Here is a 54289-nt window from a genome sequence, read left to right as displayed (position 1 = left end):
CGATTCCGCCACCCCATTGTGCAACGCAGCACAAGAGACCTTCCGTCGCGGAAGAGTCAACGCCTGCCCGCTGACTATTTTTGGGATCTGGCGAGCGGTCTTCGGAGGTTTCGGCGCGCAGGGCGGTTCCTGATCCCGCACGGAGGCACCAGTGCCCGGTCGGGATCGTCGGGTGCGCGGGCTATTTCCTGGGCGGGGGTTTTTTGGGCGAGGATGGACGATCGGACATGCCGCTCGGCCACCAGATGACGAAGTAATTGCCGACCTGCCAAACCGGCACCTCGCGATTCTGCTCGCGGCGCCGCAGCTCGTCGCTTTTCTTGATCTTCAAAGTCCCGCCTGGGAGTCTGATTCTTATCGTCACGTGTCCTCCCGCACCCGCTACAGGTACGAACGATATACGCGAACAGTTTCATCCCGGCTAAGCAATTTCATCCAGGCCGAGCAATTTCGGGGCCGATACAGCGCGCCGGACCGGCGCGAGATCGCCGAAACCGGCTCTATTTGAAGAAATCCGCAATGCCGTTGATGGCCAGCACCGCATAGACGATCGGTCCGGCGATAAACGCACAATAAAGGCAGAGGATCGCTGCCAGCACCGCGAGCAGCGGCTTGTCGCGACCGACGGCGCGGAGCTCGGACCTCACCGACCAGCGCGCCGCAGCGGTTTGTTCATCATCAGGCATATGCACCATCCCGCGGCCATTTCACACGGCGGGTCGAAAACATCAACCTTCCTTGCCACATCGGCACGCGCTGCCGCCCAATTCTGCTTTGCCGCCACGCATCCGTTTTTCAACCTCAAAACCTGCCCACAAGGGCGGAAAGGACTGCCCATGGACCTTTCATTCAAAGGCGCCGCGAGGCGCCTCGATGATATAGACTTGCCGAAACTCGGCGCCCGGATCGGCGTCAGCGAGGACGAGATCCACGCGTTCCTCGATGTTGAAACCAGCGGGCACGGCTTCGACGCCGTTGGCCGGCCGGTCATCCTGTTCGAACCGCACGTCTTCTACCGCAACCTGTCGGGTGCCAAGCGGGCAAAAGCGGTAGCCGCCGGCCTCGCCTATCCGAAATGGGGCGAGAAGCCCTATCCAAGGGATAGCTACCCACGGCTCAGGGCAGCTTGTGCGATCGACGAAACCGCGGCGCTCAAATCCGCCTCATGGGGCTTGGGCCAGGTTCTCGGCGAGAATTTCAAAGCCGCCGGCTTTCCTACCGTGCAGGCGATGGTCGAGGCGATGATGGCGGACGAGGCGCTGCAGCTCGGCGCGGCGATCGATTTCATCGTCGAGAAGCGGCTCGACGACAATCTGCGCAATCACGACTGGGCGGGATTCGCCAAGGGCTACAACGGCGCCGGCTATCGCAAGAACGCTTACGACACGAGGCTTGCCGAGGCCTATCGCAAATGGTCGCGCATCAAGGATACGCCGTGGCCGTCTGCCGGTCTGGTGGTCCTTCGGCCTGCAGCTCCGCTAGAGCCCGCAAAATCGATTCCCGTTCCACCGCCGGCCGCCGCGCTCTCTGCGCCTCCTGTGCCTGTCGCCAAGCCCGGCTTCCGGGCAGCGCTGATCGCCGCCGTCCTGAAACTATCAGCCATCCTCAAACTGTTTGGAAGGAAATGACATGTGGACCCGGATCAAGAGCTTTTTCTGCGACAGCGAGACAATATTCTGGGCGCGGCTTCAGGCCGCCATCGGCGTCATCGCGAGCATCGTCACCTATGTCGACCCGCAGGTTCTTTCGCCGATCATTCCGGGCGAATGGTTCCCCTGGTTTCTTGTGGTCAACGGCGTTTTGACCGAGTTCCTGCGCCGCCGCCGCGCGGAGGATTTGTGATGGCCGCACTCCTCGCCATTCTCGGCGCCATCATCGGCAACAAGCTCGTCATGACGATATTCGCTGCTGTGGCCGGCGGCATCGGCCTTTATGTTGCGGGCGGCATCAACCGGGCGAAGAAGGAGGCGGCCAAACAGGCCGAGGCAAAAGTCGCGGCCGGAGAAGATCGCCTCGAAATGAACCGCGAGGCCGCCGCAGAAGAGCGCAAGGCGGCCGGCATGACCGATGCGGCAGCACGAGCGGAGGCTGGGAAATGGGCAAAGCGCTGATCCTCTGCCTGGTGCTCGCCGGCTGCACGACAACCGCGCCGGCCGGCAATCCGCGCCAGGTCTGGTGCGACCACAACCAGCCGCGCCGGCCATCGGCGGCCATCGTCGCCGCCGTGACCCGGCCCGAGCTCGACGAGATGAACGCCTTCAACGGGCAGGGTGCCAGATGGTGTGGGTGGACGCCATGATGCATGAGCTGCTCGACGTTCTGGGCATCAAGGCGCCGGTGCTGGTCGCCGGCCTTTCCGGCGGTATTTTGCGGGCTTTGTCGCGTCATCGCTACAAGGTCCGCGAAATGGTGGCCTCGCCGATCTGCGGCGCGCTGGCGGCGGCCTATCTGACGCTGCCGGTCGTGCATTATTTCCGCGCCGCCGGCCTGCCCATTCCTTCTCCGGACGACGACACCACGACGCTCGCCGCCGCGTTCCTCATCGGCGTCTCGGCGATGTGGATCTCGGATATCGTCTTCGAGGTGATCGTGCGCCGGTTCGGGCCGGTGAAGGAGGAGTAAGCCGCCCAAGCTGACAAAAGAGTGACGTTCAGTTGAAGCCCGCGGCGCCGAAAGGTGCGGCGGGCTTTTGCATTTTCCCTGGCAATCTGTACGATCTTTTCTCTGCGAGGGCGGCTCGATCCGGCGCTTGCGAAACCAAGATACGCTTTAGGCCTCACGGGAGATGGTGTCATGCTTGCCAGAGTCCTGACACAAGCGGCAGTCCTGACAGCCGGGGCGCTTCTGTTTGCCGCGACGGCCCATGCCCGGCCGGACAGCCGCGCGATGACGTGCGAACAGACACAGCTTCTGATCCAGAGGCACCGCTCGGTGGTGCTGACCACCGGACGGAACACCTACGACCGATACGTGCGCCAATTCGGCAATGAATGCGACTGGCCGCAGATGCCGCGCGTCGCTTATATCAAGACGCGTGACGGTCAATGTCTGGTCTATCGCTGCCAGGAGCCGGTCTTCGACCTCCCGAATTGAAAGCAGGGGCTTTTTCATCCGGCCGCCGACGCGGACAGCGAGGGCAGTGCGAAAGGCGGTGGCTCATTCTTCGTCGAAAGGACCACCTTCGCGTGCGAGATCGCGTGAAATAACGCGTTCATCGGTATCGTCCGGCAACGCCTCGTCGCTTTCCTGGTAAGCGTTATCGTCATCCTCCTCCGGCAGTTCGCCGTCTTTCTCGACGTCGTAACGGATGTCGCCGTTTTGCGGCACGCCGTCTGGGAGAATTCTCCCGCTCCGGATGGCGTCCCAGTCCTGCTGCTGGATGGTCGGGCTCTCCGTCTCGTCGTCGGTTCGTTCTTTCCTGCGCGGTTCCATCGCTGGTTCTCCATAATGTCGGCGGCCCTGAACTGGCTCAGTGGTTGAACTCATAAGTCTGGCGGCCGGTTCCCGGGCCACTGCGGTCCGGGCGCATTGCCGCACGACGGAACCAATCGCGCCTGCCTGCCTTCACAAGTCAGACGATGCTGGCGCGAAAGGAGCTCGACATGAGACCGCTCATTTTCTTGCCGTACATGCTAGGCGCGCTGGTGCTGGCGGTGCCGGCGTCCGCGCAGCCGGGCGAACAGTCGCAATTCGACCGCTGCAAGGTCGAGCCGCCGGACAAGAACAGCCAGCAGCAGCAGCCGGCCGGCAACAATTTGTCCGATATGCTCGAGCCATGCGGTGGGGTGCTGAAGCCGCCGCCAACGGGCGATCAGGGCATGGCGGCACCACCGGCGGATGAGGGCAGGACCCCGGTGATCAAGCCTGGCGAGGTGCCGCCACAGCCGCCCAAGCAGTAGCCGCTTCAATTGCTGCGACAGAGGCTGCCCATGGGGCTGCGACGGGCGGTAACGCCGCGCCGCTCGAGCCGGCAGGTTAGTTGCAGTCGCCTAGGAACATTAGCTTGTCCTAAATGTTGTTTTAGACGCAGCCGATATCACCCCCTCCGGTATCGCTGCTGATCGGGAGACCGATCGGCCCGCGTCTTGCGACGCGGGCCACCGCAGCTCATCCGCAGTCCATTCGCCGCACCGCACGGGCACTTCACCGCTATTCGATTAGCCGCCACTTACGGAACAACAAGGTGGCCTGGGCGTTTGCCTAGAGGGTTCGCCGCTTCGACCGGAATGCCGCGTCGCAACCGTAAAGGCGAGGCCCGTAACAACAGGAGTAGACGATGAAAATCCACCTTGTTCCTGCTGCGGCGGGATTGGTGTTGCTCGCCGGCGTCGGCGTGGCCACCGCAGACCAGGTGATTGTCACGCCCGAACAGCAGACGGTCATCCGCGAATACGTCCACAAGCACCCGTTGGCGTCGATCAATCTTCTGGGGGTGGAGCTCAATATCGGTTCCACGTTGCCCGATACGGTCGAGCTGCAACCGATCGATGTTCCCGACGTGCAGTACAGATACGTCGTCGTCGACGGTCGCACCGTGCTCGTCGACCCCGGCACGCGCAGGATCGTGCACGTCATCGAGTGACCGGCGTTCCCAAACCGCGAACCGGATTTGGAAAGGTCACGGTCTAAATTATCAAAAGAGCTCCATCCCGAAGGATCGGGATGGAGCCGCTGTCGTCTCGAAACAAGGAAAGGAGCCATTCCCATGCTGCCGCATGTCGAGCCGACCAACGTGGCCGCAGCCGTCGACAAATTGCTTGCTGAACGAGGCGATGGCCTGCTGTCGATGAAGGCAGCGATTGCGCTGTTGCGCGAACGCACCGGAACGGAGCGCTCGGACGCCGATCTTGAAGGGCTGATCATCAAGAAGGCGGCGCTCCTCGGCGTTGCTGTCCTGTGTGACAGAGAGGCTCAATAACGGTGCCTGCCGCTCAAGACGCGGGTCGAAATTTCAGCTAGAACAAAGTTGCTTACGCATGAACCGAGCCGACGGAGGCAACAGTGACGGACAGGCAGGAACGGATTCGCCAGCGGGCACACGCGATCTGGGAACAGGCAGGCAGGCCCGACGGGTCGCATCAGCAGCATTGGGATCAGGCTACCGCCGAGATCGACGCAGAAACCGCCGCGCAGGAGACCGCCAGCCGGCCGAAGCCGAAAGCACGCCAGCCTAAGCCGACGCCGGCCGCCAAAGAGGGAACCAAACCCAAGGCGCGACCGCGCAAAGCGTGAACTCGAGCGGATTTGATTGCATCGCTGGATCTCGTGGTTCGGTTGGCCCATCGTAAGGCGGGACCAGTCCTAACCAGTCCCGCTGCCGCCCACCCGCGATGGTAAGCCGGATTGTCGTGGCTTACTACTTACCGCAATTGTTGTCGTTGACAGTCGGGGAAACCGTCCCGGCAGGCTTGTTGGACGCATCGGGTTGGGCACCTTGCGGGGTTGCAGGGCAGTTTTGATCCGCATTGGAGTTCATGGCACCCGTCGTGCCCATCGTGCTGCTGGTCGTGCCAAGGTCGATGCCATTCGGCTTGGGCTGGACGACGATGCTCTTCTCACTGCCAGGCGCATTGTTGTCCGAGCCGGCATTCTGGGCCATCGCCGCGGTCGCCAGACCGGCTGCAAGTATGGAGGCTGTCAGGATTTTCGTAAGCATGTTGATCTCCATCATTCGGTTGTCGTCGCATGGCGACTACAGAGAAAACAATGCGGGCGACGGAAAGGTTCTGGCAAAAATGGCGCAGCACGGCGAAGCAAACACGCGCATGGCGGACCTTCTCGGCCCGTTTTCTATTGCCTCGTGTCGGATTGATGTAGTCGTTTTCAGATTTAAGAATTCGCCTTATTTCGATCGCCGACCGTTGGGGCGACGTTCGTCTATCGCGGCGCCCATCAGTTGACGCTCGCATTGCTTCACCCGGCAGAGGACCTTCCCGAAGTAAAACTTTCGGAAAATTTCACTACAAACTTCACTCGGCTGTTGTGTGAACAGATACCATGAGGCCAGTAAGTTGATCGGCAAAGAAACCGATAATCTTCTTGCAAATTAGTAGGTATGCAACCGGCGATGTCGCGGGCTGTTCAGCGCAATACAGCAAGGAGAGTGTTATGACCATCATAATCAAAACAATCACCGATGCGGTGGCGGGCAGCGCAGTTGTTTTCATGCTCTCGATGCCCGTGAATGCCGCGGACGGAATTGCCGTTGGTGTTGGCACTTCCATTGGCGGCAACGGCGGCATCAAAGCCGGCCTCGGCGCGACGGTTGGTGGCCGCCAAGGCATCAACGCTGGTGCCGGCGCAACGGTTGGGGGCAGCGGCGGCATCAAGGCCGGCCTCGGTGCGTCGCTGGGCGGCAGTCGCGGCATCAACGCCGGCGCCGGCGCAACGGTTGGCGGTTCCAGCGGCATTGCCGCGGGCGCCGGCGCGTCGGTCGCGGGCAGAAGCGGCATCAACGCCGGTGCCGGCGCCACGATCGGCGGTTCCGGTGGCATTGCCGCCGGCGCCGGGGTAGGTATCGGCAGCGGCGTCAGGGCCGGCGCGGGGGTCGGGATCGGCAGCGGCATCAATGTCGGCGCCGGTGTCGGGATCGGCGGTGGTACCAATTCGAGCAATCCGTCCAACCCGGGCAGCCCGTCCAATCCCAACAATCCCAACAATCCCAGCAATCCCAACTTACCCCAGGTCGTCGCCGACATGTCGAGCGACAAGTTGGCCAGGATGAAGAGGCGCTGCGTCGACGTGCTCAGCAGCGAAGGCACTTATGACAGCGATTTGCGCCAGTTGTGCCTGCTGATCGCGCGCCGCTAGGGCGAATACATCGGAATGAAATGTCCGACCGGCCGAGAGGCCTTCGTCCACCAAACCTCCATCAGTCCAAAGCCCGCCATTATGGCGGGCTTTTTGCCGAGCACGTGGCGGCAGCATGACGGGGGCTCACAAGAGCACGCGCCTCAATGCGTTTGACGGCCAAAATCCGGCGAAACGGTCACCCCGCCCTCCAAGGCGTCCCGACCCAGCGCGGGACTGCTTTGCATCGGTTCGGGGCACGCGAACTCCGCCAGATCGGTTTCCGCGAAGCCGTCGAACTCGATAGCTGCGCCTTGGAGCTGGGCTGCTTGCATGACGAGCCATTCGATGTCTTCGCGCGCAACATTCTCGGCAAGGTTCTGCAGTCGCGCGGCTTCGGCGACAGCAGTCAGATTGATGGCAATCCCGGACCGCAATGTAGCTCGGACTCGGGAACTGACGTCTTCGTGCAGGCGAACCGAAAATCCGTAGCGCATGGAAAACCTTCCTTTCGGGAGCGGTTTGTCCCTCGTGTTCTACCATGCGCCCAGGGTCCGCGATTGGCAAGCGAAAATCATCAAAAATCGTGTTGTGCCAAGTAGTTAGCGTATTTTGTTGATTGCCCATTTGATGCTTAATCCGCTTCATCGGACTTCTGCACGGATCATGCATCTGGAGGTCTTGACGTACTCTGCCAATATACCTAACTCTACAAAGAATTAGGAACATACTAACTCAGCTAATTTTAGCCTGGTATGGCTGGAGGCCGAGATGTCCGAACTGGAACGCCCGGAACGATTGCAGATCATGCTGACCGTCGATGAACTGGCGGCATTGGAGAACTGGCGCTTCGACAAGCGCATGCCGAGCCGGTCGGCTGCGGTACGCGAACTTTTGAGGCGAGGCCTCACAGCCGATGGCTTCCTGACGGCGGCGCATGGGACCAAGTCGCGCGACTTCGGCATTCTGCCGCATTCTGCCGATGGTGACGGGGCAGCCGAGGGGTCTTCCAGCAGCGAACAGTGAATCTCCAGCGACCCCGTTCGCCCGCCGCACCTCGCTGGCCTTCACGGCCGCTGGGTATCATCAAGCAGCTTGGTTTATCTGTGTGGCCCCTCCGCCGTCGGTTGACAGAGCTGGCGTTGCAGATACATTGCACAGGACTATACAGGTGCAATGAACAGGTATGCCTATGGTCCGCCGCGTGGTCCCATCGTCTCCCGGTACGGGCAAGCCCGAACAGATCGCCACGGTTCTCGAACATGAAATCCGCTCCGGTGTTCTGGGCTTCGGCGACCGGTTGCAAAGCGAGAACGAGCTCGTCCAGCGTTTCTCCGTCAGCCGCAACACCGTTCGCAAGGGCCTCGAGGAACTGTCCAGCCGCGGGCTGATCACCACCAAGGTGGGCATCGGCTCTTTCGTCACCTTCGATGGCAAGCCCGTCGATGACTCAATCGGTTGGTCGCGGGCGCTCGCCAACGCCGGCGCAAATGCCGAGACGCGGACGCTGCGGCTCGAGGTGATCGAGGACCCTGATCTTGCCGCACTGCTTGGTATAGAAAACCCGTTTTTCATCGCTGTCGATCGGGTGCGCACCAATGCCAGCGACGGCCACGCTATCTCCATTGAGCGCAGCCGCCTGCCATTGTCACCCGAACTGGAGGACGTGCCGTTACGCGGTCTGCGCGAAGGCTCGCTCCACCAGACGCTCCGCGGCGCCGGTCTCATTCCAGACCATGGCGAGGAATGGGTCGGCATCGAAATGCTCAACCCAGAGGACGCCGCAATCCTCGGCTGCCCGCAAGGCACGCCGTTCCTGCGCGGTTGCCGCTTGACCCGCGCCGCCGATGACCGGCCGATCGAATATGTGACCAGCCTGCTCAACCCGGCGCATTTTGCGCTGCATATGAGGTTCTGAGTGATGCCGGACGACACCGGGAACATAACCGATCGGGCCATGGGAGCGCTTGTGGGCGGGGCACTGGGAGATGCGCTGGGAATGCCGACGCAGCTTTTGTCGCCGGCGCGGATTGCCGAACTCTACGGTCATGTCGAGGACTTCATTGCTCCTTTCGCCGACCATCCGGTGTCGAAGGGACTCCCGGCCGGGACGATCACCGACGACACAGAACAGGCGCTTCTGCTTGGCCGTATCCTGGTCGAATCCGGTAACCGGTTCGACCATGCGCGGTGGGTCAACGCGCTGCTCGACTGGGAACGCGATGTCAAGGCGCGCGGCAGCTACGATCTGCTGGGACCATCAACCAAACGCGCCATCGACGCCATCAATAACGGTATGCCAGCCGAGGAAGCGGGACGCAGCGGCGACACAAATGGTGCAGCCATGCGCATCGCGCCAGTCGGCATCATGATGCCGCCAGAGCCGCTTGACGCACTGGTCGGCAAAGTGGCCGAAACTTGCAGGGCGACGCACAACACGTCAATCGCAATCGCTTCGGCCGCAGCGGTCGCTGCCGCCATCAGTCGCGGCATCGCTGGCGGTGACTGGCGCGCCGCTTCCGACAGAGCCATCGCCGGGGCGAGGCACGGGGCAACGCTCGGCTATTGGGTGACCGGCGGTGACATCGCCGCGCGCATTGGGTGGGCGCAGAAGCTCGTACGCGGCAAGGAGACGAGCGACGCGATCCGGCTGATCACCGATTTGGTCGGCACCGGCGTCGCCAGTCAGGAGTCCGTTCCGGCTGCATTCGCGGTGCTGGAAGTCGCCGGCGGCGATCCCTGGCAAGCGGCAGTCATCAGCGCCAATCTCGGTGGCGACACCGACACGATCGGCGCCATCGCGGCCGGCATGGCCGGTGCCTGCACCGGCTTTTCCCGATTGCCACAAAAACACATCGCCCGGATCAAAGGCCTAGACATTGGGCGGGTGCGCGCGCTCGCCGCCGACTTGGTCGCCCTGCGGACGGCGAAGAGCAGGTCCGGCAAGGATGCGGCAGCATGAGCGGGCGTCTCGTCCACATCGGCAGCGCGGTAGTCGACTATGTCTACCGCATCGATGCCTTGCCGGCACCGGGCACGGAGAAGACCGCATCGAGCTTTGCACAAGTCGCCGGCGGCGGCTTCAACATGATGGTCGCGGCCAGCCGCACCGGCATGAAGGTGGTGTTCGGCGGCCAGCTCGGCAGCGGACCCAATGGCGACTTCCTGCGCGCGGCCTTAGCCACGGAGGGGATCGAGACACTGACGCCGGCATCGCCGGTTCTGGACAGTGGCAATTGCGTCGCCATGATCTCGAGCGATGCCGAGCGCACCTTCGTCTCGTGGCCTGGTGCAGAGAGTTTGCTCAGCCTTGACATAATGGCGCTCATTTCGGTCGCACCGGGCGACTGGGTGTTCACCTCCGGCTATACGGTTAGCTATCCGGGAAGCCAAGAGGCGCTTGTCGACTGGATCGAGGTGCTGCCGGCGGAAATTCCTTTGGTCTTCGATCCGACGCCGATCATTTCAGACATTCCGCGCACCATTCTCGACCGGGTGCTGGCGCGCACGAGCTGGCTGAGCTGCAACGCCGCCGAAGCGGCTGAGATCGCCGGCACCGGCGATGTCGAGGCTATTGCTGCCCGGCTGCTGGCCAGCCACTGCCCCAACGCGGCAGGCGTGGTCGTCCGCGCTGGCGCAAAAGGCTGCTTCGTGCGGCTGGCCGACGGCACCGCCCAAGATGTGCCCGGGTTCAAGGTCGCGGCGGTAGACACCAACGGCGCCGGCGACACTCATATCGGCGCCTTCGTCAGCGCGCTCTCGCACGGCGTGTCGCCGTTCGAAGCGGCGCGTTACGCCAATGCGGCGGCGGCGCTCTCGGTCACCCGCCATGGCGGGTCGACGGCGCCGAACGACCAAGAGATCCAGCGATTCCTCAGCCATGACGATCGACCGACGACCGTGCATGGCCGGAAACAAGAGGCCCATTTCTGACAGCCTAATGGGATAACAAGCCCGCCAACCGGGCAACAATGAGAGGAACGAACATGCGCATGCCCAAGCTGACTGCTTTTCTGACGGCAACCGCTGTCTTCGCTTCGGCGCTTACGCTGGCCGCCAGGGCCGACGAGGTGCACGTACTCAACTGGAAGGGCTATGGCGCCGACGAGCCCTGGGCCATAGCCGCCTTCGAAAAGGCAACCGGCAACAAGGTCGTCAACGACTTCTTCAATTCCGAACAGGAAATGCTGACCAAGCTCAGGACCAATCCCGGCCTTTACGATGTCGTCATGATCAATGCCGCCTTCAACGATCAGGCGATGGCGGAAAAGCTCATTCAGCCGATCGACACGTCCAAGCTGCCGAACTATGCCGACATCAGCAAGGACAAGGCCGGATCATCGATGCTTGTCCATGACGGCAAGGTCTATGGGGTGCCGTGGGTTTGGGGGCTGACGGCGCTCGCCATCAACGACAAGTCATTCGACAAGCCGCCGACCAGCATCGCCGAAATGTGGGATCCCGCCCACAAGGGCCGCGTTACCATCCGTGACGATGCCGTCGAGGCCGTGCAGTTCGGCGCCATCGCTACCGGCCAGAACATCAACGACGTCAAGGACATGGAGGCGGTCAAGGCGAAGCTGACCTCGCTGATGCCGCAGATCAAGACGTTCTGGAGCTCGGAGAACGACTGGAACCAGATGGTTGCCTCCAACCAGATCGACATCGGCACCTATTGGAGCGGCTCGGCCGACCGCGCCAAGACGCATTTCAAGCTGCCGGTCTCGCTGGTCATTCCCCAGGAGGGTGCTGTCGCCTGGCTCGACGCCTTCTCCATTCCGGTCGGTTCCAAGAATGTCGCCGGCGCCGAGGCCTTCATCAACTACATGATCGACCCAAAGTTCTATGTCGAATGGGTCACCAAGGTCGGCGCGCCGGTGTCGGCCAACACCAAGGCGGTCGAAGCGCTGCCAGAGAGTTCCTTCAACCGCAAGGTGATGGGCGACCCGGCTGTCGCCAAGCGCATCCAGTTCCAGGCGCCGATTACTGACGCGCAGCGCGAGACCTATCTGGCGCTCTGGCAGCAGCTCAAGGTCGACGTGAAGTAACAGCAGAAGCCGCGATCAGCCGACCATCAACGTCGGCTGATCCTTCCTATCCTGGGAGGAGATGTCATGGCAGTACAGATCGCAGCCGCGTCGCGCAGCGGGCTGAGATCGGCCTTGCCGCTACTGGCGCCTGCCTATCTCTGGCTGACGGTTGCAATTTTCCTGCCGCTCTCGGCCATGGTCTTCTTCTCCTTCATGACCGACCTGCCGCGATCGGGAAAGCCGTGGGCATTCACGCTCGAAAACTATGCCGCCTTCTTTTCACAAAGCCTTTACCTGACATTGCTGGTGGCCTCGCTGCGCCTCGGCCTCGAGGTGACGCTGTGGTGCATCGTCATCGGTTATCCCGCCGCTTACGTGCTGGCCAAGGTGCTGAAAGGCCGCAGCCGCGAGGCGATTTTCCTGCTCGTCATCCTGCCGTTCTGGTCGAACGGGCTGGTGCGCATCTTCTCGTGGGCGATGGTGCTGCGTGAAGGGGGCATTCTCGACACAGCGCTCAACGCCGTGCTGCCGTTCAAGATCAACATTGATCTCATGTATTCCTATCCGGCCGTCATCATCGGGCTGGTGCACTCCTACGTGCCTTACATGGTGCTGACCTGCTATCTGACCCTGCAGGCCATCGATGACTCGCTGATCGAGGCTGGGCGCTCGCTCGGCGCCTCGCGGCTGCAGGTGCTGAAGCGGGTCATCATTCCGCTGTCGATGCCGGGGCTAGTGGCGGGCGCAGTACTCATCTTCGTGCCGGTCGTTGGCTCGTTCATGGAACCGCGCATCCTCGGCGGCCGCACCGGCACCTTCTACGGCACTGTCATCGAGGACCAGTTCGTTGCCGTGTTCAACTGGCCGCTGGGTGCCGCACTGTCCTTCATCCTGCTGGCTGTGGTGCTGGTCATCCTGGCGGTTACTTCGCCGGTGCTGCGGAGGGCCGCTTAGTGGCGACGACCCGAATCCTGGAATGGCTCGGCCGGGTCTACATTCTGATGCTGCTCGCCTTCCTGTACCTGCCCATCATCATCATGGCGCTGATGTCATTCAACGTCTCGCCCTTTTACCAACTGCCGTTCGAGTGGACGACGGAATGGTATGCCTCGCTCTGGCAGAACAATCAGCTGATCGCGGCCACGCGAAACAGCGTCGAGATCGCCGTCATCACTACCATCATCTGCACCGCGCTCGGCACCGCGGCGTCGCTAGGGCTCTATCGCTACGACTTCCGCGGTAAGAAATTCCTGCAGGCGCTGCTGTTTCCGCCGATCGCCATACCGTGGCTGATCACTGGCACGGCGATGCTGATTTTCTTTTTCGGCGTTGGCATCGGCCGCGGGCTGCATGCCATCCTGCTCGGCCACGTGGCGTTGGCGCTGCCCTATGTCATCGTCGTCGTCTCGGCCCGGCTGCAGACATTTGCGCCAGAGCTCGAAGAGGCGGCGCGCTCGCTCGGCGCCAATCAATGGCAGGTGACGAACCGCGTCACGCTGCCCTGGATCATGCCGGGCGTCATTGCCGGCGGGCTGTTCGCCTTCGCCGTGTCCTTCGACCAGTTCGTCGTCTCCTACTTTCTGTCGACGCCCGGCCAAACGACGCTGCCGGTCGAAATCTACGCGGCGATCCGCAAGGGTTTCACGCCCGAGATCAATGCTGTCTCGACGATCATCATTGTTGTGTCGATGGCGCTGATGCTGCTGACGGCGCGCTTCTTCAAATTCGGCGGAGAGAAATAATGGCGGGCGTGCAGGTATCGAATGTGTCGCGCAGTTTTGGCGCGCACAAGGCGCTGGACGATGTCTCGATCGATTTCGCCGACGGCGGCTTCTACGCCCTGCTCGGTCCCTCCGGCAGCGGCAAGACCACGCTGCTGCGCCAGATCGCAGGCTTCGACTTTCCCGACTCTGGTCGCATCTCCATAGGCGGCGAAAGTGTTGAGCGGGTGCCGGTGGAGAAGCGGCGCATCGGCATGGTGTTCCAGAACTACGCGCTCTTTCCCAATATGAGCGTCTCCGACAATGTCGCCTTCGGACTGTCGGTGCGCGGCGAGCCCAAGGCGGTGATTGCCAGCGAGGTGCAGCGCGCACTCGACCTCGTGCAACTCGGCACGCTCGGTGGTCGCCGGCCGCACCAGCTCTCCGGCGGCCAGCGCCAACGGGTGGCGCTCGCTCGCGCGATCGTCACCACGCCGCGCGTGCTTCTCCTCGACGAGCCGCTCGGCGCGCTCGACAAGGCGCTGCGCGTGGACATGCAAATCGAATTGAAGCGTATTCAGCGCGAGATCGGCATCACCACGATCTTCGTCACCCACGACCAGGAAGAAGCGCTGACGATGAGCGACCGCATCGGCATTCTGCGCGATGGCAAGCTGGTGCAGGAAGGCCCGCCCGAGGAGATCTACGATCGGCCGAAGAGTGAGTTTGCCGCCACCTTCCTGGGCGACGCGAACATCCTTCGCGGCAACGCCACTGGTACGGGCATCCGGCTGCCTGACGGAACGGGGATTGCCGCAAGCGCGGGGGTTACGCTTGTCGCCGGCATGAAGGCGAGCTGCGCCGTGCGGCCCGAACGAATCCGCATCGCCACCAATGCCGGCGTTCCGGACCGAGCCCATGCCAACATACTCACGGGGCGGGTCTCCAAGCGTATCTTCGCCGGCAACAACAGCACATATTTTGTCGATCGCGATGGCCAGACAATCAAGGTCATCGTGCAGAACACCGGCATCGAAAAGCTGGCGGAAGGACAACAGGTGGTGCTGCGCTGGTCGTCCGAGAGTACGGTGCTGATCGACGCGAGCTAGCAGATCCAATCCTTCAGTCTTGCCAGGCGGTCGGCAATCGGGGAAAGCATGGTCGGGCAAACTCCGAAGCGGAATGCTCGATGCCCCTTGAATTGAATGCGGGCGACCAGTCGATGCTGCATGGCGAGCAAGGCTCGGCAGCGGCTGCCGCCATGAAGATCCTGGTCGCCTTCGCGAAGGCGGTCGGCGCGCGCAAGTTGCTGGACATTGCCGGTGCCCATATCGACGGCTGCCTCTATCACGGCCAGGCCAGCCTCGATTTCGTCGAAAGGCTGATCGAGGGCGGCGGCCGCGTTCGGGTGCCAACGACGCTGAATGTCGGCTCGTTCGATCTGATCCATCCCGGACTGGTGAAGATGACGGCCGCGGAAGAAGTGCCGGCGCGCCGTCTGATGAAGGCGCATCTGGAACTCGGCTGCCAGGCGACCTTCACCTGCGCGCCTTATCAGACGCGGTTTCGGCCAGGGTTTGGCGAGCAGATTGCCTGGGGTGAATCCAACGCCATCGTCTTCGCCAATTCGGTGATCGGTGCGCGGACCAACCGCTATGGCGATTTTATCGATTTGTGCTCCGCAATCACCGGGCGCGCGCCAGCCTGGGGATTGCACCTGATCGAAAACCGGCGTGGCCAGGTTCTGTTCGAGCTGACTGGCGGTCTCGAGCCTACCGACGCCCTGTTTGTCGGCGTCGGGCTGATCGTCGGGCAAAGGAGTGGCGACCGTATTCCGGTGATATCGGGCCTGCCGCCGCCGCGCGACGAGGACCAACTGAAGGCACTGGGGGCGGCAGCGGCAACGACGGGTGCGGTGGCGCTATTTCATGCCGTCGGCATCACGCCGGAGGCGGAGACTCTCGATCAGGCGTTGCAAGGCCTAGTGCCGGAGGAAAAAATCCGTATCAGCCGCGCCGACATCGACCATGCTCTGGCCAGGCTGTCGAGCGTCCCCGACGGCGTGCTGCTTGCCGCCGTCTCGTTAGGCACGCCGCATTTCTCCCATGAGGAATGGATGCGCCTGTTGCCGTTGCTGCGCGAGGTCGCGCCGGGCAGAGGCGTTCCGATCTATGTCAACACAGGGCGTGCCACGCTGGCGCGGCTGCAGGACGAGGGCGCACTGGCCGGCATGGAAGCATTCGGCCTCGTTCCGGTCGCCGACACCTGCACTTACGTCACCACGATCATCGAGCGCCTCGACGGTGTGGTGATGACCAATTCGGGCAAATGGGCGCATTACGCACCTGGCAATATCGGTGCCTCGGTGGCCTTCGGTGACATGGAGGACTGCGTCCGCTCGGCTGCGGCCGGCCGCGTCGTGCGAGGCGCGCCATGAAGGCACCGGCCAGAACCGGTACATTCCACCTTTCCGGCTCGGCACAAGGCCCGGCGCTGGTGCTTTCGCAGGCGCTCAGCTTCTGGGGCGGGATCGAAGTCGAAACGGGCGACATCATCGACCATTCGCATCCGGACCTGGGCGGCAACATCGCCGGCAAGATCCTGGTGATGCCGAGCGGGCGGGGGTCGTCGTCCTCGTCTTCGGTTCTGGCCGAAGCGATCCGCAGGGGCACGGCGCCGGCCGGCATTATCCTGGAGCGGCCGGACCCGATCCTTGCCGTCGGCGCCATCGTTGCCGAATTCCTCTATGAAATCAGCATGCCGCTGGTCGTCTGCGAGATATCAGGCATTGTCTCCGGCGACCGGATCGCAATCGATCTGGGCGAAGATGCCCAAGCAATGGTGAGCAAGATCTAGCCGGCCATTAGTCCCGCCGCGCCCCGCCGCCAATAGGCCGCCGCCAGTGTTTCGTTGCGGTCGAGCGTCAGCGTGCCGCGCCAGTGTTCGCGCACCGTCCTGGCGGCGGCTGCTTCGGCCGCGAACCAGCCGAATGCCGAACCGGTCGGCCATGCGACCGACTGGATGGCGCGCGCCAGCCTGTCGTCGAGCCCGGCCGGCACGCTATTTCTCGGCAGCCAATGCAGCTCGATACCGGTCTCGTTGTCGATGGCCTGCCGTTCGCCGCCGTCGGCGATCTCTATGAAGGCCACGCCTTTGGTCTCGGCGGGCAGCGTCTCCAGCATGCGGGCCAGCGCCGGCAGGCCGGTTTCGTCGGCGCCCATGAGATACCATGATGCCGGTCGTACCGGACGGCCGACCGGCCCCATGATGCCGATCTTCATGCCAGGCGCCGCCTGCATGGCCCAGCAGGCGCCGACGCTGTCGCCGGGATGGATGAGGAAGTCGACGTCGATGATGCCGTTTTCGACGTCGAGGGCTCGAATGGTATAGACGCGCGCTACCGGGCGCCTGTCGTCCGAGGGCCAGGCCGGCAAGCCATTGCTGCCAAGCACGGGCCAGAGCGGATCGGGGACATCCCTGGTCGGGAACAGCATGCGGATATGCATGCCGCCGAATTTTGCGAAGCGCGTCAAATCCTCGCCGGCGAAGCGGATGCGGCGCATATGCGGGGTCAGGTCGCCGACCTGGGTGACGACCATCTCACGGAACTGCGCAAGGCGGGTTTCTTCGGCGAGATCGCCGGTCCAGACGATCTCGGGTTTTTCTTCCTTGGCATAGACTTCGACAGCGGTAGCCAGCAGGTCCTTGATGCGGGCCAGCCCATCGCGGTCGGCGGCGTTGGCCCGCATCACCAGCCGCTCCATGTCAAGGGACGCGTCGCCGAAGGCGAAGCGGAAGTCGAGCCGCTGCCCCTCGCGCGAGGCATCGGCATCGAAGCTTTGCAGCCTGTCGCTGATGCGGTCGATGTAATGCGGCAGGTTGCGCAGGTTCAAGCGCGCTTCGCAGGCCAGTCCGCTCGCTGATGCTTGCCTCATTCTCAACCTCCGATCCTGCCTGTGAGCGCCACCTTGAAGGTGCGGCCCTTGCCCTGTTCCGTTGCCGCCGTCGTCGACCAGGCGCTTTGCGGGTCGGTGTAGGCGGTGTTGAAGACGTTATCGACGCCGAAATCGAGCTTGGCACGGTCATTGATGCGCCAGTTGGCAAAGACGTTGACCAGGTCGAAGCCTTCATCGACCACGGGCGGCGCGTCGGGGTTGGTGCGGCTTGTCCGGGTGATCTTGCCGACGCTGAGATATTGCGCACCGACGGTGAACTGGTCCTCCAGCATGCGGAAACCGACGGTCGCCGAGAAGCGGTCGAGCGGCGTGTTGTTCAGCGCCTGGCCGGAGTAAACGCCGCTGACGACCTTGGCGTCGATCAGGGCGCCGGCGAGGTTCACGAAACCCCAGCCATAGTCGTAGACGGCCTCGGCCTCGATGCCCTTCAGCCGTGCGTCGCCGATGTTGATCGCCGTGCGCGGCAACACAGTGAGGTCGACGTCGATATAATCTTCGACGGCGGTGTGGAAGACGTTGACCTTGGCACGAAACAGGTCACCCGCGGCCAGCACATCGTCATATCTAAGATTGATCCCGGCTTCCCAGTTCTTCGCCGTTTCGGGCTGCAGAAGCAGGTTGGGCTGGTAGCTGTCGCCGCCGCCATGCGCGCCGCCGCCGCGGTAGACGTCCTGCAGGCCCGGCGCCCGGTAGCCTTCCGAATAGGTGCCGTAAAGCTGGAAACCTTCCAATGGCGTTAACCCGACGGTGAGGCGCGGCGACCAGCGGTCGCCGGAAATCGAGGCTTCCGCCGGCGGCACGGTCTTTGTCTCACCGTCGAGTTGATAGCCGTCATAGCGCATGGCGGCGATGAGCTGCAGCCAGTTCTCATAGTCGCCCTGCCATTGCAGGAAGCCACCATAGCCCTGCTGTTCGCCGGCGCCGAAATGCGCGGCGTCCGACGAAGCCTTCAGATAGTAGTAATCGAGGCCGTAGGTGAGGGTGTGAGCGATCTCCCAGGCATCGAAGCGTGAGGAGTTCTTCAGGTTGAAGCCGCTCGTGGCGACGTCGTAGTAGCGGAAGTTGCCGATCGCCGTTGCCGGCCAGACCTGCGTCTGCTCGGCGCGCGTGCGGTTGTGGTAGGCGTTGACACTGAGGTCGACCAGCTCGTTGTCGTCCGGCCTCCACGTATAGCCAGCCGTATAGGTCTGGTTGGTCGTGTCGGTGTCGTAGCGGCTCAGCGTCGGCGAGGTCGAGCCGCTCGATCCGGTGACCTGGTCGCCGTAGCGCTGCAGGATCGCGCCGAGCTTGAGCTCGTGGCCGTCGGCGGGCCGCAGGGTCGCCTTCATATAGCCGCTGGTGATGCTCTCGCCGGTCCACGGCACGGTGTCGCCATTGCCATCGGTGTAGCTGTCGCGGTCGCGGTAAATGAGGTTGCCGATGATGTCGGCGTCGTCGCTGAAACGGTAGGCGCCGGTGGTGCTGGTGGTGAAGCCGTCGCCATTATCCTCATAGCCCAGCTTCTCGCTCAGCGCCCAGCGTTCCTCCTGCTTGAGGAAATCGCCGGCATCCCTGGTCTCGAAGGAGACGACGCCGCCGATGCCGCCCGAACCATAGGCATTCGAGACCGGGCCGCGAATGACGGTCGCTTCCTTGATCAGTTCCGGCTCGACATAGAACGAGCCCGAGCCGTGTCCGACGCGCCAGTAATCCTGGCGGGCGCCGTCGAGCGTCACCACCACGCGGCCATATTGTTCGAGGCCGCGAATGTTGATGGCGGTCGCCGGATCGTCGCCGTTCATCGAGGCGGCAACGCCGGGCGTGGTGCGGAACATGTCGGCGGCGGTGTCGGGCTGGATGCGTTCGAGCTCTTCCTGATCGACGGCGCTGATGGCGGCCATCGATTCGATGATCGCCGTCTTGATCATCGTCGCCGAGATGGTGATCAGGTCGAGCACGGTCGGCTCGTTCTGCCCAGTTCTAGTCTGTTGGGGGACCTTGACCGGCCGGTCGGCCTTGGCGGCGGCGCCTTTCTTCTCCGGCTCCTGCGCGGCGGCCAGCGGCGGCGCGGCACACAGGCCGAGCGCGAAGGCGAGCGCGGTGCTCGCCATCAAGGTCTTGTTGCTTGTCAGTTTCATGCGTGCAGCCCCCGGAAAAGCAAAGATTGCTGGCGGCGGCCGTTGGCCCTGGCTGGCATGATGGAGAAGCCTCGACACGCGGGCCGGGCAGGGCTACTTATTAAAACATGATTAGAATAGTCAACTTAATTTTACAGGCCGCGACCATGACCGAATTATCTCAAATGGAGCAGCGAAACGGCGGGCTCTGCAGCGGTAGACGGTGGAGGCAGACGCGCTGGTTTCAATTGGGCGGGATGGTGACGGTGCTGATGCTGGCGCTTTCTGCTCTTGCGCCGTCTTGCGGCTTCAAGGCGCTGGCCGCCGAGACGGTTGTCGATGCATCGGGGCGCACCGTCGCGACCGGTCCGGGAACCAGGATCCTGACACTCGGTTCCGATGTTACCGAGATCGTCGATGCGCTGGGTGCCGGCGAGCGGATCATCGCCGTCGATCGCGGCAGCAAATATCCCGCTTCCGTCGCGCAAAAGCCCAATGTCGGCTACCGGCGCCAGTTGTCCGCCGAAGGCTTGGTTGCGCTTCGCCCGGACCTGATCCTGGCGGCCGAAGACAGCGGGCCGCCGGAGGCGATCGAAGTGCTCAAATCGCTGGCGATCCCGATTGTCCTTGTCCCGGAAGACAACAGTCCTCAAGGCATCGACCACAAGATTACGTTGATTGCCGCCTCGCTCCACCTCGAGGACAAGGGCAGGAAGGTTTCAAGGCAAGTGCTCGACGCCTTCCAGGCCGCTACCGACCTCGCCGCGAAAATGCCGGCCGAGCGACGCAAGAAGGTGGTGTTCTTCCACGGCCTCGTGCGGCTGAGTGCTGCCGGTGCGGGCACTGCGGCCGACGCGATCATCCGCTATGCCGGCGGCATCAATCCGATGGCCGTAGTGCAGGGTTACAAGGCAGCGTCGGAGGAGAAGCTGATCGAAATGGCGCCCGACGTCATCCTGATGATGAGCGACGGCAAGGGCGGACCCACCGCCGAGCAGGTGTTCGCCACGCGCGCGCTGAGCGCCACGCCGGCGGCGAAGGCAAAGGCGCTGATCGTATTGGACGGCGCCTATATGGTCGGCTTTGGCCCGCGCACCGCCGATGCGATCCGCGATCTGGCGCAGGCGCTGTATCCGGAGACAGCAGGCGCCGACTAAGTCATGAACTTTATGACGTCATGTTCAGTGGGTACTCGCGCCCCATCTACCCCAAGCTTCCGTTCAGATCTCCGGGATGCTTTCCCTGAAGATCACCTGCAGTCTTGGCTGGTGCAACTCGTAAGGCAATCCCCTGACCGCATGGGTCAAGGTGTTGAGCGCCTCGCGGGCTTCGACTCGCGGGTTCTGGTCGATGACCGCGTCGAGCGTGCCGTCGAGCAAAAGCTCCTTGGTGCCTTCCGTTACCTCATGGCCGAGAAAGACGGTCGACAGTGCACGCCCGCGTTCCCTTAGCGCGCGGGCGATGCCGGTGTTGCCGGCGCCGACATTGTAGATGGCGGCCAGATCCGGGTGCCGGTCCAGCAGGGCGGAAGCCTCCGAATAGGCCTTTTCCCGATCGTCGAGCATTTCGCGCATCTCGACGATCTGCAGATTGGGCGATTCTTCCGTCAGTATGTGGCGGAAGCCCATCTCGCGCTCTTCGTGGCCGCGGTAGGAGAGCGAACCGGCGAACAGCGCGACCTTGCCCGGACGCTCCGCGCCCATGAAGCGGTTGAGCAGGTAGCCGGCGAGCCGGCCGGCGGCGCGGTTGTCGATGCCGATATAGGCAACCCTCGGCACATGCAGGATGTCGGAAGCGATGGTGACGACCTTGACGCCGCTGGCCGAAAGCGAGCGGATCGCCTCGCGGACCGTCGGATGGTCGAGCGCGATCACACCGACGCCTTGCGTCTGCCCGTGCAGTTCCTGCAGCAGACGGGCAAGCCGGTCCGGATTGAAGCCTTCGATAGTGGCGACGCGGACGTCGAGGTCCGGCCGCGACTGCGCCTGCGCCTCGATCTGGCGGTGCAGCATCTTGATGAAGGAATTGGTGCCGGCGGGCAGGGCGAAATCGAGCCGTATAACCTCACCAGGTATCGCGTTGCGCGAGTTCGGATTATTCGAATTTTCAGCGATATAGCCAAGCCGTTGCGCCGTTTCGAGCACGACCTCGCGGGTGCGCGCCCTGACCCCGGCGCGGTTGTTGAGCACACGGTCGACCGTGGCGGCGGAAACGCCGGCTTCCCGGGCTATGTCTGTCAGGGTGGACCGCACTGTCGATCACCTCATTCCAAAATGCGCCAAGGGCGCATCGAGATTACGCATTTCATGGGTCCGCTGTCGAAGCGGCAGCTTCATCGCCAGCCGCGATTCTGATGGGAAATGATGTAACCAGCCTTGGCCGATACGCAAGCTGCCGCGCTACACCAAAATGCCGAAACGGACCAAAGCGGGGAGGTGGGCAGCCTGGCTCCCTCAAATTCAAGCACCGGCTTCAGTGTGAGTGCCTTGATACACGCCATTCGTCCCCTCCCATGAGATGTTATGAGGCGTCTTGATTATTTATGATGTTGACAGGCTTCGTATAGTGCCGTCAATATCCATCATAAGGGCCGTGGAGGAACAAGGCCCTGAGGGAGGAGTTCCAATGTCGAATTTGATCCGCGTGTCGCGGCGCCGTTTGCTGGCGTCCGGTGGAAAGGCGGCAGTCCTTGTTGCTGCCGCAGGTATCGCACCGAAATTCATTCGCCCAAGCCGTGCCTATGCGGCCGATGCCCTGGCGCCCGGCATGATCGGTGGCCCGACGGGCTTCGACGGCTCGGAGCGCTATCAATATGGCGCCGACACGCCCGAGGGCCGCGCCATTGAGGCGGCCAAGGCGATGAAGGGCGCCGGCAAGGCGCCGGCCAAGATCGTGCTTGGCCTGTCCGATGGTTCGATCGGCCAATTGACACAGCCGTTTCCGGCCGGTGCGCCGTCGATCAAGGATCTCTGGGAGAAGGAAACCGGTATTCCGCTCGAGATCGTCGGTGTGCCGAATGGCCAGGAATTCACCAAGACGATGCAGGACATCTCCACCAAGGGTGGGGCGTATGACATCTACGCGGTCGAATGGAACCGTCTTGGCGACCTCGCCGAAACCGGGGGCATCCTCAAGCTCGACGACTTCGTCGCGCAGTACAAGCCGGAATGGGACGATCCCGAGCGCGGCTATGTCAATGGCGCCAAGGGCGTCTCGCTGCTCAATCAGTATCGCGGCTCGACCTATGGCGTGTCGCTGGATGGCGACTTCCAGACCTGGGTCTACCGCACCGATCTGTTCGGCGACGCAGCCGAGAAGAAGGCCTTCTCCGACAAATACGACTATGAACTGGCGGCGCCGAAGACCTGGAAGCAGCATGACGAGATCGCAGCCTTCTTCCAGCGCCCGGACAAGGGCCTGTTCGGCTCGACCGATCTGCGCAACCAGGGCTGGGGCTATACCAACTGGTATCAGCGTTATGTCTCAATGGCTTCGCCCAATCAGTTCTTGTTCGACGATACCGGCAAGCCGCTGATCAATTCGGAGCAAGGTATTGCGGCGACCAGCGAGTACATCGCGTCGCTTGCGCACCATTCGCCGGATGCGATCTCCTGGGGCTGGCCGGAGCAGTACGGCAATTTCGCAAAGGGCGGTGCGGCCATGACCTGCGCCTTCTCCAATCTGCCGAAATTCCTCGATAATGCCGGCAACAAGGATTCAGCTGTCACCGGCAAGATCGGCTCGATGCTGCCGCCCGGCCGCGAGATCGACGGCAAGCTGGTCAGCCGTTCGGTGCTGTGGCTCAATCTGTCGGCGTCGGTGTCTTCGCAGGCCAAGAACCCGGAGGCCTGCTACCTGTTCCTGCAATGGCTGGGATCTAGTCGCATCTATGCGTGGATGACCGCCAACCCGGGCGGTTACTTCGATCCGTTCCGGCTGTCGGATTTCTCCGATCCGCTGGTCCGCCAGACCTATCATGCTTACCACATGGACGTGGTGCGCGAGACGGTCGCCCGCACCGTGCCCACCATCAACTATCCCGGCGCCACCGCCTTCCACAATGCGCTGGACGAGAACCTCGTCGCCGCGCTGACCAAGGCCAAGACAGCAGAGCAGGCGATGGCCGACACCGAGGCCGAGTGGAAGAAGATTGCCCGCCGCACCGGCGAGGAGAAGCTTCTCGAAGCCATCAAGACCAACAAGGAGGCCTGGCCCACCGTTCTCGATCCGATCGCCTGATCCTCCCGGATCTTACCAAAGAGGGGAGGAGTGATTGCTCTTCCCCTCGATAACGAAGGACCCAGCAAAGCCGCAAGATGAAGCGTTCAGTTCCTTTCGAGATATTCCGCTATGCCGCGATCTTTGCGGCAATGGCGGTGACGCTGGTGCCGATCCTGTGGATGATGTCGATGGCGTTCAAGCCGATCGCCGAATGGTCGGCGACCGGCGCCGACCTGACCTGGTGGCCGAAGAACCCGACACTCAGCAATTTCCGCTTCGTCTTCGGTGAATCGACCAACAATCTTATCGTCGCGCTCGACCGCACAGCTTTGAAGCCGATCCTGTCGTCGCTGCTGTCGGCCACGTTCGGCACGGCGATCGCCATGTCGGCGGGCACAGCGGCGGCCTACGGGCTGTCGCGCTTCAACTCGGGCCAGAACCTGCCGCTGGCGCTGATCCAGCTTCGCCTGTTTCCGCCGATGGCGGTCATGACCCCGGTGATGATCATGTGGGCCTTCCTCAACTTCACCGACAGCTGGTGGGGGCTGTCGCTGATCTACGGCATCGTCACGCTGCCTTTCGCCTTCTGGCTGATGAAGACCTTCTTCGACGACATGCCGCGCGAGATCGAGGAGGCGGCACTGGTCGAGGGCTGTTCGCGGTGGCGCGTCTTCACCCGCATCACGCTGCCGATGATGCGGGCGCCGCTGGCCAGTGCCGCGCTGTTCGTCTTCATCCTCAACTGGTCGGACTATCTGATTGCGCTGCTTCTGACGACGCGCGAATGGGTCACGGTCCCGGTCTACATGGCCTCGCTGTCCTCCTCGATGACCGGACAGCTCTACGGCGCCAAGGCAGCTCTCGGCCTGATCGCCGCGGTGCCGCCGGTGATCATGGGCATCGCCATCCAGCGTCATCTGGTGCGCGGGCTGACCTTCGGGGCGCTCAAGCAATGAGCTCGGTGACAGCCACGATTTCGGAGGGCGACATGCAAGCCTCCAAGGCGGCGTCGGTGTTGCCGGACGAGGGCGCGCGGCTCGGATTCCGGCTGACCCTGCCGGCGCAGATCCTGGTGCTGTTCATCGCCGTCTTCCCGCTGCTGATGCAGCTCTACATCAGCCTGACCGACTGGTCGCCGCTGTCGGGCACCGGCTGGTGGAATGCCTGGTCGATGTGGAACAGTTTCGCCAATTACACCGACCTTGCCGCGGACGCGCGCTTCTGGAGCGCGCTGAAGCGCACGGCCATCGTCATGATCGTCTGCGTGCCGGCGGAGTTCCTGCTCGGCCTCGCGCTGGCGACGCTGTTTGCCGACGAGTTTCCCGGCAAGCGGATCTTCTATTCGATCCTCTTGATGCCGATGATGGTGGTGCCGGCGGTGGCCGGCTACATGTTCTTCATGCTGTTTCAGTCGGGCGGCCCGGTCAACGACATCCTGTCGGCGATGTCAGGCTTTCCCGTCACCATCGCCTGGCTCTCGGATCCGACGCTGGCGCTGATCGCGGTGATGGTCGCCGACATCTGGCAGTGGACGCCGCTAATGTTCCTGATCCTGCTTGCCGGCCTGGTCGGCGTGCCGGAGGACCAGATCAAGGCGGCGACGCTGCTCGGCGCCAACCCCTGGCAGCGCTTCGTCACCATCGTGCTGCCGAAGATGAAGACGATCATCATCATTGCGCTGGCGATCCGGGTGATCGAGAACTTCAAAATATTCGACACCCTCTACATCATGACCGGCGGCGGTCCCGGGGTCGCTACCGAAACCATCTCCGTTTACATCTACAAGCTCACCACGCAGGACCTGATCTGGGGCTATGTGGCGGCAATCGCGCTGGCCATATTGATCGTGCTGTCCATCGCCGCTGTGTTTGCCATGAAACGCATGGCCCGGGTACGCGAGGTGGCGGCATGAGCACGATCCATCTGCAAAACCTTGTCAAGAAATTTGGCGACTTCACTGCGCTGCAGACGATGGATCTGGCCATTGCCGACGGCGAGTTCATGGCGCTGCTCGGGCCGTCCGGCTGCGGCAAGTCGACGACGATGAACATGATCGCCGGCATGGAAGAGCCGACCAGCGGCAAGATCCTGTTCGGCGAACGCGACATGGCCGGCGTGCCGATGGGGCGGCGCGGCGTCGGCTTCGTCTTCCAGAACTATGCGATCTTCACTCATATGAGCGTGCGGCAGAACCTCGCCTACGGCCCGAAAATGCGCGGCGCACCAAAGGCCGAGATCGACCGCCGCGTCGGCGCCATTGCCGAGATGCTGCAGCTGACGCCGCTGCTCGACCGCAAGGCCGACCGGCTTTCGGTCAACATATTGCAGCGGGTGGCGATTGGCCGTTCGGCGATCATGGAGCCGGCGATCTTCCTGCTCGACGAGCCACTGTCCAATGTCGACGCCGCCTTCCGGGCGGTGATGCGGACCGAATTGAAGCAACTGCAGCGGCAGTTCCGGCAGACCATGGTCTACGTCACCCACGATCAGCTCGAAGCGATGACCATGGCCGACCGCATCGCGGTGATGGACCACGGCGTGCTGCAGCAGGTCGGCACGCCACTGGAAGTCTACAACAACCCGGCCAACGTCTTCGTCGCCCGCTTCATCGGTGCGCCGGGCATGAACCTGCTCAAGGGCTGGTTGGCGGAAAGTGACCGTGGCCTGGTCGTCGATCTTGGCCCACTCGGGGCGACGCCGCCGCTGCCGGTCGAGATCGCCGATGCCGCCAGCCGGATGCGCGGCGAGGTGTTTTATGGCTTTCGACCGGAGCAGGTGACGCTGGCCGAAAGCGGCCGTGGCCTCTGCATGCCGGTGAGTTTCGTCGAGCGGATCGGCGCGCGCACCATCATCCATCTTGGCGAGGGAGAGACCGCGGTGAAGGCGGTGTTCGACAATGATGTCGGGCTGGCGATCGGGCAGACAGCCGTCGTCGCGCCTGCGGCGGAGGCGGTGCGCGTCTTCGACGCCGCTACCGGCCTTGCGTTGAGAGCAGGTTGAGATGGCCGATATCGTTTTCCGTAATGTGACAAAACGCTATGGCGGCACGCTGGCTGTCGACGATGCCTCGTTCGCGGTCAACGACAACGAGTTCTTCTGCTTCTTCGGGCCGCCGCTGTCGGGCAAGTCGACGATACTCCGTCTGGTGCTCGGGCTGGAAACCCCGGACACGGGCGAGATCCTGATTGGCGGCAAGCCGGTCAACACGGTGTCGCCGGCGGAGCGCAATGTCGCCATGGTGTTCCAGAATCTGGCGCTGTTCCCGCATATGAGCGCGCGCGACAACATCCGTTTTCCTTTGGTCGAGCGGAAGGTGGCAGAAGCCGAGATCGAAAAACGCGTCGCCGATGTCGCGGCCAAGCTGCATATCAGACATATCCTGCACAAACCGCCGGCGCAGCTTTCCGGCGGTGAGCGGCAGCGCGTCGCGATCGCCCGCGCGCTGGTGCGTGATCCGGCTGCCTATTTGATGGACGATCCGATCTCGGCGCTCGACGCCCGGCTGCGCGAGGAGACGCGCGTCGAGCTCAAGCGCATCCAGCGCGAGCTCGGCAAGACGCTGATCTATGTCACGCACGACCAGGAAGAGGCGATGTCGGTCGCCGACCGCATGGCCATACTGGAGAGCGGCAAGATCAGGCAGATCGGCGCGCCGGCCGAGATCTATGACCGGCCGGCCAGCACCTATGTGGCGCGGCTGCTCGGCTCGCCGATGATGAACATATTGAAGTCGGTGCACGGCGCGGAAGGCGTGGAGGCGGCCGAAGGCACGATCCGCATCGCGGACAAGGCGGCGCCGGCCGATGCCGTCGAGATCGGGCTCAGGCCGGAAGACATCAAGGTCAAGGCCTGGTCGGATGGAATCTCGGACGGGGGCGCGGGCCGCCCGGCGCGAGTGTTCGAGGTCGAGCCGCTCGGCGGCTACACCGTGGTGACGCTCGCCGCCGGGCAGGCGCGCCTGCGGGCGCTGTTGCGCGGCCAGCCGGACATCAGGCCGGACGCGATGGTGGCGATATCCTGCGAGCCGGGCAGGGTGCATTATTTCGGGCAAAGCGGGGAAGCGCTGGCAAGATGACGGCGGCTGCAAGAAACGAGCTTCGGGAGGAACATATGGCAAGCGAAGAAATAGCGGGCAACGGCTTCGAGCCGGACGTTAAAGTCCGCACCAGGGAATACAGGATCGGCTGCGTCGGCGCCGGTATGATCATGGCCGAATGTCACCTTGCCGCCTACAAGGAAGCCGGTTTTCCGGTGGTGGCGATCGCCTCGCGCACCAAGGCCAGCGCCGAGAAGGTCGCCAAGCGCTGGGATATCCCGACCGTCCACAACACGCCGGAACAACTCATCGAGGACAAGAACGTCGAGATCATCGATCTTGCCTTTCCGCCGGACCAGCAGCCGGCGCTGATCCGCCATGCGCTGAACCAAGCACATATCAAGGCGATCCTGGCGCAGAAGCCACTGGCGCTGTCGCTCGATGAAGCCGTCAAACTGCGCGACGAGGCGGCCAAGGCCGGCAAGATCCTCTCGGTCAACCAGAACATGCGTTACGACCAGTCGATGCGCGTCTTGAAGCAGATCATCGACAGCGGCGCGCTGGGCGACATCGTCTTCGCCCAGATCGACATGCATGCGATCCCGCACTGGCAGACCTTCCTCGAGGACTATGACCGGCTGACGCTCGCCAATATGAGCGTCCACCATCTCGACGTACTGCGCTTCCTGTTCGGCGATCCCCTGGAGATCACCACCCTGACCCGCAAGGATCCGCGCACCCGCTTTGATCATTCGGACGGCATCATCGTGTCGACGCTGCGGTTCCCGTCCGGCGTGCTTGCCGTATCGCTGGAGGATGTCTGGTCCGGTCCGCGCCAGGAGGGCTACCAGGACGACCAGCACATCAACTGGCGCGTGGACGGCACCAAGGGTGTCGCCAAAGGCACCATCGGCTGGCCGACGGGCGCTGCGTCGACGCTGACCTACGCCTCGACCGAGACCACCGATGGTCAATGGGTGACACCCAGCTGGGACACGATGTGGTTCCCGCATGCTTTCATCGGCGTCATGGAGCAGCTTCAGCACGCGGTTAAGACGGGCGAGCCGCCAGCGCTGTCCGTCGCGGACAATGTCAAGACCATGGCGCTGGTCGAAGCCGGCTACCGCTCGATCGACAAAGGCCGGACGGTCAAGCTTTCCGAAATATCAACTGACTGAATCACTTACAGGGAGGAATTCACACCATGATGCAGGCAGGTATTTTCACGGGTTATTTCCCGTATGGCCTCAAGGAAACCGCGCAGAAGATCCGTGCGCTCGATTTCAACACCGTGCAGCTCGACCTGCATTTCAGGGATATCGACCTGTCGTCCGGGCAGATCACCAAGGACAAGGCCAAGACCGTCCGCGATACGTTCCGCGACCACAATCTGCCGATCTGCTGTGTGTCGGGCTACACCAACATCATCCATCCGGATATGGGCGAGCGCGAGAGGCGCGTCGGCTATTTGAAGGAGATCATCCGCAACGCGCGCCATTTCGGCACCCCTTACGTGATCTCGGAAACGGGTACCTACAACACCGAATCCGACTGGGTGCATCACCCGAAGAACAAGACCGAGGAAGGGTTCGAGGAATGCCGCAAGGTCATCGCCGACCTTGCCCAGACGGCCTATGACCACGGCGCGGTCTTCCTGCTCGAAACCTATGTCAACAATGTCGTCGGCTCGGTCGAGGAGACGGTGAGGATGTTCGCGCAGGTCGACCACCCAGGCCTCGGCCTGTTGATGGACCCGACCAACTATTTCGAAACCCACAATATCGACCGGATGGATCAGATCCTGAACCAGGTGTTCGACACGCTGACCGACAAGATCGAGATCGCCCACGCCAAGGACGTCAAGCGTTCCGGCGGCGACAAGTCGGAGAAGCACGCAGACATTGGCGACGAGGACGCGCTGGAGAGCCACACTTTCCGCGGCGTCGGTGAGATCGAGCTGCCGGCGCCCGGCCTCGGTTCGCTGAACTACGACCTTTATCTCAAGCGGCTGGCCGAAAAGCACCCGAACATCCCGGTCATCATCGAGCATCTTTCGGAAGACGACGTGCCGCGCGCCAAGAAATTCCTCGATGGGAAATTCCGCGCCAACGGACTGTGATGGCGCGGTTCGGCTACGAAACAAGGGAGGAAGAGAAATGTTGAAATTCGCGTTGAAAATCGCGGCTGCCGCGACGGTTCTAGCCGGTGCAACGCTGGGTACTCCGGCGGTGGCGCAGGACGCCCCGAAGACGTTCTACCTGTTGTCGCATGGCGGCCCGTCGGATGCCTTCTGGATCGACTGGAATGCCGGCGCGACCAAGGCCTGCGACCAGCTCAAGGTGACCTGCAAGATCTCGTTCAGCGGCGGCGACATGGCGGCGCAGAAGGAAGCCTTCAACTCGGCACTCGCCGCCAAGCCGGACGGCATCGCCACGACTTCGGCGCAGCCCGGCCTGTGGACCGAGGAGGTCAAGGCAGCGAAGGCGGCCGGCATCCCGATCGTGTTCTTCAACACCGACGATCCGGCAACCGGCCGGCAAGCCTATGTCGGCGCCGACCTTAGGGAAGCCGGTGTCATCTGGGCGAAATATCTGGTCGACCACAAAATGGTGAAGCAGGGCGACAAGGTGTTCCTGCCGGTCGAAGTGCCGGGTGCCAGCTACCAGCAGCTCGAGACCGAAGGCATTGCCAGCGTCTTCGATCCGCTCGGCATCAAATATGACGTGGTCGATTGCGGCACCGATCCGGCCGGCATCATCGCCAAGATGACGGACTACATGGTGGCCAACAATCCGCCGGCAATCATCGCGCTCGGCGATTCCGTCGCGGCCAGCGTCAAGCGGGTGTTCGATGGCGCCGGCGTGCCGGCCGGCAAGATTCCGGTCGTCGGCTGGGGCAATTCGAAGGAAACGGCCGAGTCCGTCAAGGCCGGTTTCGTCAACGCGGCTGCCTGGCAGTTCCCGTCGGCGCAGGGCTTCATGCCGGTGGCGCTGCTCGGGTTGGCCGCCGCCGGCGAACCGATCGGCTACGACATCCACACTTTCAGCCTCTACGACGCCTCGAGCGTCGAACCGATCCTGAAACTCTACAACAAGTGATTGGAACTGACGCTCGCCGCGCAGGCGGCGGGCCTCACCCTGGCGTATGGTTCGAGCTGTCATGACAATTGCCGCAGAAGAGGAAATGCCGCGTGCCAAACGCAGGTCGAGCCTGATCCGCTCGCCGCAGTTCTCGTCGCTCGTCATCCTGATCGTCCTGCTGGCGGTGTTCGCGATCGCCGATGCGAACTTCCTGTCGCCGCTCAACATCTCCAACATGATGGCGTTCCTGCCCGAGCTCGGCATCATCGCGCTCGGCATGACGCTGCTTCTGACGGCGGGCGAGTTCGACCTTTCGATCGGTGCTGTGTTCGGACTGGCGCCGGTTGTCGTCATGCTGCTGGTGCAGAACGGCGGGGTGGATATTGGCGTGGCGCTGCTGGCCGGCCTGCTGCTCTGCATAGCGATCGGTGCGATCAACGGGCTGATCGTCACCAAGATCGGCATCTCCTCCTTCCTGGTGACGCTGTCGATGCTGCTGGTGGTGCGAGGCGCGGCCCTCTACATCACCCAAGGCTTTCCGCTGAAGTCCTGGGACCAGCCAGGGTTCTTCGTGACGCTGCTGGCCGGCAGCTTCAATATCGGAACGTTCCGTTTCTATACCTCGCTGTGGTGGTTCATCGGCCTGTCGCTACTGGCGATCTATGTGCTGCGCTACGCCAAGCTCGGCAACTGGATCAGCGCCATCGGCTCGAACCGTAACGCCGCCGTGGCGCGTGGTGTGCCGGCCGATGCGGTCAAGATCTGGCTGTTCATCCTGACCTCGGTGCTGGCCGGTCTCGCCGGCATGATCAGCGCCTTCCGCATTTCTGCCGCCTCGCCGGTGGCAGGCACCGGCTACGAGCTCGAAGTGATCGCCATGGTGGTGGTCGGCGGCACCGCGCTGACCGGTGGGCGAGGCACCATTTTCGGCACCATCGTCGGCGCGCTGATGCTGCGCAGCATCCGCAACGGCATCGTGCTGATCGGCGTGCCTGGGCTCGCCTACAACATCTTCGTCGGCGTCATCATCCTTGCCATGCTCATTCTGCACGCTTTGCTGCAGAAGAACGCCGCCAGGAGCTGACCATGGAAGTGCTTCGGCTGCACAACCTGCAAAAGTCCTTCGGCAGCGTCCGCGCCCTGAAGAGCGCCTCCTTCACGCTCAACGAGGGCGAAGTGGTGGCCTTGCTCGGCGACAACGGCGCCGGCAAATCGACGTTGATCAAGGCGATCTCCGGGGTGTTTCCGGTCGACCGCGGCGACATCTATGTGCGCGGCCAGAAGGTCTCCATCCGCTCGACGCGCGATGCGATGGATCTCGGCATCGAGACCATCCACCAGGACACCTCGCTGGCACCGGACCTCAGCATCGCGCGCAATCTTTTCCTCGGCCGCGAGCCGGTCAACCTCAAATGGCTGGGTGTGTTCGCGCCGCTCGATCTCGCGCAATTGCGCGATGCCGCCTCGGCTCTTTTGAAGCGCGTCGGCATCTCGAAGAAGCTCGACGCCGATGCGCTGGTCAGCACGCTGTCGGGCGGCGAACGCCAGTCGATCGCCATCTCGCGCGCCATGCAATTCGCCGCCAAGGTCATCATCCTCGACGAGCCGACCAACAATCTCGGCGTCGAGGAAACGCACGGCGTGCTGCGCTTCGTCAAGGAAGTGCGCGACGCCGGTCACTCGGTGCTTTTGATCACCCACAACATCCATCACGTCTTCCAGGTCGCCGACCGCATCATCGTCATGCGGCGCGGCGAGATCGTCGCCGAGCAGACGGTCGCCGACACCGACCTGCTGACCGTGGAAAGTATCATCACCGGCGCCGACATGTCGGCCCTGCTCAAGGAGACGAGAGCCAAGTGAAGGACGGGAGCAAAGTGAAGGAACTGGCCGTCACATGGTAGAGCTTTACGGCAAGACGCTGTCGCGCCGGCAGGTCTCGGAACGCTCGGGCATGCTGTCGCAGTTCGCCGGCGTGCGACTGATGACGCTTGGCGACGGCGTCGAGCGCGGCATCCGCATGCTCGAATTCCGCACCGGCTCGGGCCTGCGCTTCACCGCGCTGGTCGACCGGGCGCTCGATATCGCCGATTGCGACTTCAAGGGCCAGGCGATCGGCTGGCATTCGCCGAGCGGCTTTCGCAATCCCGGCCTGCACGAGTATGAAGGCGAGGACGGGCTGGCCTGGGCGCGGTCGTTTTCCGGCCTTCTACTGACCTGCGGCCTCGACCATATATTGTTCATGAACGAGGTACCCGCCGACACCTACAACTATCCGCCGAAGAAGACGGTGCGCCATTCGCTGCATGGCCGCATCAGCACCATCCCGGCGCGGCTGAGTGGCTACGGCGAGACCTGGGACGGCGACCGCTGCGTGTTGTGGGCCGAAGGCATCGTCCAGCAATCGACTGTATTCGGCGAGGATCTGCATCTATTGCGGCGGATCGAGGCCGATGTCGGCGGCAACGAGATCCGGCTTTCGGACCGTGTCGTCAATCACGGTTTCAACCGAACACCGCATATGTTTTTCTACCACATCAATGTCAGCCATCCGGTGCTTGACGAGGGCGCGCGCTATCTGGCGCCGATAAGGGATGTCGTTTGGGCCGGGCATGCCGGCGAGCGTTATGAGGCGCAAAAGGTCGGCTATCGCACGGTCCCGGCGCCGCAGCCGCGTTTCAGCGAACAGGTCTGGCAGCACGAGCTCGGCGCTGGCAGCACCGGCGAAGTCCCGGTGGCGGTGGTCAACGATAGGCTCGGCCTCGGGTTCGAGGTGGTCACGCGCAAGGACCAATTGCCCTGCACCTACCAATGGCAGAATTTCCAGGCTGGACAGTACGCGCTTGGCATCGAGCCGTCGACGCATCATGTGCTGGGAAATCTGGCGGCGCGCGAACGCGGCGAGATGATCTGGCTGGAGCACGGCGAGAGCCGCTCGTACGATGCGGTGTTCCGGGTTCTCGACGGCGCCGGCGAGGTCGCCGCCGCCGAGAGCCGGATCGCGGCAATCGCCAGGCAGCCGCAGCAGGATTATCCCCAGCCGTCGGGCCGTTTTCCTGTTCTTGGAGGCAGGTCGTGATAATGGCTAGGACGATACGAGACACCAGTTGGGAGGCTGGTCCCGGCCGGAGCGGGGAGGGTTCGCGGCCGAGCTGGAATTGGAGGTCACAATGGCTGGCACGGTAAAGCGCGATTACAGCCTGGTCGGCGAAAGCACGCGCAGGGCGATCGAGACGGGACTGGCCTCGGCGGAGTGGTACCACACCGATGTCCCCCGCAAGGCGATCAAGGAGTTGATGCAGCGCTCAGACGGCCCGGCGATCCGCGACACGATCATCTGGATCATCGCCATCCTCGGCTCCGCCGCCGGCGCCATCTATTTCTGGGGCACCTGGTGGTGCGTGCCGTTCTTCTTCGTCTACGGCGTGCTCTACGGCTCCTCCAGCGACTCGCGTTGGCACGAATGCGGCCACGGCACGGCTTTCCGCACGCGCTGGATGAACGATGTCGTCTACCAGATCGCCAGCTTCATGCTGATGCGCAATCCGGTGACCTGGCGCTGGAGCCATGCCCGGCACCATACGGACACGATCATCGTCGGCCGCGACGCCGAGATCGCCGTGATGCGCCCGCCGGACCTGCTGCGTGCCGCGCTGGCTTTCACCGGCATCCTCGATTTTCGCTATTCGCTTCCGGCGCTGGTACGCCAGGCGTTCGGCAAGCTGACGCCCGACGAGAAAAGCTACGTTCCCGAGATGGAACAGCACAAGGCCGTCATCGCGGCGCGCTGGCATATCGCGATCTACATCGCGACGATCGCGCTCGCCGTGTTCATGCGGTCGTGGATACCGGTGGTGCTCATCGGCGTGCCGCGCCTCTACGGCACCTGGCACATGGTGCTGACCGGCCTGCTGCAGCATATCGGTCTGGCCGACAACGTCGTCGACCACCGGCTCAACACCAGGACCGTCTACATGAATCCGATCAGCCGGTTCATCTACTGGAACATGAACTACCACGTCGAGCATCACATGTTCCCGATGGTACCGTATCACGCGCTGCCCAGGCTGCATGAACTGATCAAGCACGATCTGCCCGAGGCGAACCCGTCGATATGGCATGCCTATCGCGAGGTCTGGCCGGTCCTGCTCAGGCAGCTCAAATACGAGGATTATTTCCTTAAGCGCGAACTGCCGCCAACGGCACGGCCCTATCGTGGCGAGTTCCACGAAGTGAACATGTCGGCAGCGGCTGAGTAGGCACTGCACGAGCGCAACGCAGAAATTTCAGGAGAAGCAGAGATGGCCGATTGGGTCGAAGCGTGCGCCGTGGACGATGTCGAAGAGGAAGATGTCATCCGCTTCGACCATGGCGGCCGCACCTTCGCGATCTACCGTTCGCCGGACGATGAATTCTTCGCCACCGACGGGTTTTGTACGCATGAACAGGCTCATCTGGCCGACGGGCTTGTCATGGACGACATCATCGAATGCCCCAAGCACAATGGCCGCTTCAATTACAAGACCGGCCAGGCGAAGGGCGCTCCCGTTTGCGTCAATCTCGCGACCTATCCAGTCAAGGTCGAAGCTGGCAAGGTGATGATCCAGATCGCCTGACCGGCCTTCTGTCACGTAGCAAAGGGGACCAAAATCCATGAGCCGGAAAAGACCGACCGTCGCCGACCTGCGCGCCATGAAGGGCAAGCGGCAGCTGACCATGCTGCGCGTGCTGACGATGGACGAGGCCGAGGCCGCCGAACGCGCCGGCGTCGATATCGTCTCGGTGCCGCCGGAGCTGGTGCTCAATCCGCAATACCGCGATGCGGCACCCAGCCTGTTCACCATGCCGGGCGAGAATTTCTTCGAGATCGGCACCGCGGATGATTTTGTCCGCTGGGCGTTCCGGCTCTACAAGGCCAGCGCCGATGCGGTCTATTGCAGCGCCGGCTACGCCACCATCAAACGGATGGCCGACGATGCAATTCCGGTGATCGGGCATGTCGGCCTCATCCCGTCACGCGCCACCTGGACCGGCGGCTTCAAGGCCGTCGGCAAGACCGCCGATACCGCCATGCAGGTGTTCGAGGCGGTGAAGCAACTGGAGGCCGCCGGCGCGATCGGCGCCGAGATCGAGGTGGTGCCAGTCGAGGTGGCCAAGGCGATTTCGGAACGCACTTCGCTGATCATGCTATCGATGGGGGCGGGCACCGGCTGCGATGCGCAATACCTGTTCGCAGACGATATCCTCGGCCAGAACCGTGGCCACATGCCGCGCCATTCCAAGGTCTATCGCAACTTCGCCGCCGAATACGACCGCCTGCAGGCCGAACGCATCGCCGCCTTTTCCGAATATGTCGCTGATGTGAACAGTATGGCGTATCCCGAAGACAGGCACGTCGTGCACATGGATCCGGACCAGCTCAGCCTGTTCCTGGAGAAGATCGAAGCCGCATGAGACACACCGGCAACAGCGCGAAGCGCCATCGCGGATCGTAAAAACGCCGGTTCGGCGGCAGGGCCAGGTCATCGCATAGCCGGCTGCGATGTCACACGAAAGTTTGTTGGTCCATGTCTGGACGGCATCGGCCAAATGCAGTTGAAACCGGTGCGTCATCGGTTTTGCCGGACATTTGTGCGGTTGCCGATGAGGCGGGAGAAGATTCCCCTTCGGACAGTTCTGCGCATGACCGCCATTCCCGAAAACAAAGCCTTACCCGAAACCGCGCCGGCGGCGCGGCAAGCCCGGCGGGTGGCGCTGATCGTCGCCGTCGCCTTCTTCATGCAGCTTCTGGATTCGACCATCATCTCGACATCGCTGCCGCAGATGGGAGAATCCTTCGGCGTGCCGGCGGTGGCGATGAGCATCGGCATCACCGTTTATATGCTGACCATGGCGGTGTTCGTGCCGCTGTCCGGCTGGCTCGCGGACCGGTTCGGCGCGCGCAACATCTTCCTCGTGGCGATCGCCCTGTTCACGCTGGCCTCGCTCGCCTGCGGCATTTCGCAGAACCTGGCCGAATTCGTTGCCGCGCGCGCGGTGCAGGGCGTGGGCAGCGCGCTGATGACGCCGGTCGGCCGCATCCTGGTGCTGCGCAATGCGCCGAAGTCCGAGCATTCTCAATGCTACGGCGCTGATCACCTGGCCGGCGCTGTTTGCGCCGGTGGTCGGGCCGGTGCTTGGCGGCTTCATCACCACCTATGTCTCCTGGCACTGGAATTTCTTCATCAACATTCCCCTTGGGGTCGTCGGTTTGGCGCTGGTCGCCCGCTTCATTCCCGGCGACCGCGAAGCCGGGGCCAAGCCGCTCGACTGGCCGGGCTTCCTGCTGACCTCGGTGGGGCTCGCCGCGATGCTCTATGGCCTCGAGCGCATCGCGCATCCGGAAGAGGGTGCCTTGCCGACCGTGGCACTGCTCGCCACGGGCATTTTGGTCGGCTGGCTGGCGGTGCGGCATCTGCGACGCGCCAACCATCCGCTGCTCGATCTCACAGCTTTCAAGGTGCAGACCTTTGCCATCTCGACGCTGTCGGCCGGCACGATTTTCCGCATCGCCATCAACGCCACGCCGTTCCTGCTGCCGCTTTGGTTCCAGGTTGGCTTCGGCCTGAGCCCGGTCGATGCTGGCATGATGGTCCTGGCCTATTTCCTCGGCAATCTCGGTATGAAGGCGGTGACGACGCCGACGCTGAGGCGGTTCGGCTTCCGTTCGGTGCTGATCGTCAACGGAGTGATCGCCTCTTTGTCGATCATGGCCTGCGCGGCGCTTACGCCGCAGACGCCGAAAGCGTTGGTGGTGGTGCTGATGCTGATCGCCGGACTGTCGCGTTCGATGCAGTTCACCGCGCTCAACACACTGGCCTTCGCCGATGTGGCCTCACCGCAGCGTAGCTCGGCGGCGACGTTGTCCAGCATGCTGCAGCAGGTGGCGATGCTGTTCGGCGTGGCGGTCGCGGCGGCGCTGCTCAACCTGTCGCAGATCGCCAGGGGCGCTGCGGCGCTCGATCTCGTCGACTTCCGACTTGCCTTCCTGGCGATCGGCGCAATCGGGCTCGTCGCCTCGTTCCGCTTTCTGGCGTTGCCGAAGGCCGCCGGCGCCGAGGTCTCGGGCCATGTTTTGCGGATTTGACGCAGAAGCTGCGCGGCGAGCGCGGACATAAATTCTGCCTGCTCCGCTCGTCCGGGAGCAAACCTTTGCCAGCGCTTCGATCGGCACGATCAATTGCAAAAGTGCTTGAGTTCCAGGCATTGCGCCAGCCTCGCAATCGGTGCGTCCAACCGCGGAATTTCCTCGCAAGCCGGCCTGCAATGCGCGGATTCATTTGACGGATTGGTCTTGAGCCGATTAGCTTTCGTTCGATGGCCGCAGAGGGAGCAGGGCGTAGCCATCGCGGGTGAAAGCGGGCAATGAACGCGACCGGCTGGCTAAACTGGAGAAGCCTGAACCAGGAGGGCATTGTCTTTGCCATCGCGGTCGTGCTGTTCATTGCCGCCGCCATCGGACTGCCTGGTTTTATCAACTCGAACAATCTTGTTGCCATCGTGCGCTCGGTCTCGGTGCTGGGCATATTGGCGCTCGGCATGGCGGTCGTCATTATCGGCAGGGGCATCGATCTGTCGGCGGTGGCGATCATGGCGATGTCGGTCGCTTGGTATCTGCAATTGCTGAGTTCGGGAATGTCCGACGGGCTGGCCTTCGCCTATGTGCTCGCCGGCGTTCTCGCCATCGGGCTTTTGAACGGCATTTTGGTCGCCTACGCCGAGGTTCCGGCGATCTTCGTGACGCTGGCGACCGCGTCCTTCGTCTTCGGCTATGTGCGCTCACAATTGATCACACAGGACGCCGTGCCGGTGCCGCCCGGCCATTGGGTCGAGCTTCTGGGCGGGCTTCGGTTCCTCGACATCCCGGTCGAGGTTTTTGTCTTCGCCGGGCTGGCTTTCGCCTTTTTCCTGTTCCTGCGCTACACCAAATGGGGCCGCTACGTCTATTTCGCCGGCGACAACCCGGTTGCGGCGCGCACTATCGGCATTCCAGTGCGCCCGATGCTGGTGCTGCGCTACGTGTTGTCGGCCTTGGTCTCGCTGATTGCCGGCTTGCTCACCGCCGCCAGCCTGCATTCGATCAACACCCGCATCGTCAATTCCACGCTGCTCTACGACATCGTGCTGGTGGCGGTGATCGGCGGCATCGGTCTGTCGGGCGGGCGGGGCGGGGTGCGCAACGTGCTGGTGGGTGCCGCGCTGATCGGCATCCTGCTCAACGCGATGACCATCATCGACATTCCGCTGCTCTATCAGAACCTGATCAAGGCCGCGATCCTGCTGGCGGCGATCATCGTCGATGGGTTCATCAATCCGCGCGACGAGCAGACCGCGCAGCAAGGCGACATCTAGACTGACGCGTACGGTTGGGGCCGACCGCGAACGACAATAACCAAACCAGAGGATGTGACATGAAAATCATCAGGACATTTATGGCCGCCGCGGCAGCGCTTGCCGTCTCCGCATTCGTGGCGCCAAGCTTTGCCGCCGAAGATCCGGGTCCGGGCGCCTATTCGCAAGCGCTCAAGGGCAAGCGTGTGATGCTGGTGCCGATGGCGATGGGCTTCGATCTGGCACAGGGCTGGGCGCATTACCTGAAGACCGAGGTCGAGGCCTGGGGCGGCGTGTTCGAGACGCGTGACCCGAACTGGGTGGTCGATGCCGGCGCGCAGGCGATAACCGACGCTATTTCGTCTGACACCAGGCCGGACGTGCTGATCATCCATTCGCCGGACCTCAACTCCTATGCCAAGCTGATGAAGAAGGCGCAGGCCGCCGGCACCTATGTCCTGCTGGTCGACAATCCGGCGAACTTCCCGGCCGATGCCTTTGTCGGCAGCGACTGGGATCGGCTCGGGCAACTCGAAGCTGAAGCGGCGATAAAGGGTTGTGGGCCGAACTCCTCCAAGAAGATCGGGCTGGTGCAGGGCGACCAGGCCAACTCGTCGAGCCTCTACCAGTATGCCGGCATCATGAAGGTGCTGGATAAGAACCCCGACTTCAAGGTCGTGGCCAAGCCTGACTCGAACTGGGATGCGACGACCTCGCGCAACGTGACGACGACGATGCTGCAGCAGAACCCCGACATCTGCGCCATCATCGATTTCTGGGACGGCGACGCGACGGGCGCATCTGCTGCGATCCGCGATGCCAAGCTCGAGGGCAAAGTCTTTCTGGTCACCACCGGCGGCGGCGAAAAGACTGCCGACTGCGACAAGCTGCAGGACGGCACCTATGGCGCGGTGGTGATGACCGACCTTGCCCGCCAGTCGGGCGACATGAACGCCGTCATCAAGTTCCTGCTGCAGAGTGGCCAGCCAGCCGGCACCTCGCACACCTACATCTACACGCTGGAGAAGGCGACGACCAAGGCCGACCTCAAGCCAGACAGCTGCTGGGACTTGAAAGCACTGCAAGCCCAAGCTGCGGCCAAGTAAACCGCGGGTCCGTTGCAAGCATCGACGAGGTGGCCGGACCTTGTTCGGCCGCCTCTTTCTCTCTTGAGTGGCAGCAGCAACCGATGTCCTTTCGCGAACGCCTTCAATCCTGGCGCTACAATCTCGTGCCCGACCACCTTGTCGGCGAGATCCTAAGCAAACGCTGGACTGATAACGCCATTCCGTTCCTGGCGCTGGTGGCGACGCTCAGCGTGTTCGGTTCGATCATTCCCGGCTTCTTCAAGCCGATGTCGCTGCAGGAATCGACCCGCCAGCTCGGCGAATTTTCGCTGGTCGTCACCGGCATGACGGTGGTCATGCTCGGCGGCGGCATCGACCTTTCGGTCGGCTCGATCTTCGCGCTGTCCTGCTTTTCCGCCGTGTTCGTCTTTTTCATCCTCGAACAATCGGTATGGCTGGCGCTGGCCGCCTCGATCGCCACCGGGCTGCTGTTCGGCGCGATCAATGGCTATCTGATCGGCTATTTCAGGCTGCGCGCTTTCCTGACGACACTGGTCACCTTCATTTTCGGGCGGGCGCTGTTCGACATACTGGTCACCACCTATGCCGCCGACGTCCAGCTTTCCGATGCCACATCGGATGTGCTGGACTTCATTGGCGACGACACCTTCTGGGGCCTTTCGGTTGCGGTGTGGGCAGCGATTATCCTGGCGATCATTACCCATGTCGCGCTGACGCGCTCGCGGCCCGGCTGGCATGTGCAGGCGGTGGGCGGGTCGCGGCGATCGGCCCACAATGCCGGCATCCGCGTGCGCCGCACCGTGTTCATGACCTATGTGTTCTCCGGCTTCTGCGCTTCGCTCGGCGGCTTCCTCATCGCCTGCCGGCTGAGCGGGGCAGGGCCGGGCACAGGCCTCAATCTCGAGGTCATGGCTTTGACGGCAGCGGTCGTCGGCGGCGTCAGCCTGGGCGGCGGCCGCGGCTCGGTGATCAAGGGGCTGATGGGCGCGATCATCGTGCTGACGATGACCAACGGGCTGATCCGGCTGGGCTATGGCACCGGCACCAACCAGATGGTGCTGGGCATCATGCTGGCAGTTGCCGTCACCATCGACATTCGCTGGCTAAAGAACCGCCACAAGGTGCTGGACGAGGTCTATGTGGCACCGGTCTATTTGAAGATGGGGGCAACGCAGTCGGCGGCACCGGGCTCCGGCACCCCTTACGAGCTCGACAACCGGCTGTCGGAGGCTGACCATATCGGGCTCGGCGAGTTGGAAGGGCCGGAAGACGTCATCCTCGACCGCGACGACCATCTCTATTGCGGCACCAGGCATGGCGAGATCGTCCGTTTCTTTGCGCCGGACTACAAACACTCGGAGGTCTTTGCCCATATTGGCGGCTTTCCGCTCGGCCTGGCCTTCGACAAAACAGGCAATCTGATCAGCTGCGTCGGCGCCATGGGCCTTTATTCGGTCTCGCCGGAGCGGGAGGTGAAGCGGCTTTCGGCGGAAACGTCGCGCTCCTGGACTTCGATCGTCGACGATGCGCGGCTGCGCGATCCCAATGATTGCGACATCGCGCCGGACGGCCGCATCTACTTCACCGATTCCACCAAGCGCTATGACGCGCACGACTGGGCGCTGGACTCGATCGAGAACCGCGCCACTGGGCGGCTGCTCGTCTATGACCCGAAGGACGCTTCGACGAAGACATTGCTCGACGGCTACCGCTACACCAACGGCGTGTGCATGGCGCATGACGGCAAGTCGCTGTTCTTTGCCGAAAGCTGGGCCTGCCGCGTGCACCGCTACTGGCTGGAAGGGCCGAAAGCAGGCACCGCCGAATGCGTCATCCGCGACATGCCGGGCTACCCCGACAACATCAACCGCGCCTCCGACGGCAACTACTGGATGGCCTGGCTCGGCATGCGCACGCCGAGCTTCGACCTGTCGCTGCGCCATCCCGACATGCGCAAGCGCATGACGCGCCGGCTGCCGCAGGACGAATGGCTGTTCCCCAACATCAACACCGGCGGTGTGGTCAAATTCAACGAGAAGGGCGGCATCGTCGAAGCGATGGGCGACCTGTCGGGCGCCGCGCATCCGATGGTCACCTCGATGCGCGAGCACAAAGGCTATCTGTTCGTCGGCGGCATCCTCAACAATCGGATCGGCCGCTACCGGATTGCCGGTGCCGACCCGAACTGGACCAGCCCCGCTTCCTATTGGGGAGCGAAGCCATGATGCTGGACCCGATCCTCGACATCTTTCGCGGCAAGGCGGTGACCATCCCGCCGCTCGATGGCGCCTTCAGGCCGAATACGCTGCTGGACGATGTTGCGGCCTTCGCCGAACTGCCCGAGCCCGATAATCTGCTGGTCGCCGACGGCCGGCTGCTGGTTTCCAGTGCCAATGCCGTCTACGCGGTCACCGCCGGTGCCGCGCCGACGATAGTCGAGACATTTCCGTCCCCGGTCATCGCGCTCGCGCGCTCGCCCGCCGGCGAACTGACGGTCGGGCTCGAAAGCGGCAGGCTGTTGATCGCAGGCAAGGACGCTTCCCTGCCGGCCGAGATCCGCTGCATCACAGCGCTCGCCTACGCAGAAGATGGCACGCTTTGGCTGGCCAATGGCTCGGCCCACCACGCGCCGTCGCAATGGGCCGCGGATCTGATGAAGAAGGGCGCTTCCGGTTCGCTGTGGAAGCGCGATCCGGCAGGCAGCGAATTCCGCAAGCTCGCCGGTGACATCGCCTTTCCCTATGGGCTGTATCCAACCGGCAAGGATGTGTTGGTCAGCGAGAGCTGGCGGCACCAACTCGTCCGCTTCGATAGCGCGACAGGCAGCCGCTCGACGGTGCTGGCGCATCTGCCTGGCTATCCCTCGCGCCTGTCGCCTGCCGCCGGTGGCGGTGCCTGGCTGGCGCTGTTTGCGCCCCGCAACCGGCTGATCGAATTCGTGCTGCAGGAAACGCACTATCGAAACGACATGCTGGCGCAAGTGCCGCCGCAGCACTGGATCGCGCCGGCACTTGCCTCCAACCGCAGCTTCCTCGAGCCGCTGCAATGCGGCGGCATTCGCACCATGGGCATTCACAAGCCATGGTCGCCGAGCCGCTCCTACGGCCTGGTGGTCAGGCTCGACCGGGAGATGCGGCCGCAATTCAGCCTGCACAGCCGCGCCAACGGCACGCGCCACGGCATCTGCAGCGTGGCGGAGAAAGACGGTCGCCTGTTCATTGCCTCGAAAGGCGGCGATTGCCTGCTGGCCATCGACTTGGGTCCAGGAGGACATCGCTGATGGAACCGATCGTCCGCCTGGAGAACGTGACCAAGACCTATCGCGGCGTGCCCGCGGTGAAGAATGTCAGCTTCGAGCTGCGCAAGGGCGAGATCCACGCGCTGCTCGGCGAGAATGGCGCGGGAAAATCGACGCTGACCAAGATCATCGCCGGCGTCGTCGACGCGACCTCGGGAAAGATGTTCCACAACGGGCAGGAGATCGCCTACGCCTCGCCGCATGCGGCCCTTCAAGCCGGTATCGCCATGGTGTTCCAGGAGACCAGCCTGGTGCCGTCGATGACGGTGGCGCAGAACCTTTATCTCGGCACGGAAAGCTTTCTCAACCGGCTGCGCGGCACCTACATTTCAGCGCAGCAATTCCTGCAGTCGTTGAACTTTCCCGTCGACCCGAACGCCATGGTGGCGACGCTGGGCGCGGCCAAACGGCAGATGGTCGAGATCGCGCGCGCCGTCCACCACAATGCCGAGATCATCATCTTCGACGAGCCGACGGCGACGCTGACGCCGGAGGAGAAGCGGCACTTCTTCGCGCTGATCCGCCGGCTCAAGGCAAGGGGTGTGTCGATCGTCTTCATCAGCCATGCGCTCGAAGAGGCGCTTGATGTCGCCGACCGCATCACCATTCTGCGCGACGGCGAACTGGTGATCACCGACGACACAGCCGCCTTCGATCGCGACAGGATCGTCGCCGCCATGGTCGGGCGCACGCTGTCGGGGCAGCTCTATAGCCAGCGCGACGAGGCCAAGCTGCGCAAGGCCGGCAAGAAGGTGCTGTCGGTGCAGGACATCTCGATGAGCAATGTCGTGCGCAACAATTCCTTCTCGATCTTCGAGGGCCAGATCACCGGGGTGTTCGGGCTGATCGGCTCGGGTCGCACCGAGACGTTCAAGATCGTTTCCGGCATCTACAAGCGCGACTTCCTGCGCGGCGGCACCATCGAGCTGGACGACCGGCCGGTGCGCTATCTCGTTCCGAGCGAGGCGGTGGCGGACGGCATCGTCTATGTCACCGAAGACCGCAAGAGCGAGGGGATTTTCGAGACCATGGACGTTGCCGAGAACCTGTTCGGCGGCTTTTTGGCGGCCGGGCGGGAAAAGGGCTGGGTGATCAATGCGCAGGAGATGCGGGCGCTGTCGGCCGAATGGACCAAGACGCTGAACGTCAAGGCGATCAACGACAATGCGCGGGTGGTCGAGCTCTCGGGCGGCAACCAGCAGAAGGTGGTGATCGGCAAGGGGCTGGTGCAGAAGCCGCGCATCGTCATCTTCGACGAGCCGACGCGCGGCGTCGATGTCGGTGCGATCGCCGAAATCCACCAGATCATCAACCGGCTGGCCGATGAGGGCCTGGCCGTCGTCGTCATCTCGTCCTACCTGCCGGAGATCATGAACCTGTCCGACCGCATCCTGGTCTGCCGGCAAGGCCGCATCGTCGAGGAGTTCTCGCCGGCCGAGGCGACGGAGGAGAAGATCATGTATGCGGCGGTTCATTAGGTTCCAGGCGATGCGTACTTCGACAATTGGCGGAGTCACCAGTCCATTCGTCATCGAGGGGCGAAGCAAGGAGCGCAGCGACGCGGCGCAGACCCCAGGATGACGACGGTGAGGGCCTCTGCATTTCCAGGGTTCTGGGCCGGCCTGCAAAACGTGAATCACCAGAGCAAGTTAGCCGCATTCGCTACCAAGCCGATTCAACGACCTCTCTCATCGATTCAAACCGAAAGGAGCCTGCCCATGGCCACCACAAGACTTCTGACCGATGCCGAGGTCGAGGCGATTCCCGCTGTGAAGGCCGTGTTCGACGACATCCGCGCGACGCGCAAATCCGATTTCGTCAATAATTTCTGGCGCGGGCTGGCCAATGATCCGGTCTCGCTGAAGCGGGTGTGGGAACAGCTCAAGGCGGTGATGGTCGCGGACAGCGTCATCGACCCGCTGACCAAGGAGATGATCTACATCGCCGTCTCGACCGCCAATGGCTGCTCCTACTGCGTCCACTCGCACACGGCGGCAGCCCGCGCCAAGGGCATGACCGAAGCGCAACATGGCGAGCTGGTGTCGATCATCGGACTGGCGGGGCAGACCAACCAGATGGTCACTGCGATGCAGATCCCGGTCGATCCGCAGTTCGAGGTGCGGTGAGGCGTGGCGCCTTCCCTTCTCCCCTTGTGGGAAAAGGTGGCCGAGCGAAGCTCGCTCGGATGAGGGGTGCCGGAAGGATTGCTAGCTTGAAGACGTAAGTGCTTCAAATTGCCTGTATTTCCACCGCCGCGTTCCTTCCAACACCCCTCATCCGTCTCGGCGCTGCGCGCCGATCCACTTTCTCCACAACAAGGGGAGAAGGGAATGCGCGCTACACCGGCCGATAAACCCGCTCCGCCGTGTTCCAGAAGATATCGGCCTCGGCGGCCGCGCCGTGCTTGCCCACCGCTTCCCGGTGCGCCTTGATCAGCTCGGCGTGGCTGGTCCACAGTTTCTCGATCGGGAAGTTCGAGCCGAACATCAAATGGTCGCTGCCGAGGATGTCGATGGCATTGTCGACGATATAGCTGATCAGCGCCGGGTCGTTGCGGTGGACGAAGGTGCCGAGGCCGGACAGTTTTGCATAGAGGTTGGGGGCCGCTGACAGCGTGCGCAGGCCGGCTTTCCAGGCCTCGGTGGTCTCTGGCTCCATGTCGGTCAGCATGCCGGCGTGGGTGAGGATGAAATTCGTCTCGGGGTTGTCGCCGACCAGCGTCAACCCGTCTCTCATCTGGGCGGGGAAAAGCTGCAGGTCGAAGGACAAGCCGTAGTCCTTCAGACGCGCCACATTGGCCCGCACCTTCGGGTCGATGACCTGATCGGCCGAGGCAGCAAAGCGGAAGGCCGGCATTTCGTGCCAGTGCAGTTGCATGCGCACGCCGCGTAGCAGCGGATATTTTTTCAGCCGGTCGATCTGAGGGCGCACATCGTCCACGGTCATGTCGGCATAGCCGACGATGGCGTGCGGCCAGCCGGTTTCTTCCGCGGTCTTCTGCAGGAAGGCGACCTCTTTTTCGAAATCCTCCTTCGCCCAGTTGGTCTGCACATAGACCGCCTTCTCGACACCCGAACCTTGCTGGTCGGCGAGGAATTCCTCGATCGGATAGTCGCGGCGGATCGGCTCATATGGACCGAAGATGCGCGGCACCATCGGCCCGACCAGCCATGGCTGGTCCTTTTGGCGCCAGATGTGGAAATGCGCGTCGATCGCCTTCTGCATCATGAAACCCTCTTCCAGATTGCCGCGGCCGCCGGAGCGGGGCGGGCGAGCGACAGGATGAAATCGGTGAGGCCGGCGATCGACGAACCGTCGACGAGATCGTCGAGCACCGGCAGGATGGCGCGAAGCGCTGCCGTCGCCGGCCGAAAGCGTGGATCGCCGGCCAACGGCGTCGCCAGCGAAAGCCGAAAGGCGCGGGCGCTCAGCCGGCGCATCGCCGTCTCCAGCTCGGCATGATCGCCGCGCTCCAGCGCATCCGACAGGATGACGATCGCCGCCCCGCGCGCAAAGGCCGAAAAACGCGGCACCGAGAGGAAGGCAAGCAGTGTCGGTCCCATGCGGGTGCCGCCGTCCCAGTCGTCGACCTGGGCAGCGGCGCGGGCCAGCGCCTGGTCGCGGTCGCGAATGCGCAGCGCCGAGGTGATACGGGTCAGTCGTGTGCCGAAAGTGAAGACCTCCGCCCGGTCGGCGCCTTGCACGGCCGCATGCGCCAGCTTGAGATAGTCTGAGGTGTAGAGCTTCATCGAGCCCGACACGTCGATCAGGATGAGTAGCTTGCGTGGCACTGTCTGCCGCCGGCGCAGCAGCGGCGAGGGGATATCGCCGTCGGCACTGACGATTTCGCGCAGCGAGCGGCGCAGGTCGAGCTTGCCGCGCGCATGCGTGCGCACCGTGCGGAAGGAGCGGCGGGCGGGCAAAGCGGTGGCGAGCTTGCGGCGGAAGGCGGCAAGCCCGTCGCTATCGCGGCTGAATTCGCGGACGCTCAACTGTTCGCTGGCCGAAGACAGTTCGCCGCCTTGCTCCTGGCGGACCACCTCGATTTCTTGTTCGCTGGTTTCGCCGTCATCCTTGATGCGGGTTTCCTCGTCGGCCTCGCCTCCGACCACTGCCGCGGTGCTGCCATAGAAATGGCTCCGAAAATGCGCCTCGAATTCGTCGCGGCGGTCGGGCGGCGGCGCCAGCGTGGCGAGCGCCGCTTCGCGGATGTCGGCCATCGAGCGCGGCCCAAGCAGCGTCACCGCTTGCATGAAGCCGGAGACCTGCTCGGGCGCCACTGAAAAGCCATAGCGGCGCAGCAGCCGGCCGAAGCCGAGTAAGGGCGTCGCCCCTCGAGGCAGAGCCGCGGGGCTCACGCCAGCGCCTCCTCGACAATCTTGCCGAGCTCGGGCGCGATGCAGGAAAGGTCCTCCTCGTCCTTGATCAGCACGCCAATGGCGCGGCGAAACGCTTCCGGCCACGGACTGCCGCCTTTTTCGAGGATCGTCGCGGCGTTCGCCCATTCGACCGCTTCGGCGATGCCGGGCGGCTTCGCCAGCGGGCGGGCGCGAATGTCGCGCACTGCGGCAGCCACGGCGCGCGCCGTGGCCTCGGCGACGTCGCCGGCGCGCAGCATGATGATCTCGGCTTCGCGCCCGGCGTCGGGATAGGTGATCCAGTGGTAGACGCAGCGCCGCCGCAGCGCTTCGGCAAGCTCACGGGTGCGGTTCGAGGTCAGGATGACGATCGGCTGCGCAGTCGCGCGAATGGTGCCGCGCTCGGGAATGCTGATCTGGAAATCGGACAGGAACTCCAGCAGCAGCGCTTCGAATTCATGGTCGGAACGGTCGATTTCGTCGACCAGCAGCACGCGCTTTTCCGGCGCTTTCAGCACCTGCAGCAGCGGCCGCGCGATGAGAAAGCGGTCGTCGTAGATGTCGACCTCGTGCTCACCGGCATGGCGGATGGCGAGCAACTGGCGCTGGTAATTCCATTCGTAGAGCGCATGTGCGGCGTCGATGCCCTCGTAGCATTGCAGCCGCACCAGGTCGCGCCCGAGCACCTCGGCAATCGCCTTCGCAGCTTCCGTCTTGCCGACGCCGGGTGCGCCTTCGAGCAGCAGCGGCTTTCCCAGCCTGATCGCCAGGAAGATGGCGGTGGCCAGGCTTTCATCGGCGAGATAGCGCGAGGCGGCGAGGCGCGACGCCACCGCCTCAGGCGAGGTCGCGACTGTCTCAGCGCTTCTCTTGGGCATTTTCAGCACTCAGTTCGGGGCTTGCGCCTTCAGCGCCCGCAGGATGCGCTCCGGCGTGATCGGCAGCGTATCGATGCGCACACCGACAGCGTCGAAGACGGCATTGGCAACCGCCGGGATCTGCGGGTTGGCGCACATTTCGCCCGGCCCCTTGGCGCCATACGGCCCGTCGGCCGAGGGCCGTTCCAGCACGATGATCTCGGTTTGCGCGAGATCGCCAGGACCCGGCATCAGATATTGGTTGAAGTCGGTGCCGCCATGGTCGCGGTTGGGATAATAGGGCTCGGTCGTTTCGTAGAGCGCATGGCTGATGCCCATCCATGAGCCGCCGACGAGTTGCTGCTCGACCATTTTCGGGTTCAGCGCGCGGCCGATCTCAAACACGTTCTTTACCGTCAGCACGGTGACCTCGCCGGTCTCGTCGTCGACCTCGACCTCCGCCACCGTGCAGGCATGGGCGTAGCAGGTAGACGGCTTCATCGCTCCGGTCTCTTTCTCCGGATAGGAGCGGGGGATCAAAAACATGCCGCGGCCGGAAATCGAACGGCCGCGCTTGAAATGCGCCGACAGCGCGACATCGAAGATCGAGATCGATCTTTGCGGCGCGCCCTTGACCAGGATGTTGCCCTCGCCATCGGTCTCGAGGTCCGAGGCGTTTACCTCAAGTTCCTCGGCCGCCACTTCCAGCATCACCTGGCGGGCTTCCCTGGCGGCCTGGATGACCGCATTGCCGGCCCGATGCGTGCCGCGCGAGGCGAAGGTGCCCATGCAGTGCGGGCCGGTGTCGGTGTCGGCGGTGTCGACGACGACGCGGTCGGTCGGTACGCCGATCGTCTCGGCGCAGATCTGTGCCATGATCTGCTTCATGCCCTGGCCCAGGTCGACGCTGGAGAGCGTGACCATGAAATTGCCGGTGGGCGTCGAATGCACCAGCGCCTGCGTCGGGTCGCCGCCGAGATTCATGCCGGTCGGATAATTGATCGCGGCGACGCCGCGTCCGCGCCTGATCGCCATCTCAAGCTCCCTTCGCGTAAGACGACATCGTCATGAACTTCTCCGCCACTGGCCAGTTGGCGGCGCGCGAGGCTTCCTGCATGCACTCGATCAGCGCCGCCCCCTCCGTCGGCTGCCGGTGTGCCTTCATGTCGCCGTCGCGGTAGGCGTTGATGAAGCGGAATTCGAGAGGGTCCATGCCGATCAGCCGGGCGAGCTTGTCCATCTGCACCTCCAGCGCGAAGTCGCCGATGGTGACGCCGAAACCGCGCATCGCCGAGGACGGGGTACGGTTGGTGTAGACGCAGTAGGTGTCGATCCAGACATTCGGGATCGTATACGGGCCAGGATAATGCCCGGCGCCCTTCTGCGCGCCGTAGGGCGAATGGCGCGAATAGGCGCCGGCATCGGTGTAGCCGGTCACTTTCCGCGCCACGATGCGGCCGTCGTTCATGACGCCGTCCTTGATGACGACCTTCTCGGCGGCGCGCGGCGAGGAAATCTGCATCTCCTCCTCGCGGCTATAGACAAAACAAACCGGTCGTCCGGTTAGTTTGGCGCCGAGGATGGCGATCGGCTCGACGATGACGTCGACCTTGCCGCCAAAACCGCCGCCGACGGTGCCGCCGACGAAATGCAGCTTGTTGCCGGGCATCTGCAGGATGATCGAGGCGTTGTCGAGCGTGAAGAACATCGCCTGCGTGTTGGTGTAGCAGGTGAAGCGGTCGTTGCTCTCCGGTGCGACGATGCAGCCGGTCGTCTCGGTCGGCGCATGCTCGATCGGCGAGGACTGATAGGTCTGTTCGAGCACGTGGTCGGCTGTGGCAAAGCCTGCCTCGACATCGCCAAAGCGCACCTTGCGGCATTCGCCGCTGTCGTAGAGGTAATAGTTCCGGCCGTGATACTCGTTGACGATCGGCGCGTCGGGCTTCAGCGCTTCCTCCATGTCGAAGACGGCCGGCAGCACCTCGTAGTCGACCTTGACCTTGGCGGCGGCTTCCTGCGCGGCGCGCTCGGTCTCGGCCAGCACCGCCACCACCGCCTCGCCCTTCCAGCGCACCTTGCCGTCAGCCAGCACCGTCTCGTCCTCCGGCCCGATCTGGATCAGGATCAGGATGGTGTAGACATTGTGCGGCACATCCTTGGCGGTCAGCACCTTGACGACACCCGGATGCTTTTCCGCCTCGGACGTATCGATGCTGCGTATGCGGGCGTGATGGTGCGGGCTGCGCACCATCTTCAGGTGCAGCATGCCGGGAAAATTGCGGTCGGCGAAATAGGCGGTCTTGCCAGTGACATGGCCGGGTGAATCCGAACGCGGTCGCGGCTGGCCGATCTCGTGCAGATCGTCCTTGCGCTGATCGGCGAAATAGCTCTTGCGGAGTTCCATTTTCTTAACTCCTCTCAAGCCGCGTTCTGCGAATTGGAGCGCGCGGCGGTCAGCACCGCCTGGATGATCGGCTCGTAGCCGGTGCAGCGGCAGATATTGCCCGACAGCGCCTCGACCACGTCCTCGCGGCTGGGGTTCGGCGTGTGGTCGAGCAGCACCTTGGCGGCCATGATCATGCCCGGCGTGCAGAAACCGCATTGCGTGGCGAAAGCATCGAGGAAAGCGCGTTGCAGCGGATGCAGCACGCCGCCTTCCGAAAGCCCCGACGTCGTGGTGACGGTCGCACCGTTGCAGGTCTCGGCCAACGTCAGGCAGGACAGCCTGAGCTCGCCATCGATGATGACCGTGCAGGCGCCGCAGGTGCCTTGATGGCAGCCGCCTTTTGGCGAGGTGTCGCCGATCTTGTCGCGCAGCGCGTGAAGCAGCGTCGTGCCGCTGTCGATGAACTCGGCCTTTTCGGCGCCATTGAGCGTGAACTGAACGGGGACCTTTGCCATCTTTTACTCCTTGCGTCGCAGCCAGGCGGACATATGCGCCATCGGCTTTCAGGCGAGCAGCAGCCGGCCGAGATGGACCGGCAGGACTTCGTTGCGATACCAGGCACTGGCGATTGGATCGGTTGGGGGCGAAGCGCCGTCGCGGGCAGCGGTCAGTGCCGGCGCGATGCCCTCGCTGGTGAGTTTGCGGCCAATCAAGGCTTTCTCCGCCGCCCTGGCACGGATCGGCCGGTCGGCCATGCAGCCGAGCGCGATCCGCGCTGACGTGACAGTGCCGTCCTGTGCCTGTTCCAGCACGGTGGCGATGCTCAGCACCGCGACGCCCTTTGGCTTGACCCGCGACACTTTTAGGAAGCGAAAGCCGCCTTCCTTCGGAAGCGTGAAGCCGACCGCGGTGACGATGGCGTCATTGCTCTCGCGCTTTGCGAGAAAGGTTTCGATCGGCAGCTCGCCGTCACCGGTGCTGACGGTTGCGTCCAGAGCCAGCAGTGCAACGGTGAAATCGCCGTAAGGCGTTGGCGCGAAGAGATTGCCGCCGACTGTCGCCATGTTGCGGATCGCCGGTCCGCCGACGGCGCGCGCGGCGTGGGCCAGCGGGGCGAGATCCGGGTGACGGGCGATCGCCGCCATGGTCACCGAAGCGCCGATGCGGACCTCGCCACCGGAAATGCGGATGACCGACAGCGCCGGTTCGGTCGACCGGATGAAACCGGAAATCGACACGTCGCCTTCATTGGCGGCGCGCACGACCAGTGTGCCGCCACCGAGATAGCGGGTGCCGGCGGCCTTCAGCGCCGCGCCGGCGTCCTTCACCGTCGGGAAAGTCTGCAGTGCAAGCGCCATGGAACGCTCCTGGTTGTCAGCTCAATTCAGTTCAACCTTGCCGGCAAAATGGGCCTTCAGGGCGTTGAAGCCGCCCTGGAAGACGTTGGCGCCCATGCCTTCGGCCAGCTTGTCGGCTTCTTCGGGAGGGGCGTCGAAGCTGGCGGTCCATTCGGCATAGGTGCGGTCGCCGTCGGTCACCCGCCGCAACTGCAGCGTCGCCTTGTGGTTGGTAAGCGGTTGCGGCGTCTCCAGGATGGAGTAGCTGACGAGGAAATTCTCGTCGGAGAAATCGAGCAGCTTTTCGCGGAGGCGGGCGCCGCTGGCGAGCTGGAAATTGCGTACGCAGCCGATCGTGCCGGCGTCCTTGCCGTCCTCGATGTGGCTTTCGACCATGCGCGGATGCCAGGTCGGCAGACCGTTGAAGTCGCGTATGCGTGCCCAGACCTTTTCGACCGGCGCGTCGATGACGCTGGAGATGGTGACTTTCGCCATATGATCGTTCCCTTGCAAATCAGCTGCTTGGGAGGGTAGGGCGGCAGACTCGGCGGCGCTTATCAATGCGTCTTGAACGCCTATCAATTAGTCTGAAAAACGGGCGCTCAGCTGATCGCCCGCGCCGCCTCGCGGTAAAGCGTCGGCGGAACGCCGACATGGTCGCGGAAGAAGCGCGAGAAATTGCCCTGGGTGGTGAAGCCGAGATTGCAGGCGACCGAGATCAGCGGCTCCTGCGACCACTGCAATTGCCGCACCGCTTCCTCCATGCGCAGCGTGTTCCAATAGACGTTGGGCGTCAGATTGGTCTGTTCCTTGAACAGGGCGAAGAAATGCGGCCGCGACAGGCCGACGCTGCGCGCCACGTCGTCGAAGCAGATGCGCTCGCAGACATTGGCTTTCATCAGCTGGATCGCCTTGCGGACGCGAAAATCCTGCATGGTGTTGACGCGGGCGCGCACCGTCTGCGGTGCGGAGGCGTCGGCGGCATCGAGCACGCTGTCGATGAAGCGCTCGATTTCGTAATTGGCGATGTCGTCGATGCTCTCATTGTCGCTGAGATGGTCGAGAAGGTTAGCCGCTGCCTTGTGCAGCCAAGGCTCGAGCGTGATTGCCGGGGCGGAGAACAGCGGCGCGGCGGAAGGCAGCTCGCGGCGCCTTCGAGCCCAGTCCGGATCGATGTAAAAGGCGAGGAACAGGCCGGGCGTGCCGTCGCGGGACAGAGCGTGGCTGTGCGGCTGGAAGGAATTGATGCCGGCGGCGGTGCCCGGTCCAAGCCGCACCGTCTCGCGGCCGATGGTCATCTCGCCGGCCGTGCCTTCCAGCCAGATGATGATATGCGCCTCGACATGGGCATGGGTGACGAAGTCGCTGGCGACGTTCAGGACAGAAACATGTCCGAACCGGCCCCAGTAGAGCCTGATCGCTTCCGTCATGGGTATATCCTCCCGCAGGCGACTGGCCTCCCTTCGCCTGCTGCGAGCGATTGTGCGGCTCAGTTCGGGCTTGCGTCAAGACGGATGTGCACGTCCGGGCGCCGGCCATGCGCCGCAGCGGCGCATTTTCAGACTCGGCGATAGGAGCGCGTCCCCTTCTCCCCCTGTGGGCCTGTTGCGTAATTCGCTGATTGTGATTCTCTGAGGTGGACGGTCTGAGGGAATCGCGATGGCAGTGAAGCAGACGGGCCAGTTGA

The 54289-nt window shown here is 63.3% G+C and carries 60 protein-coding genes and 1 pseudogene; 44 read left to right on the top strand and 17 right to left on the bottom strand.

Annotated elements, in window-relative coordinates; genetic code table 11:
• Positions 1-181 precede the first annotated feature (181 nt).
• Both NKI22_RS26660 and NKI22_RS26655 read right to left on the bottom strand, forming a co-directional pair.
• Entirely contained in the window at positions 182-331 is a 150-nt protein-coding gene (locus NKI22_RS26660; protein WP_352496033.1) for a hypothetical protein, read from the bottom strand.
• 169 nt (positions 332-500) lie between these two features.
• The gene (locus tag NKI22_RS26655) at positions 501-686 is read right to left on the bottom strand and encodes a hypothetical protein (RefSeq protein ID WP_023723040.1); all 186 of its coding nucleotides are present in this window, start codon (positions 684-686) and stop codon (positions 501-503) included.
• Positions 687-836: 150 nt separating this feature from the next.
• Here NKI22_RS26655 and NKI22_RS26650 point away from each other — a divergent pair, with 150 nt between their 5' ends.
• The 6 genes from NKI22_RS26650 (at position 837) to NKI22_RS26625 (ending at position 3093) form a co-directional block, all read left to right on the top strand.
• Positions 837-1628, top strand: a complete 792-nt coding sequence (locus NKI22_RS26650; protein WP_031195425.1) for an N-acetylmuramidase family protein — start codon at positions 837-839, stop codon at positions 1626-1628.
• 1 nt (position 1629) lies between these two features.
• Positions 1630-1842: a hypothetical protein gene (locus NKI22_RS26645; RefSeq protein ID WP_023723038.1), complete on the top strand. Its 213-nt coding sequence runs from the start codon at positions 1630-1632 to the stop codon at positions 1840-1842.
• A complete protein-coding gene (locus tag NKI22_RS26640; protein WP_023723037.1) occupies positions 1842-2111 on the top strand; it encodes a hypothetical protein in 270 nt (89 codons plus the stop codon). The genes NKI22_RS26645 and NKI22_RS26640 overlap by 1 nt, the downstream gene beginning before the upstream one ends.
• Entirely contained in the window at positions 2096-2299 is a 204-nt protein-coding gene (locus tag NKI22_RS26635) for a hypothetical protein (RefSeq protein WP_023723036.1), read from the top strand. Before NKI22_RS26640 ends, NKI22_RS26635 begins: the two co-directional genes overlap by 16 nt.
• Positions 2299-2622 (top strand): hypothetical protein, encoded by a 324-nt coding sequence (locus tag NKI22_RS26630; RefSeq protein WP_036245970.1) that lies wholly within the window; start codon positions 2299-2301, stop codon positions 2620-2622. The genes NKI22_RS26635 and NKI22_RS26630 overlap by 1 nt, the downstream gene beginning before the upstream one ends.
• 171 nt (positions 2623-2793) lie before the next feature.
• Complete coding sequence (locus NKI22_RS26625; protein ID WP_023723034.1) at positions 2794-3093, top strand: hypothetical protein; 300 nt, start codon at positions 2794-2796, stop codon at positions 3091-3093.
• A 63-nt stretch (positions 3094-3156) separates the two neighbouring features.
• On the opposite strand, the gene NKI22_RS26620 is transcribed toward NKI22_RS26625, so the two are convergent.
• Positions 3157-3432, bottom strand: a complete 276-nt coding sequence (locus tag NKI22_RS26620; RefSeq protein WP_023723033.1) for a hypothetical protein — start codon at positions 3430-3432, stop codon at positions 3157-3159.
• A gap of 170 nt (positions 3433-3602) precedes the next feature.
• Between NKI22_RS26620 and NKI22_RS26615 the strand changes: the two genes are divergently transcribed.
• From NKI22_RS26615 to NKI22_RS26600, 4 genes are all read left to right on the top strand, one after another.
• Positions 3603-3899, top strand: a complete 297-nt coding sequence (locus NKI22_RS26615; protein WP_023723032.1) for a hypothetical protein — start codon at positions 3603-3605, stop codon at positions 3897-3899.
• Positions 3900-4276: 377 nt separating this feature from the next.
• The gene (locus NKI22_RS26610; RefSeq protein WP_031195423.1) at positions 4277-4582 is read left to right on the top strand and encodes a DUF1236 domain-containing protein; all 306 of its coding nucleotides are present in this window, start codon (positions 4277-4279) and stop codon (positions 4580-4582) included.
• Between the two features lie 123 nt (positions 4583-4705).
• On the top strand, positions 4706-4918 hold the full coding sequence (locus tag NKI22_RS26605) for a hypothetical protein (protein WP_352524156.1): 213 nt from the start codon (positions 4706-4708) through the stop codon (positions 4916-4918).
• 83 nt (positions 4919-5001) lie between these two features.
• A complete protein-coding gene (locus NKI22_RS26600; RefSeq protein WP_352546988.1) occupies positions 5002-5232 on the top strand; it encodes a DUF2934 domain-containing protein in 231 nt (76 codons plus the stop codon).
• 124 nt (positions 5233-5356) lie between these two features.
• Here the strand turns inward: NKI22_RS26600 and NKI22_RS26595 are convergent, their stop codons facing one another.
• Positions 5357-5671, bottom strand: a complete 315-nt coding sequence (locus tag NKI22_RS26595) for a hypothetical protein (RefSeq protein ID WP_023723028.1) — start codon at positions 5669-5671, stop codon at positions 5357-5359.
• Here NKI22_RS26595 and NKI22_RS26590 point away from each other — a divergent pair.
• Positions 5655-5900, top strand: a complete 246-nt coding sequence (locus tag NKI22_RS26590; protein ID WP_156948365.1) for a hypothetical protein — start codon at positions 5655-5657, stop codon at positions 5898-5900. The genes NKI22_RS26595 and NKI22_RS26590 overlap by 17 nt on opposite strands.
• 208 nt (positions 5901-6108) lie before the next feature.
• Complete coding sequence (locus tag NKI22_RS26585) at positions 6109-6810, top strand: hypothetical protein (RefSeq protein ID WP_352546993.1); 702 nt, start codon at positions 6109-6111, stop codon at positions 6808-6810.
• 143 nt (positions 6811-6953) lie between these two features.
• Here NKI22_RS26585 and NKI22_RS26580 read toward each other — a convergent pair whose 3' ends face one another.
• Positions 6954-7286, bottom strand: a complete 333-nt coding sequence (locus NKI22_RS26580) for a hypothetical protein (RefSeq protein ID WP_023721299.1) — start codon at positions 7284-7286, stop codon at positions 6954-6956.
• A 274-nt stretch (positions 7287-7560) separates the two neighbouring features.
• Between NKI22_RS26580 and NKI22_RS26575 the strand changes: the two genes are divergently transcribed.
• From NKI22_RS26575 to NKI22_RS26530, 10 genes are all read left to right on the top strand, one after another.
• Positions 7561-7815: a hypothetical protein gene (locus NKI22_RS26575; protein ID WP_023721298.1), complete on the top strand. Its 255-nt coding sequence runs from the start codon at positions 7561-7563 to the stop codon at positions 7813-7815.
• Between the two features lie 166 nt (positions 7816-7981).
• Positions 7982-8707: a GntR family transcriptional regulator gene (locus tag NKI22_RS26570; RefSeq protein WP_023721297.1), complete on the top strand. Its 726-nt coding sequence runs from the start codon at positions 7982-7984 to the stop codon at positions 8705-8707.
• Positions 8708-8710: 3 nt separating this feature from the next.
• A complete protein-coding gene (locus NKI22_RS26565; protein WP_023721296.1) occupies positions 8711-9751 on the top strand; it encodes an ADP-ribosylglycohydrolase family protein in 1041 nt (346 codons plus the stop codon).
• Entirely contained in the window at positions 9748-10722 is a 975-nt protein-coding gene (locus tag NKI22_RS26560; protein WP_352815658.1) for a PfkB family carbohydrate kinase, read from the top strand. The genes NKI22_RS26565 and NKI22_RS26560 overlap by 4 nt, the downstream gene beginning before the upstream one ends.
• A 53-nt stretch (positions 10723-10775) precedes the next feature.
• Positions 10776-11837 (top strand): ABC transporter substrate-binding protein, encoded by a 1062-nt coding sequence (locus tag NKI22_RS26555; protein ID WP_023721294.1) that lies wholly within the window; start codon positions 10776-10778, stop codon positions 11835-11837.
• A 66-nt stretch (positions 11838-11903) separates the two neighbouring features.
• Positions 11904-12773 (top strand): ABC transporter permease, encoded by an 870-nt coding sequence (locus NKI22_RS26550; RefSeq protein ID WP_023721293.1) that lies wholly within the window; start codon positions 11904-11906, stop codon positions 12771-12773.
• The gene (locus NKI22_RS26545; protein ID WP_031194613.1) at positions 12773-13561 is read left to right on the top strand and encodes an ABC transporter permease; all 789 of its coding nucleotides are present in this window, start codon (positions 12773-12775) and stop codon (positions 13559-13561) included. Before NKI22_RS26550 ends, NKI22_RS26545 begins: the two co-directional genes overlap by 1 nt.
• Positions 13561-14628 carry an ABC transporter ATP-binding protein gene (locus NKI22_RS26540; protein WP_023721291.1) on the top strand — a complete coding sequence of 356 codons (1068 nt, stop codon included), beginning with the start codon at positions 13561-13563 and terminating at the stop codon, positions 14626-14628. The genes NKI22_RS26545 and NKI22_RS26540 overlap by 1 nt, the downstream gene beginning before the upstream one ends.
• Positions 14629-14708: 80 nt before the next feature.
• Positions 14709-15956 carry an aconitase X gene (locus NKI22_RS26535; protein WP_352815659.1) on the top strand — a complete coding sequence of 416 codons (1248 nt, stop codon included), beginning with the start codon at positions 14709-14711 and terminating at the stop codon, positions 15954-15956.
• Positions 15953-16375 (top strand): aconitase X swivel domain-containing protein, encoded by a 423-nt coding sequence (locus tag NKI22_RS26530; protein WP_352815661.1) that lies wholly within the window; start codon positions 15953-15955, stop codon positions 16373-16375. Before NKI22_RS26535 ends, NKI22_RS26530 begins: the two co-directional genes overlap by 4 nt.
• On the opposite strand, the gene NKI22_RS26525 is transcribed toward NKI22_RS26530, so the two are convergent.
• The gene (locus tag NKI22_RS26525; RefSeq protein WP_352939396.1) at positions 16372-17454 is read right to left on the bottom strand and encodes an SIP domain-containing protein; all 1083 of its coding nucleotides are present in this window, start codon (positions 17452-17454) and stop codon (positions 16372-16374) included. The genes NKI22_RS26530 and NKI22_RS26525 overlap by 4 nt on opposite strands.
• Positions 17455-17456: 2 nt before the next feature.
• A complete protein-coding gene (locus NKI22_RS26520) occupies positions 17457-19592 on the bottom strand; it encodes a TonB-dependent hemoglobin/transferrin/lactoferrin family receptor (RefSeq protein ID WP_352815665.1) in 2136 nt (711 codons plus the stop codon).
• A 251-nt stretch (positions 19593-19843) separates the two neighbouring features.
• Here NKI22_RS26520 and NKI22_RS26515 point away from each other — a divergent pair, with 251 nt between their 5' ends.
• A complete protein-coding gene (locus NKI22_RS26515; RefSeq protein WP_352815666.1) occupies positions 19844-20728 on the top strand; it encodes a heme/hemin ABC transporter substrate-binding protein in 885 nt (294 codons plus the stop codon).
• A gap of 63 nt (positions 20729-20791) precedes the next feature.
• Here the strand turns inward: NKI22_RS26515 and NKI22_RS26510 are convergent, their stop codons facing one another.
• Entirely contained in the window at positions 20792-21823 is a 1032-nt protein-coding gene (locus NKI22_RS26510; protein ID WP_352815667.1) for a LacI family DNA-binding transcriptional regulator, read from the bottom strand.
• Positions 21824-22196: 373 nt separating this feature from the next.
• Here NKI22_RS26510 and NKI22_RS26505 point away from each other — a divergent pair, with 373 nt between their 5' ends.
• The 21 genes and pseudogenes from NKI22_RS26505 (at position 22197) to NKI22_RS26405 (ending at position 45790) form a co-directional block, all read left to right on the top strand.
• Positions 22197-23810: an extracellular solute-binding protein gene (locus NKI22_RS26505; RefSeq protein ID WP_352481602.1), complete on the top strand. Its 1614-nt coding sequence runs from the start codon at positions 22197-22199 to the stop codon at positions 23808-23810.
• 77 nt (positions 23811-23887) lie between these two features.
• Positions 23888-24748, top strand: a complete 861-nt coding sequence (locus NKI22_RS26500) for a carbohydrate ABC transporter permease (RefSeq protein WP_023721285.1) — start codon at positions 23888-23890, stop codon at positions 24746-24748.
• Complete coding sequence (locus NKI22_RS26495) at positions 24745-25704, top strand: carbohydrate ABC transporter permease (protein WP_023721284.1); 960 nt, start codon at positions 24745-24747, stop codon at positions 25702-25704. Before NKI22_RS26500 ends, NKI22_RS26495 begins: the two co-directional genes overlap by 4 nt.
• Positions 25701-26792, top strand: coding sequence for an ABC transporter ATP-binding protein (locus NKI22_RS26490; RefSeq protein WP_352481599.1), 1092 nt, complete (start codon positions 25701-25703; stop codon positions 26790-26792). The genes NKI22_RS26495 and NKI22_RS26490 overlap by 4 nt, the downstream gene beginning before the upstream one ends.
• A 1-nt stretch (position 26793) precedes the next feature.
• Positions 26794-27867, top strand: a complete 1074-nt coding sequence (locus NKI22_RS26485; RefSeq protein WP_352481598.1) for an ABC transporter ATP-binding protein — start codon at positions 26794-26796, stop codon at positions 27865-27867.
• Positions 27868-27902: 35 nt separating this feature from the next.
• The gene (locus NKI22_RS26480; protein WP_352481597.1) at positions 27903-29006 is read left to right on the top strand and encodes a Gfo/Idh/MocA family protein; all 1104 of its coding nucleotides are present in this window, start codon (positions 27903-27905) and stop codon (positions 29004-29006) included.
• Positions 29007-29032: 26 nt separating this feature from the next.
• Positions 29033-29947: a sugar phosphate isomerase/epimerase family protein gene (locus tag NKI22_RS26475; protein ID WP_352815669.1), complete on the top strand. Its 915-nt coding sequence runs from the start codon at positions 29033-29035 to the stop codon at positions 29945-29947.
• Positions 29948-29984: 37 nt separating this feature from the next.
• The gene (locus NKI22_RS26470; RefSeq protein WP_352815671.1) at positions 29985-30926 is read left to right on the top strand and encodes a sugar ABC transporter substrate-binding protein; all 942 of its coding nucleotides are present in this window, start codon (positions 29985-29987) and stop codon (positions 30924-30926) included.
• Between the two features lie 61 nt (positions 30927-30987).
• Positions 30988-31992: an ABC transporter permease gene (locus NKI22_RS26465; protein ID WP_352496045.1), complete on the top strand. Its 1005-nt coding sequence runs from the start codon at positions 30988-30990 to the stop codon at positions 31990-31992.
• A complete protein-coding gene (locus NKI22_RS26460) occupies positions 31989-32771 on the top strand; it encodes an ATP-binding cassette domain-containing protein (RefSeq protein WP_352481708.1) in 783 nt (260 codons plus the stop codon). The genes NKI22_RS26465 and NKI22_RS26460 overlap by 4 nt, the downstream gene beginning before the upstream one ends.
• Before the next feature lie 34 nt (positions 32772-32805).
• Positions 32806-33987, top strand: coding sequence for an aldose 1-epimerase family protein (locus NKI22_RS26455; RefSeq protein ID WP_352939389.1), 1182 nt, complete (start codon positions 32806-32808; stop codon positions 33985-33987).
• 91 nt (positions 33988-34078) lie between these two features.
• The gene (locus tag NKI22_RS26450; protein WP_023721275.1) at positions 34079-35167 is read left to right on the top strand and encodes a fatty acid desaturase family protein; all 1089 of its coding nucleotides are present in this window, start codon (positions 34079-34081) and stop codon (positions 35165-35167) included.
• Positions 35168-35209: 42 nt separating this feature from the next.
• On the top strand, positions 35210-35524 hold the full coding sequence (locus tag NKI22_RS26445) for a MocE family 2Fe-2S type ferredoxin (protein WP_352481591.1): 315 nt from the start codon (positions 35210-35212) through the stop codon (positions 35522-35524).
• A gap of 37 nt (positions 35525-35561) precedes the next feature.
• Positions 35562-36362 carry a 3-methyl-2-oxobutanoate hydroxymethyltransferase gene (locus NKI22_RS26440; RefSeq protein WP_352496048.1) on the top strand — a complete coding sequence of 267 codons (801 nt, stop codon included), beginning with the start codon at positions 35562-35564 and terminating at the stop codon, positions 36360-36362.
• A 228-nt stretch (positions 36363-36590) separates the two neighbouring features.
• Positions 36591-38034: pseudogene (locus tag NKI22_RS26435) on the top strand (DHA2 family efflux MFS transporter permease subunit).
• 278 nt (positions 38035-38312) lie between these two features.
• A complete protein-coding gene (locus NKI22_RS26430) occupies positions 38313-39299 on the top strand; it encodes an ABC transporter permease (protein WP_352815674.1) in 987 nt (328 codons plus the stop codon).
• Between the two features lie 59 nt (positions 39300-39358).
• Positions 39359-40384 carry a sugar ABC transporter substrate-binding protein gene (locus NKI22_RS26425; RefSeq protein WP_023721271.1) on the top strand — a complete coding sequence of 342 codons (1026 nt, stop codon included), beginning with the start codon at positions 39359-39361 and terminating at the stop codon, positions 40382-40384.
• Positions 40385-40467: 83 nt separating this feature from the next.
• Entirely contained in the window at positions 40468-42591 is a 2124-nt protein-coding gene (locus NKI22_RS26420; RefSeq protein ID WP_023721270.1) for an ABC transporter permease, read from the top strand.
• Positions 42588-43646 (top strand): SMP-30/gluconolactonase/LRE family protein, encoded by a 1059-nt coding sequence (locus NKI22_RS26415; protein ID WP_352815676.1) that lies wholly within the window; start codon positions 42588-42590, stop codon positions 43644-43646. The genes NKI22_RS26420 and NKI22_RS26415 overlap by 4 nt, the downstream gene beginning before the upstream one ends.
• Positions 43646-45142, top strand: coding sequence for a sugar ABC transporter ATP-binding protein (locus NKI22_RS26410; protein WP_023721268.1), 1497 nt, complete (start codon positions 43646-43648; stop codon positions 45140-45142). The genes NKI22_RS26415 and NKI22_RS26410 overlap by 1 nt, the downstream gene beginning before the upstream one ends.
• 240 nt (positions 45143-45382) lie before the next feature.
• The gene (locus NKI22_RS26405; RefSeq protein WP_352547006.1) at positions 45383-45790 is read left to right on the top strand and encodes a carboxymuconolactone decarboxylase family protein; all 408 of its coding nucleotides are present in this window, start codon (positions 45383-45385) and stop codon (positions 45788-45790) included.
• Between the two features lie 211 nt (positions 45791-46001).
• Here the strand turns inward: NKI22_RS26405 and NKI22_RS26400 are convergent, their stop codons facing one another.
• From NKI22_RS26400 to NKI22_RS26360, 9 genes are all read right to left on the bottom strand, one after another.
• A complete protein-coding gene (locus NKI22_RS26400) occupies positions 46002-46889 on the bottom strand; it encodes an amidohydrolase family protein (protein WP_352939422.1) in 888 nt (295 codons plus the stop codon).
• The gene (locus NKI22_RS26395) at positions 46889-48022 is read right to left on the bottom strand and encodes a vWA domain-containing protein (protein WP_502897720.1); all 1134 of its coding nucleotides are present in this window, start codon (positions 48020-48022) and stop codon (positions 46889-46891) included. The genes NKI22_RS26400 and NKI22_RS26395 overlap by 1 nt, the downstream gene beginning before the upstream one ends.
• Complete coding sequence (locus tag NKI22_RS26390; protein ID WP_352495771.1) at positions 48019-48900, bottom strand: AAA family ATPase; 882 nt, start codon at positions 48898-48900, stop codon at positions 48019-48021. The genes NKI22_RS26395 and NKI22_RS26390 overlap by 4 nt, the downstream gene beginning before the upstream one ends.
• 9 nt (positions 48901-48909) lie before the next feature.
• Positions 48910-49914: a xanthine dehydrogenase family protein molybdopterin-binding subunit gene (locus NKI22_RS26385; protein ID WP_023721264.1), complete on the bottom strand. Its 1005-nt coding sequence runs from the start codon at positions 49912-49914 to the stop codon at positions 48910-48912.
• Position 49915: 1 nt separating this feature from the next.
• A complete protein-coding gene (locus NKI22_RS26380; RefSeq protein WP_352851188.1) occupies positions 49916-51283 on the bottom strand; it encodes a xanthine dehydrogenase family protein molybdopterin-binding subunit in 1368 nt (455 codons plus the stop codon).
• Between the two features lie 14 nt (positions 51284-51297).
• A complete protein-coding gene (locus tag NKI22_RS26375) occupies positions 51298-51780 on the bottom strand; it encodes a (2Fe-2S)-binding protein (RefSeq protein ID WP_352851190.1) in 483 nt (160 codons plus the stop codon).
• Between the two features lie 48 nt (positions 51781-51828).
• Positions 51829-52623, bottom strand: coding sequence for an FAD binding domain-containing protein (locus NKI22_RS26370; RefSeq protein WP_352851192.1), 795 nt, complete (start codon positions 52621-52623; stop codon positions 51829-51831).
• Positions 52624-52644: 21 nt separating this feature from the next.
• Entirely contained in the window at positions 52645-53097 is a 453-nt protein-coding gene (locus NKI22_RS26365) for an SRPBCC family protein (protein WP_352481579.1), read from the bottom strand.
• Between the two features lie 107 nt (positions 53098-53204).
• Positions 53205-54032 carry an AraC family transcriptional regulator gene (locus NKI22_RS26360; RefSeq protein ID WP_352589810.1) on the bottom strand — a complete coding sequence of 276 codons (828 nt, stop codon included), beginning with the start codon at positions 54030-54032 and terminating at the stop codon, positions 53205-53207.
• Positions 54033-54289: the final 257 nt, after the last annotated feature.

Source organism: Mesorhizobium sp. M0778, from assembly GCF_040320105.1.
GTDB lineage: Bacteria > Pseudomonadota > Alphaproteobacteria > Rhizobiales > Rhizobiaceae > Mesorhizobium.
Note: the sequence above shows the minus strand (reverse complement) of the source record. Positions and strands in the feature narration are given on the sequence as shown.

Bases quoted from the DNA above. Each gene is read 5' to 3' on its own strand.
- NKI22_RS26505 (WP_352481602.1), top strand. From the start codon at position 22,197: ATGTCGAATTTGATCCGCGTGTCGCGGCGCCGTTTGCTGGCGTCCGGT.
- NKI22_RS26640 (WP_023723037.1), top strand. From the start codon at position 1,842: ATGGCCGCACTCCTCGCCATTCTCGGCGCCATCATCGGCAACAAGCTC.
- NKI22_RS26415 (WP_352815676.1), top strand. From the start codon at position 42,588: ATGATGCTGGACCCGATCCTCGACATCTTTCGCGGCAAGGCGGTGACC.
- NKI22_RS26550 (WP_023721293.1), top strand. From the start codon at position 11,904: ATGGCAGTACAGATCGCAGCCGCGTCGCGCAGCGGGCTGAGATCGGCC.
- NKI22_RS26390 (WP_352495771.1), bottom strand. From the start codon at position 48,900: ATGCCCAAGAGAAGCGCTGAGACAGTCGCGACCTCGCCTGAGGCGGTG.
- NKI22_RS26575 (WP_023721298.1), top strand. From the start codon at position 7,561: ATGTCCGAACTGGAACGCCCGGAACGATTGCAGATCATGCTGACCGTC.
- NKI22_RS26520 (WP_352815665.1), bottom strand. From the start codon at position 19,592: ATGAAACTGACAAGCAACAAGACCTTGATGGCGAGCACCGCGCTCGCC.
- NKI22_RS26560 (WP_352815658.1), top strand. From the start codon at position 9,748: ATGAGCGGGCGTCTCGTCCACATCGGCAGCGCGGTAGTCGACTATGTC.
- NKI22_RS26420 (WP_023721270.1), top strand. From the start codon at position 40,468: ATGTCCTTTCGCGAACGCCTTCAATCCTGGCGCTACAATCTCGTGCCC.
- NKI22_RS26555 (WP_023721294.1), top strand. From the start codon at position 10,776: ATGCGCATGCCCAAGCTGACTGCTTTTCTGACGGCAACCGCTGTCTTC.
- NKI22_RS26585 (WP_352546993.1), top strand. From the start codon at position 6,109: ATGACCATCATAATCAAAACAATCACCGATGCGGTGGCGGGCAGCGCA.
- NKI22_RS26535 (WP_352815659.1), top strand. From the start codon at position 14,709: ATGCCCCTTGAATTGAATGCGGGCGACCAGTCGATGCTGCATGGCGAG.
- NKI22_RS26480 (WP_352481597.1), top strand. From the start codon at position 27,903: ATGGCAAGCGAAGAAATAGCGGGCAACGGCTTCGAGCCGGACGTTAAA.
- NKI22_RS26590 (WP_156948365.1), top strand. From the start codon at position 5,655: ATGTTGATCTCCATCATTCGGTTGTCGTCGCATGGCGACTACAGAGAA.
- NKI22_RS26610 (WP_031195423.1), top strand. From the start codon at position 4,277: ATGAAAATCCACCTTGTTCCTGCTGCGGCGGGATTGGTGTTGCTCGCC.
- NKI22_RS26490 (WP_352481599.1), top strand. From the start codon at position 25,701: ATGAGCACGATCCATCTGCAAAACCTTGTCAAGAAATTTGGCGACTTC.
- NKI22_RS26565 (WP_023721296.1), top strand. From the start codon at position 8,711: ATGCCGGACGACACCGGGAACATAACCGATCGGGCCATGGGAGCGCTT.
- NKI22_RS26430 (WP_352815674.1), top strand. From the start codon at position 38,313: ATGAACGCGACCGGCTGGCTAAACTGGAGAAGCCTGAACCAGGAGGGC.
- NKI22_RS26650 (WP_031195425.1), top strand. From the start codon at position 837: ATGGACCTTTCATTCAAAGGCGCCGCGAGGCGCCTCGATGATATAGAC.
- NKI22_RS26525 (WP_352939396.1), bottom strand. From the start codon at position 17,454: ATGAGGCAAGCATCAGCGAGCGGACTGGCCTGCGAAGCGCGCTTGAAC.
- NKI22_RS26540 (WP_023721291.1), top strand. From the start codon at position 13,561: ATGGCGGGCGTGCAGGTATCGAATGTGTCGCGCAGTTTTGGCGCGCAC.
- NKI22_RS26615 (WP_023723032.1), top strand. From the start codon at position 3,603: ATGAGACCGCTCATTTTCTTGCCGTACATGCTAGGCGCGCTGGTGCTG.
- NKI22_RS26445 (WP_352481591.1), top strand. From the start codon at position 35,210: ATGGCCGATTGGGTCGAAGCGTGCGCCGTGGACGATGTCGAAGAGGAA.
- NKI22_RS26370 (WP_352851192.1), bottom strand. From the start codon at position 52,623: ATGGCGCTTGCACTGCAGACTTTCCCGACGGTGAAGGACGCCGGCGCG.
- NKI22_RS26440 (WP_352496048.1), top strand. From the start codon at position 35,562: ATGAGCCGGAAAAGACCGACCGTCGCCGACCTGCGCGCCATGAAGGGC.
- NKI22_RS26570 (WP_023721297.1), top strand. From the start codon at position 7,982: ATGGTCCGCCGCGTGGTCCCATCGTCTCCCGGTACGGGCAAGCCCGAA.
- NKI22_RS26365 (WP_352481579.1), bottom strand. From the start codon at position 53,097: ATGGCGAAAGTCACCATCTCCAGCGTCATCGACGCGCCGGTCGAAAAG.
- NKI22_RS26425 (WP_023721271.1), top strand. From the start codon at position 39,359: ATGAAAATCATCAGGACATTTATGGCCGCCGCGGCAGCGCTTGCCGTC.
- NKI22_RS26605 (WP_352524156.1), top strand. From the start codon at position 4,706: ATGCTGCCGCATGTCGAGCCGACCAACGTGGCCGCAGCCGTCGACAAA.
- NKI22_RS26385 (WP_023721264.1), bottom strand. From the start codon at position 49,914: ATGGCGATCAGGCGCGGACGCGGCGTCGCCGCGATCAATTATCCGACC.
- NKI22_RS26400 (WP_352939422.1), bottom strand. From the start codon at position 46,889: ATGCAGAAGGCGATCGACGCGCATTTCCACATCTGGCGCCAAAAGGAC.
- NKI22_RS26530 (WP_352815661.1), top strand. From the start codon at position 15,953: ATGAAGGCACCGGCCAGAACCGGTACATTCCACCTTTCCGGCTCGGCA.
- NKI22_RS26580 (WP_023721299.1), bottom strand. From the start codon at position 7,286: ATGCGCTACGGATTTTCGGTTCGCCTGCACGAAGACGTCAGTTCCCGA.
- NKI22_RS26635 (WP_023723036.1), top strand. From the start codon at position 2,096: ATGGGCAAAGCGCTGATCCTCTGCCTGGTGCTCGCCGGCTGCACGACA.
- NKI22_RS26625 (WP_023723034.1), top strand. From the start codon at position 2,794: ATGCTTGCCAGAGTCCTGACACAAGCGGCAGTCCTGACAGCCGGGGCG.
- NKI22_RS26515 (WP_352815666.1), top strand. From the start codon at position 19,844: ATGCTGGCGCTTTCTGCTCTTGCGCCGTCTTGCGGCTTCAAGGCGCTG.
- NKI22_RS26465 (WP_352496045.1), top strand. From the start codon at position 30,988: ATGACAATTGCCGCAGAAGAGGAAATGCCGCGTGCCAAACGCAGGTCG.
- NKI22_RS26360 (WP_352589810.1), bottom strand. From the start codon at position 54,032: ATGACGGAAGCGATCAGGCTCTACTGGGGCCGGTTCGGACATGTTTCT.
- NKI22_RS26630 (WP_036245970.1), top strand. From the start codon at position 2,299: ATGCATGAGCTGCTCGACGTTCTGGGCATCAAGGCGCCGGTGCTGGTC.
- NKI22_RS26410 (WP_023721268.1), top strand. From the start codon at position 43,646: ATGGAACCGATCGTCCGCCTGGAGAACGTGACCAAGACCTATCGCGGC.
- NKI22_RS26620 (WP_023723033.1), bottom strand. From the start codon at position 3,432: ATGGAACCGCGCAGGAAAGAACGAACCGACGACGAGACGGAGAGCCCG.
- NKI22_RS26475 (WP_352815669.1), top strand. From the start codon at position 29,033: ATGATGCAGGCAGGTATTTTCACGGGTTATTTCCCGTATGGCCTCAAG.
- NKI22_RS26375 (WP_352851190.1), bottom strand. From the start codon at position 51,780: ATGGCAAAGGTCCCCGTTCAGTTCACGCTCAATGGCGCCGAAAAGGCC.
- NKI22_RS26485 (WP_352481598.1), top strand. From the start codon at position 26,794: ATGGCCGATATCGTTTTCCGTAATGTGACAAAACGCTATGGCGGCACG.
- NKI22_RS26495 (WP_023721284.1), top strand. From the start codon at position 24,745: ATGAGCTCGGTGACAGCCACGATTTCGGAGGGCGACATGCAAGCCTCC.
- NKI22_RS26405 (WP_352547006.1), top strand. From the start codon at position 45,383: ATGGCCACCACAAGACTTCTGACCGATGCCGAGGTCGAGGCGATTCCC.
- NKI22_RS26450 (WP_023721275.1), top strand. From the start codon at position 34,079: ATGGCTGGCACGGTAAAGCGCGATTACAGCCTGGTCGGCGAAAGCACG.
- NKI22_RS26645 (WP_023723038.1), top strand. From the start codon at position 1,630: ATGTGGACCCGGATCAAGAGCTTTTTCTGCGACAGCGAGACAATATTC.
- NKI22_RS26470 (WP_352815671.1), top strand. From the start codon at position 29,985: ATGTTGAAATTCGCGTTGAAAATCGCGGCTGCCGCGACGGTTCTAGCC.
- NKI22_RS26455 (WP_352939389.1), top strand. From the start codon at position 32,806: ATGGTAGAGCTTTACGGCAAGACGCTGTCGCGCCGGCAGGTCTCGGAA.
- NKI22_RS26655 (WP_023723040.1), bottom strand. From the start codon at position 686: ATGCCTGATGATGAACAAACCGCTGCGGCGCGCTGGTCGGTGAGGTCC.
- NKI22_RS26500 (WP_023721285.1), top strand. From the start codon at position 23,888: ATGAAGCGTTCAGTTCCTTTCGAGATATTCCGCTATGCCGCGATCTTT.
- NKI22_RS26380 (WP_352851188.1), bottom strand. From the start codon at position 51,283: ATGGAACTCCGCAAGAGCTATTTCGCCGATCAGCGCAAGGACGATCTG.
- NKI22_RS26595 (WP_023723028.1), bottom strand. From the start codon at position 5,671: ATGATGGAGATCAACATGCTTACGAAAATCCTGACAGCCTCCATACTT.